This window comes from Pseudarthrobacter sp. NPDC092439 (assembly GCF_044754945.1).
Lineage (GTDB): Bacteria > Actinomycetota > Actinomycetes > Actinomycetales > Micrococcaceae > Arthrobacter.
Genome location: NZ_JBIVQB010000001.1, coordinates 229,628 through 285,139 on the forward strand (window position 1 = coordinate 229,628; position 55,512 = coordinate 285,139).

Annotated in this window: 55 protein-coding genes (2 of these 55 only partly in view); 27 read left to right on the forward strand and 28 right to left on the reverse strand. The window is 66.4% G+C overall.

Annotated features, from left to right (window positions below):
- The 3 genes in view from ACIQCM_RS01050 to tkt are tightly spaced (at most 23 nt apart) and all read right to left on the reverse strand, a layout consistent with a single transcriptional unit that may run on beyond the window.
- Positions 1-234 carry the beginning of a glucose-6-phosphate isomerase gene (locus tag ACIQCM_RS01050; RefSeq protein WP_400603901.1) on the reverse strand. The gene continues 1,398 nt to the left of window position 1, outside the view, so 234 of the gene's 1,632 nt are visible here — the first part of the coding sequence; it begins with the start codon at positions 232-234; its stop codon lies beyond the left edge, outside the window.
- A 5-nt stretch (positions 235-239) separates the two neighbouring features.
- The gene (tal, locus tag ACIQCM_RS01055; protein ID WP_400603899.1) at positions 240-1,355 is read right to left on the reverse strand and encodes a transaldolase; all 1,116 of its coding nucleotides are present in this window, start codon (positions 1,353-1,355) and stop codon (positions 240-242) included.
- Between the two features lie 23 nt (positions 1,356-1,378).
- Positions 1,379-3,496: a transketolase gene (gene tkt, locus ACIQCM_RS01060; protein WP_400604297.1), complete on the reverse strand. Its 2,118-nt coding sequence runs from the start codon at positions 3,494-3,496 to the stop codon at positions 1,379-1,381.
- A gap of 448 nt (positions 3,497-3,944) precedes the next feature.
- On the opposite strand from tkt, the gene ACIQCM_RS01065 reads away from it, so the two are divergent.
- Positions 3,945-4,904, forward strand: coding sequence for a heme o synthase (locus ACIQCM_RS01065; RefSeq protein ID WP_400603897.1), 960 nt, complete (start codon positions 3,945-3,947; stop codon positions 4,902-4,904).
- A 414-nt stretch (positions 4,905-5,318) separates the two neighbouring features.
- On the opposite strand, the gene ACIQCM_RS01070 is transcribed toward ACIQCM_RS01065, so the two are convergent.
- Genes ACIQCM_RS01070 through ACIQCM_RS01080 form a run of 3 tightly spaced genes read right to left on the reverse strand, consistent with a single transcriptional unit; the run spans position 5,319 to position 8,003 of the window.
- Positions 5,319-6,263: a heme A synthase gene (locus ACIQCM_RS01070; protein ID WP_400603895.1), complete on the reverse strand. Its 945-nt coding sequence runs from the start codon at positions 6,261-6,263 to the stop codon at positions 5,319-5,321.
- Positions 6,264-6,270: 7 nt separating this feature from the next.
- Complete coding sequence (locus ACIQCM_RS01075; protein WP_400603892.1) at positions 6,271-7,038, reverse strand: ABC transporter permease; 768 nt, start codon at positions 7,036-7,038, stop codon at positions 6,271-6,273.
- Positions 7,035-8,003, reverse strand: a complete 969-nt coding sequence (locus ACIQCM_RS01080) for an ABC transporter ATP-binding protein (RefSeq protein ID WP_400603890.1) — start codon at positions 8,001-8,003, stop codon at positions 7,035-7,037. The genes ACIQCM_RS01075 and ACIQCM_RS01080 overlap by 4 nt, the downstream gene beginning before the upstream one ends.
- A 125-nt stretch (positions 8,004-8,128) precedes the next feature.
- Between ACIQCM_RS01080 and ACIQCM_RS01085 the strand changes: the two genes are divergently transcribed.
- The 6 genes from ACIQCM_RS01085 (at position 8,129) to ACIQCM_RS01110 (ending at position 13,241) form a co-directional block, all read left to right on the forward strand.
- Positions 8,129-8,902, forward strand: coding sequence for a helix-turn-helix transcriptional regulator (locus ACIQCM_RS01085; RefSeq protein ID WP_400603888.1), 774 nt, complete (start codon positions 8,129-8,131; stop codon positions 8,900-8,902).
- Positions 8,903-8,913: 11 nt separating this feature from the next.
- Positions 8,914-10,374: a Fe-S cluster assembly protein SufB gene (gene sufB, locus ACIQCM_RS01090; RefSeq protein WP_400603886.1), complete on the forward strand. Its 1,461-nt coding sequence runs from the start codon at positions 8,914-8,916 to the stop codon at positions 10,372-10,374.
- Between the two features lie 2 nt (positions 10,375-10,376).
- On the forward strand, positions 10,377-11,663 hold the full coding sequence (gene sufD, locus ACIQCM_RS01095; protein WP_400603883.1) for a Fe-S cluster assembly protein SufD: 1,287 nt from the start codon (positions 10,377-10,379) through the stop codon (positions 11,661-11,663).
- Positions 11,664-11,674: 11 nt separating this feature from the next.
- Positions 11,675-12,028 carry a non-heme iron oxygenase ferredoxin subunit gene (locus ACIQCM_RS01100; protein WP_400603881.1) on the forward strand — a complete coding sequence of 118 codons (354 nt, stop codon included), beginning with the start codon at positions 11,675-11,677 and terminating at the stop codon, positions 12,026-12,028.
- 79 nt (positions 12,029-12,107) lie between these two features.
- Positions 12,108-12,899 carry a Fe-S cluster assembly ATPase SufC gene (gene sufC / locus ACIQCM_RS01105; RefSeq protein WP_400603879.1) on the forward strand — a complete coding sequence of 264 codons (792 nt, stop codon included), beginning with the start codon at positions 12,108-12,110 and terminating at the stop codon, positions 12,897-12,899.
- A 9-nt stretch (positions 12,900-12,908) separates the two neighbouring features.
- A complete protein-coding gene (locus ACIQCM_RS01110) occupies positions 12,909-13,241 on the forward strand; it encodes a metal-sulfur cluster assembly factor (RefSeq protein WP_377215824.1) in 333 nt (110 codons plus the stop codon).
- A 70-nt stretch (positions 13,242-13,311) separates the two neighbouring features.
- Here the strand turns inward: ACIQCM_RS01110 and ACIQCM_RS01115 are convergent, their stop codons facing one another.
- Complete coding sequence (locus ACIQCM_RS01115; protein WP_400603878.1) at positions 13,312-14,199, reverse strand: neutral zinc metallopeptidase; 888 nt, start codon at positions 14,197-14,199, stop codon at positions 13,312-13,314.
- 60 nt (positions 14,200-14,259) lie between these two features.
- On the opposite strand from ACIQCM_RS01115, the gene ACIQCM_RS01120 reads away from it, so the two are divergent.
- Both ACIQCM_RS01120 and ACIQCM_RS01125 read left to right on the forward strand, forming a co-directional pair.
- Complete coding sequence (locus ACIQCM_RS01120; protein ID WP_400603875.1) at positions 14,260-15,666, forward strand: class I adenylate-forming enzyme family protein; 1,407 nt, start codon at positions 14,260-14,262, stop codon at positions 15,664-15,666.
- Positions 15,638-16,840 carry a thiolase family protein gene (locus ACIQCM_RS01125; RefSeq protein WP_400603873.1) on the forward strand — a complete coding sequence of 401 codons (1,203 nt, stop codon included), beginning with the start codon at positions 15,638-15,640 and terminating at the stop codon, positions 16,838-16,840. The genes ACIQCM_RS01120 and ACIQCM_RS01125 overlap by 29 nt, the downstream gene beginning before the upstream one ends.
- Here ACIQCM_RS01125 and ACIQCM_RS01130 read toward each other — a convergent pair.
- From ACIQCM_RS01130 to ACIQCM_RS01140, 3 genes are read right to left on the reverse strand one after another with little or no spacing between them, the layout of a single operon-like run.
- On the reverse strand, positions 16,830-17,471 hold the full coding sequence (locus ACIQCM_RS01130) for an energy-coupling factor transporter transmembrane component T family protein (RefSeq protein WP_400603870.1): 642 nt from the start codon (positions 17,469-17,471) through the stop codon (positions 16,830-16,832). The two genes, ACIQCM_RS01125 and ACIQCM_RS01130, sit on opposite strands and share 11 nt — an antisense overlap.
- Positions 17,468-18,199, reverse strand: a complete 732-nt coding sequence (locus ACIQCM_RS01135; protein ID WP_400603868.1) for an energy-coupling factor ABC transporter ATP-binding protein — start codon at positions 18,197-18,199, stop codon at positions 17,468-17,470. Before ACIQCM_RS01135 ends, ACIQCM_RS01130 begins: the two co-directional genes overlap by 4 nt.
- Before the next feature lie 9 nt (positions 18,200-18,208).
- A complete protein-coding gene (locus ACIQCM_RS01140) occupies positions 18,209-18,850 on the reverse strand; it encodes a biotin transporter BioY (protein WP_400603866.1) in 642 nt (213 codons plus the stop codon).
- A gap of 247 nt (positions 18,851-19,097) precedes the next feature.
- Here ACIQCM_RS01140 and ACIQCM_RS01145 point away from each other — a divergent pair, with 247 nt between their 5' ends.
- From ACIQCM_RS01145 to ACIQCM_RS01155, 3 genes are all read left to right on the forward strand, one after another.
- Positions 19,098-19,382, forward strand: a complete 285-nt coding sequence (locus tag ACIQCM_RS01145; RefSeq protein WP_400603865.1) for a DUF427 domain-containing protein — start codon at positions 19,098-19,100, stop codon at positions 19,380-19,382.
- Between the two features lie 89 nt (positions 19,383-19,471).
- Complete coding sequence (locus ACIQCM_RS01150; protein ID WP_400603863.1) at positions 19,472-19,924, forward strand: hypothetical protein; 453 nt, start codon at positions 19,472-19,474, stop codon at positions 19,922-19,924.
- A gap of 125 nt (positions 19,925-20,049) precedes the next feature.
- Entirely contained in the window at positions 20,050-20,712 is a 663-nt protein-coding gene (locus ACIQCM_RS01155) for a Crp/Fnr family transcriptional regulator (RefSeq protein ID WP_400603862.1), read from the forward strand.
- Positions 20,713-20,775: 63 nt separating this feature from the next.
- Here ACIQCM_RS01155 and ACIQCM_RS01160 read toward each other — a convergent pair whose 3' ends face one another.
- Together ACIQCM_RS01160 and merA are read right to left on the reverse strand one after the other, a co-directional pair.
- Complete coding sequence (locus tag ACIQCM_RS01160) at positions 20,776-21,450, reverse strand: haloacid dehalogenase type II (RefSeq protein ID WP_400603860.1); 675 nt, start codon at positions 21,448-21,450, stop codon at positions 20,776-20,778.
- Between the two features lie 145 nt (positions 21,451-21,595).
- Positions 21,596-23,041 carry a mercury(II) reductase gene (merA, locus tag ACIQCM_RS01165; RefSeq protein ID WP_400603858.1) on the reverse strand — a complete coding sequence of 482 codons (1,446 nt, stop codon included), beginning with the start codon at positions 23,039-23,041 and terminating at the stop codon, positions 21,596-21,598.
- 607 nt (positions 23,042-23,648) lie between these two features.
- On the opposite strand from merA, the gene abc-f reads away from it, so the two are divergent.
- Positions 23,649-25,247, forward strand: a complete 1,599-nt coding sequence (gene abc-f / locus ACIQCM_RS01170) for a ribosomal protection-like ABC-F family protein (RefSeq protein WP_400603856.1) — start codon at positions 23,649-23,651, stop codon at positions 25,245-25,247.
- 48 nt (positions 25,248-25,295) lie between these two features.
- On the opposite strand, the gene ACIQCM_RS01175 is transcribed toward abc-f, so the two are convergent.
- The 4 genes from ACIQCM_RS01175 to ACIQCM_RS01190 are packed head-to-tail and all read right to left on the reverse strand — an operon-like array spanning position 25,296 to position 27,364.
- Entirely contained in the window at positions 25,296-25,772 is a 477-nt protein-coding gene (locus tag ACIQCM_RS01175) for a YbaK/EbsC family protein (RefSeq protein WP_400603854.1), read from the reverse strand.
- 3 nt (positions 25,773-25,775) lie between these two features.
- Positions 25,776-26,651, reverse strand: coding sequence for an SURF1 family protein (locus ACIQCM_RS01180; protein ID WP_400603853.1), 876 nt, complete (start codon positions 26,649-26,651; stop codon positions 25,776-25,778).
- Positions 26,652-26,915 carry a hypothetical protein gene (locus ACIQCM_RS01185; protein WP_400603851.1) on the reverse strand — a complete coding sequence of 88 codons (264 nt, stop codon included), beginning with the start codon at positions 26,913-26,915 and terminating at the stop codon, positions 26,652-26,654.
- Positions 26,912-27,364 (reverse strand): DUF3099 domain-containing protein, encoded by a 453-nt coding sequence (locus ACIQCM_RS01190; RefSeq protein WP_400603849.1) that lies wholly within the window; start codon positions 27,362-27,364, stop codon positions 26,912-26,914. The genes ACIQCM_RS01185 and ACIQCM_RS01190 overlap by 4 nt, the downstream gene beginning before the upstream one ends.
- Positions 27,365-27,518: 154 nt before the next feature.
- Here ACIQCM_RS01190 and ACIQCM_RS01195 point away from each other — a divergent pair, with 154 nt between their 5' ends.
- Both ACIQCM_RS01195 and ACIQCM_RS01200 read left to right on the forward strand, forming a co-directional pair.
- Positions 27,519-28,244 carry a beta-ketoacyl-ACP reductase gene (locus tag ACIQCM_RS01195; protein ID WP_400603846.1) on the forward strand — a complete coding sequence of 242 codons (726 nt, stop codon included), beginning with the start codon at positions 27,519-27,521 and terminating at the stop codon, positions 28,242-28,244.
- Positions 28,245-28,373: 129 nt separating this feature from the next.
- Entirely contained in the window at positions 28,374-29,126 is a 753-nt protein-coding gene (locus tag ACIQCM_RS01200; RefSeq protein ID WP_400603843.1) for an SDR family oxidoreductase, read from the forward strand.
- Between the two features lie 92 nt (positions 29,127-29,218).
- Here the strand turns inward: ACIQCM_RS01200 and serB are convergent, their stop codons facing one another.
- A complete protein-coding gene (serB, locus tag ACIQCM_RS01205) occupies positions 29,219-30,112 on the reverse strand; it encodes a phosphoserine phosphatase SerB (RefSeq protein ID WP_400603841.1) in 894 nt (297 codons plus the stop codon).
- 155 nt (positions 30,113-30,267) lie between these two features.
- On the opposite strand from serB, the gene ACIQCM_RS01210 reads away from it, so the two are divergent.
- The 4 genes from ACIQCM_RS01210 to ACIQCM_RS01225 all read left to right on the forward strand — a co-directional run bounded on the left by ACIQCM_RS01210 (position 30,268) and on the right by ACIQCM_RS01225 (position 33,063).
- Entirely contained in the window at positions 30,268-31,053 is a 786-nt protein-coding gene (locus ACIQCM_RS01210; protein ID WP_400603838.1) for an ABC transporter ATP-binding protein, read from the forward strand.
- 11 nt (positions 31,054-31,064) lie between these two features.
- Positions 31,065-31,850 (forward strand): sulfite exporter TauE/SafE family protein, encoded by a 786-nt coding sequence (locus ACIQCM_RS01215; RefSeq protein WP_400603836.1) that lies wholly within the window; start codon positions 31,065-31,067, stop codon positions 31,848-31,850.
- Positions 31,851-31,857: 7 nt separating this feature from the next.
- The gene (locus ACIQCM_RS01220) at positions 31,858-32,667 is read left to right on the forward strand and encodes a TrmH family RNA methyltransferase (RefSeq protein ID WP_400603834.1); all 810 of its coding nucleotides are present in this window, start codon (positions 31,858-31,860) and stop codon (positions 32,665-32,667) included.
- Positions 32,668-32,805: 138 nt separating this feature from the next.
- Complete coding sequence (locus tag ACIQCM_RS01225; protein ID WP_159825646.1) at positions 32,806-33,063, forward strand: type B 50S ribosomal protein L31; 258 nt, start codon at positions 32,806-32,808, stop codon at positions 33,061-33,063.
- Between the two features lie 165 nt (positions 33,064-33,228).
- Here ACIQCM_RS01225 and pepN read toward each other — a convergent pair whose 3' ends face one another.
- Complete coding sequence (pepN, locus tag ACIQCM_RS01230) at positions 33,229-35,862, reverse strand: aminopeptidase N (RefSeq protein ID WP_400603831.1); 2,634 nt, start codon at positions 35,860-35,862, stop codon at positions 33,229-33,231.
- 19 nt (positions 35,863-35,881) lie between these two features.
- Positions 35,882-36,907 (reverse strand): YeiH family protein, encoded by a 1,026-nt coding sequence (locus ACIQCM_RS01235; RefSeq protein WP_400603829.1) that lies wholly within the window; start codon positions 36,905-36,907, stop codon positions 35,882-35,884.
- A gap of 112 nt (positions 36,908-37,019) precedes the next feature.
- Here ACIQCM_RS01235 and ACIQCM_RS01240 point away from each other — a divergent pair, with 112 nt between their 5' ends.
- The 3 genes from ACIQCM_RS01240 (at position 37,020) to ACIQCM_RS01250 (ending at position 40,432) form a co-directional block, all read left to right on the forward strand.
- On the forward strand, positions 37,020-38,576 hold the full coding sequence (locus ACIQCM_RS01240; RefSeq protein ID WP_400603827.1) for a circularly permuted type 2 ATP-grasp protein: 1,557 nt from the start codon (positions 37,020-37,022) through the stop codon (positions 38,574-38,576).
- Between the two features lie 81 nt (positions 38,577-38,657).
- On the forward strand, positions 38,658-39,584 hold the full coding sequence (locus tag ACIQCM_RS01245; RefSeq protein ID WP_400603825.1) for an alpha-E domain-containing protein: 927 nt from the start codon (positions 38,658-38,660) through the stop codon (positions 39,582-39,584).
- Positions 39,581-40,432 (forward strand): transglutaminase N-terminal domain-containing protein, encoded by an 852-nt coding sequence (locus tag ACIQCM_RS01250; protein WP_400603823.1) that lies wholly within the window; start codon positions 39,581-39,583, stop codon positions 40,430-40,432. The genes ACIQCM_RS01245 and ACIQCM_RS01250 overlap by 4 nt, the downstream gene beginning before the upstream one ends.
- A gap of 6 nt (positions 40,433-40,438) precedes the next feature.
- On the opposite strand, the gene ACIQCM_RS01255 is transcribed toward ACIQCM_RS01250, so the two are convergent.
- The 3 genes from ACIQCM_RS01255 to glgC form a co-directional block, all read right to left on the reverse strand.
- Positions 40,439-40,906, reverse strand: coding sequence for a pyridoxamine 5'-phosphate oxidase family protein (locus ACIQCM_RS01255; protein ID WP_400603821.1), 468 nt, complete (start codon positions 40,904-40,906; stop codon positions 40,439-40,441).
- Positions 40,907-40,924: 18 nt separating this feature from the next.
- The gene (locus tag ACIQCM_RS01260) at positions 40,925-42,376 is read right to left on the reverse strand and encodes an SDR family NAD(P)-dependent oxidoreductase (RefSeq protein ID WP_400603819.1); all 1,452 of its coding nucleotides are present in this window, start codon (positions 42,374-42,376) and stop codon (positions 40,925-40,927) included.
- A 71-nt stretch (positions 42,377-42,447) separates the two neighbouring features.
- Positions 42,448-43,857 (reverse strand): glucose-1-phosphate adenylyltransferase, encoded by a 1,410-nt coding sequence (gene glgC, locus ACIQCM_RS01265; protein ID WP_400603817.1) that lies wholly within the window; start codon positions 43,855-43,857, stop codon positions 42,448-42,450.
- Between the two features lie 100 nt (positions 43,858-43,957).
- Here glgC and glgA point away from each other — a divergent pair, with 100 nt between their 5' ends.
- Positions 43,958-45,157: a glycogen synthase gene (gene glgA / locus ACIQCM_RS01270; RefSeq protein WP_400603814.1), complete on the forward strand. Its 1,200-nt coding sequence runs from the start codon at positions 43,958-43,960 to the stop codon at positions 45,155-45,157.
- Positions 45,158-45,245: 88 nt separating this feature from the next.
- On the opposite strand, the gene ACIQCM_RS01275 is transcribed toward glgA, so the two are convergent.
- Positions 45,246-47,366, reverse strand: coding sequence for an acyl-CoA dehydrogenase (locus ACIQCM_RS01275; RefSeq protein WP_400603812.1), 2,121 nt, complete (start codon positions 47,364-47,366; stop codon positions 45,246-45,248).
- A complete protein-coding gene (locus tag ACIQCM_RS01280) occupies positions 47,359-48,057 on the reverse strand; it encodes a TetR family transcriptional regulator (protein WP_400604295.1) in 699 nt (232 codons plus the stop codon). Before ACIQCM_RS01280 ends, ACIQCM_RS01275 begins: the two co-directional genes overlap by 8 nt.
- 102 nt (positions 48,058-48,159) lie before the next feature.
- On the opposite strand from ACIQCM_RS01280, the gene ACIQCM_RS01285 reads away from it, so the two are divergent.
- From ACIQCM_RS01285 to ACIQCM_RS01295, 3 genes are read left to right on the forward strand one after another with little or no spacing between them, the layout of a single operon-like run.
- Positions 48,160-49,518 carry an acetyl-CoA C-acetyltransferase gene (locus ACIQCM_RS01285; RefSeq protein WP_400603810.1) on the forward strand — a complete coding sequence of 453 codons (1,359 nt, stop codon included), beginning with the start codon at positions 48,160-48,162 and terminating at the stop codon, positions 49,516-49,518.
- Between the two features lie 10 nt (positions 49,519-49,528).
- Positions 49,529-50,869, forward strand: a complete 1,341-nt coding sequence (locus ACIQCM_RS01290; RefSeq protein WP_400603808.1) for a 3-oxoacyl-ACP reductase — start codon at positions 49,529-49,531, stop codon at positions 50,867-50,869.
- Positions 50,866-51,777 (forward strand): MaoC family dehydratase, encoded by a 912-nt coding sequence (locus tag ACIQCM_RS01295; protein WP_400603807.1) that lies wholly within the window; start codon positions 50,866-50,868, stop codon positions 51,775-51,777. The genes ACIQCM_RS01290 and ACIQCM_RS01295 overlap by 4 nt, the downstream gene beginning before the upstream one ends.
- Here ACIQCM_RS01295 and ACIQCM_RS01300 read toward each other — a convergent pair.
- From ACIQCM_RS01300 to ACIQCM_RS01315, 4 genes are all read right to left on the reverse strand, one after another.
- Positions 51,774-52,844, reverse strand: a complete 1,071-nt coding sequence (locus ACIQCM_RS01300; RefSeq protein ID WP_400604293.1) for an aromatic acid exporter family protein — start codon at positions 52,842-52,844, stop codon at positions 51,774-51,776. The genes ACIQCM_RS01295 and ACIQCM_RS01300 overlap by 4 nt on opposite strands.
- A 43-nt stretch (positions 52,845-52,887) precedes the next feature.
- The gene (locus ACIQCM_RS01305) at positions 52,888-53,979 is read right to left on the reverse strand and encodes a glutathione S-transferase family protein (RefSeq protein ID WP_400603805.1); all 1,092 of its coding nucleotides are present in this window, start codon (positions 53,977-53,979) and stop codon (positions 52,888-52,890) included.
- A gap of 9 nt (positions 53,980-53,988) precedes the next feature.
- Positions 53,989-54,729, reverse strand: a complete 741-nt coding sequence (locus tag ACIQCM_RS01310) for a M50 family metallopeptidase (protein ID WP_400603804.1) — start codon at positions 54,727-54,729, stop codon at positions 53,989-53,991.
- Between the two features lie 143 nt (positions 54,730-54,872).
- On the reverse strand, positions 54,873-55,175 hold the full coding sequence (locus tag ACIQCM_RS01315) for a DUF4193 domain-containing protein (RefSeq protein WP_377215857.1): 303 nt from the start codon (positions 55,173-55,175) through the stop codon (positions 54,873-54,875).
- A 208-nt stretch (positions 55,176-55,383) separates the two neighbouring features.
- On the opposite strand from ACIQCM_RS01315, the gene ACIQCM_RS01320 reads away from it, so the two are divergent.
- Positions 55,384-55,512, forward strand: partial view of a glycosyltransferase family 9 protein gene (locus ACIQCM_RS01320; RefSeq protein WP_400603803.1) — the 5' portion only. Its footprint extends 1,014 nt past the window's final position; only the first 129 of its 1,143 coding nucleotides appear in the window; the start codon lies at positions 55,384-55,386; the stop codon falls past the right edge of the window.

Sequence of the window (55,512 nt, forward strand, 5' to 3'; positions counted from 1 at the left end):
CTCCGCCCGCAGGTCGTCGCGGAGTTCCAGGATCTGCGGCACCAACGGCTGCGAGACGGTGGCCGCATCCACCCAGCCGAGCCGGATCGCGGACTCCGCTTCGGCGTCGGGCCCCCACAGGGTGTGGTCCTTGGCGAAGATCCGTGTGGCTACACGGTCCGCCACCAAGGCGGGAAGGTGCTGTTCAACGGCCCTCTGGGCGGCGCCGGTGGCGTCGTAGCTGAGAGTGCTCATAGGGGCTAGGAGGCCTTCCGTGCAGCGGCGAGGGCGCCTTCGACGTCGGCCAGGAGTTCCTTCCAGCTGGCCACGAACTTATCCAGGCCTTCGGATTCCAGGATGGCGACGACGTCGTTGTAGGAGACGCCGAGCTTCTCGAGGGCATCGAGGGTGGCGTTTGCTTCCGCGTAGGTGCCGGTGATGGTGTCGCCGGTGACGACGCCGTGGTCGAAAGTCGCGTCCAGGGTCTTCTCAGGCATGGTGTTGACCACGCCGGCGGCAACCAGGCCGGTCACGTAGAGGGTGTCGGGGTAGGCCGGGTCCTTGACGCCGGTAGAAGCCCACAGGGGCCGCTGGGGGCGTGCGCCCGCTTCGGCGAGCAGTGCCCAGCGCTCCGTGGCGAAGAGCTCCTCGTAGACCTGGTAGGCCAGGCGGGCGTTCGCGACGCCGGCCTTGCCCTTGAGTGCCTTGGCTTCCTCGGTGCCGATGGCGTCGAGGCGCTTGTCGATCTCGGTGTCCACGCGGGATACGAAGAAGGACGCCACGGAGTGGATCTTCGACAGGTCGTGGCCGTTTTCCCGGGCCTGCTCCAGGCCGGACTGGAAGGCGTTGATGACGGCGCGGTACCGCTCGAGGGAGAAGATCAGCGTCACGTTGACGCTGATGCCCTCGGCGAGGGTGGACGTGATGGCTTCCAGGCCCTCTAGGGTGGCGGGGATCTTGATCAGGACGTTGTCCTTGTTGACCTTCTTGTAGAGGTGTTTGGCCTCGGCGATGGTTCCGGCGGTGTCCCAGGCGAGGCGGGGGTCCACCTCGATGGAGACGCGGCCGTCCACGCCGTTCGTGGCTGCGGCTACCGGGGCGAACAGGTCGCAGGCATCGGCCACGTCCGTGGTGGTGATTTCGAAGATGGTCTCTTCGATGGAAGCGCCTGCTGCGGCCTGCGCCGCGATGGTGGCGTCGTAGTCCGTGCCGGCCGTGATGGCGGCGTGGAAGATGGACGGGTTGGTGGTCACGCCGACCACGTTCTTCTCCTCGATGAGCTTGCGGAGCGTGCCCGTTTCGAGGCGGCCGCGGGAGAGGTCATCGAGCCAGATGGAAACGCCGGCGTCGGACAGCTGCTGGGTGGGAGTAGTCATGTTCTTGTCTCCTGGAAATCGGGTTAGGCCTGGAGGCCTGCGAGGGAGTCCTTGGCGGCGGCGGCCACGGCCTCGGCCGTGATGCCGAACTCCTGGAAGAGCCGCTTGTAGTCGGCGGAGGCGCCGTAGTGTTCCAGGCTGATGGAGCGGCCGGCGTCGCCGACGAATTCCTTCCAGCCCAGGGCCAGACCGGCCTCGACGGACACGCGCGCCTTGACGGCGGCCGGGAGGACGGATTCGCGGTAGGCGGCGTCCTGCTTGTTGAACCACTCGACGCAGGGCATGGAGACCACGCGGGTGGCGATGCCTTCGGCCTGCAGCGTTTCGCGGGCCCGGACAGCCAGCTGCACCTCGGAACCGGTGGCGATCAGGATGGCATCGGCCGGCACGGTGGCGCCGTCCTTCGACGCCTCGGCCAGGACGTAGCCGCCCTTCGCCACACCTGCGGTGGAAGCGAAGGTGTCGCCGTCGGCGTCGCCCGTTCCGCGTTCCCAGGTGGGGATGTTCTGCCGGGTGAGCACGATGCCGGCCGGGTTGCTGTGGTTCTCCAGCATGGTCTTCCATGCGGCGGCCACCTCGTTGGCGTCGCCGGGGCGGACCACGTCCAGGCCGACGATGGCGCGCAGCGAAGCGAGCTGCTCTACGGGCTGGTGGGTGGGGCCATCTTCGCCGAGGCCGATCGAGTCGTGCGTCCAGACATACAGCGACGGGACACCCATCAGCGCACCGAGGCGGATCGCGGGGCGCTGGTAGTCGGAGAAGATCAGGAACGTGCCGGAGAACGCGCGGGTCCGGCCGTGGAGGCTGATGCCGTTCACGATCGAGGCGGCTGCGTGCTCGCGGATGCCGAAGTGCAGGACGCGGCCGTACGGGTTACCGGACCAGGCATCGGTCTGCTTGGAGGCGGGGACGAACGACGGCGAACCTTCGATCGTGGTGTTGTTGGACTCGGCGAGGTCGGCTGAGCCGCCCCACAGTTCCGGCATGACCGGGCCGAGTGCGTTCAGCACTTTGCCTGACGCGGCGCGGGTGGAGACGTCCTTGCCGGCGGGGAACACAGGCAGGGCCCCGTCGATGCCGGCGGGCAACTCCTTGGCTTCGATCCGCTGCAGGAGTTCGGCGCCTTCGGGGTTCGCCGCCTGCCATGCGTTGAAGGACTCTTCCCATTCCTTGCGGGCAGCGGCACCGCGCTCCACGACGGAGCGGGCGTGGGCCAGGACTTCCTGGTCCACCTCGAAGGATTTCGCCGGGTCGAAGCCCAGGACCTCCTTCAGCGCGGCCACTTCCTCGGCGCCAAGGGCGGAACCGTGGATCTTGCCGGTGTTCTGCTTCTTCGGCGCCGGGTAGCCGATGATGGTGCGCAGTGAAACGATGGACGGCTTGCTGGTCTCCGCCTTCGCGGCAAGGAGGGCCGAGTACAGCTCCTGGACGTCTTCGACGTACTCGCCGGTCTTGGTCCAGTCCACGCGCTGGACGTGCCAGCCGTAGGCTTCGTAGCGCTTGAGGACATCTTCGGTGAAAGCGATGTCGGTGTCGTCCTCGATGGAGATGTGGTTCTCGTCGTAAACGACAACAAGGTTGCCCAGCTCCTGGTGGCCGGCCAGCGAGGAAGCCTCAGCCGTGACGCCTTCCTGGAGGTCGCCGTCGGATGCTATGACCCAGATGGTGTGGTCGAACGGGCTGGTGCCGGGAGCGGCGTCGGCGTCGAACAGGCCGCGCTGGCGGCGCTGGGAGTACGCGAAGCCCACCGAGGAGGCCAGGCCCTGGCCCAGGGGGCCGGTGGTGATTTCCACGCCCGCCGTGTGCTTGTATTCGGGGTGGCCGGGCGTGAGCGAACCCCAGGTGCGCAGCGACTCGAGGTCCTTCAGTTCCAGTCCGTAGCCGGAAAGGAACAGCTGGATGTACAGCGTCAGCGACGTGTGGCCGGGGGAGAGGATGAACCGGTCACGGCCGATCCACTCGGGGTTCCGGGGGTCGTGGCGCATCAGCTTCTGGAAGAGCAGGTACGCGGCCGGAGCGAGGCTCATTGCCGTGCCGGGGTGGCCGTTGCCCACCTTCTCCACGGCATCGGCAGCGAGGACGCGGACGGTGTCCACGGCGCGCTGGTCCAAGGTGGTCCATGACAGTTCTTGCTCTTCCAAATGTGGCACGAAAACCGGGCCCCTCTCTGTGCTGATGGCAGGCGGCACACCGGGTCCGTGTGAAGGCACGTTGCATGGCGCCTGCTGCGGTGTGTACCAGCCGTTCACCATCGAAACGTTGATCTATCACTCAGCCACCGGCCAGCCCGGGACGCGCTTTAAAGCTGTTCCCGGCTGCGTGCTGATCTGGTGACAGCTTAGCTCTATTCCACCTTGTGGGCCGCGCAAATCTCACGTTCTGGACGCAATTTCCCCTTTTGTGAATGAGGTTTAAGTGCGGCTGAGTTAATCTGCTCGAAACGCTGCGCGCACGATCACCAGAGGCTATCGGCGGGCGGCCGGAAGGGTGCCGGCGCGGTATGATACTTGGAGGCCTCCGCCGGAACGCGCGCCTTTCTCAGGCGCCACGGCATTTCCCTATGCCGCACAGAACTGCCACACAGAACGGGTGACTGCCACCGTGAGCACAACAGATACGCCGCTAAACGCTTCCCGGGCACCACGTGCCGGGTTTGCACGTAAGGCAAAGGCGTATCTCGCCCTCACCAAGCCGCGCGTCATCGAACTCCTCTTGGTCAGCACCCTGCCCACCATGATCTACGCGGAGCGGGGCTTTCCGTCCATCGGCCTGATCCTGGCCACCCTGGTGGGCGGCGCCTTCGCCGCGGGCAGTGCCGGAGCGTTCAACTGCTATATCGACCGGGACATCGATAAACTGATGCACCGCACCGAGAACCGCCCGCTGGTGACCGGCGAGGTCACACCCCGCGAAGCGCTGGTGTTTTCCTGGCTGCTGGGAGCGGCTGCCATCATCATCCTGTGGTTCGGGGCGAACCCGCTGTCCGCATGGCTCGGCCTCGGTGCGATCTTCTTCTACGTGGTCATCTACACGATCATCCTCAAGCGCCGCACCGCACAGAACATCGTCTGGGGCGGCGCGGCCGGCTGCTTCCCGGTGCTCATCGCCTGGGCGGCCGTCACCAACTCGGTGGAATGGCCCGCCATCATCCTGTTCATGGTCATTTTCCTGTGGACCCCGCCGCACTACTGGCCCCTGTCCATGCGGTACGGCGAGGACTATCGAAACGCCAAGGTGCCCATGCTTGGCGCCATTGCCGGCGCGAAGGTGGTCTCCGTGCAGGTAGTGCTCTACGCCTGGGCCATGGTGGCGTGCTCGCTGCTCATGGTTCCCGCCGGCGGCGCCGGCTGGGTCTACACCGTCACCGCCGTGCTGGCAGGCGCCTGGTTCCTCTACGAATCCCATGCCCTGTACAACCGCGCACAGCGCGAGGACATCCCGGACAAGCGCGCAATGAAGGTCTTCCACGGCTCCATCAGCTACCTGACACTGCTGTTCCTGGCGCTGGCCGTGGATCCGTTCGTCGGCCCCGCTGTGATGGCCGGCTGACCCTCTCTCACTTAATGCAGGCCCTGCGTCGACCCTCTCTCACTTAATGCGTTACTTGGGCGGACCCTCTCTCACCTGATGCGTTACTTGGGCGGACCCTCTCTCACCTGATGCAGGCTTTCCACGGATCCTCTCTCAGTTAGCGTTTGCCGCAGCACCTTATCTGAGAGAGGGTTGCCCGGAAACCGGCAGGATCTGAGAGAGGGTTGCCGGCGGGAGGGGTGAGTCTGGTCAGCTCTCGCGCGGGCCTGGTCTTGGGGCCGGGGGTGTTGCGTTCCCGGATGTGGCACGGACACCTCCGATTTCGACGCGCATACGTGTTTTCGACCCGCCCATCCGCTGGCGCATCCCATATACGAGGCGCGAAACCGCACGGGCGCGTCGAAAACCAAGGTGCGCGTCGAAAGCGCGCGGCTACTTGGCCGGGCTCCAGCGGGCCAGGTCCCAGGTGTTGGTGGCCGCGGCCATCAACAGTGCGGCGCCAAGCATGTGGGTCCCCACGAGCAGAGCCGGGATGCCGTTGTAGTACTGCGTGAACCCGATGACGGCCTGCAGCACCGTGACGGCAAGGAGTCCCAGGACTGCGGCACGGAAGGGCCCGCGGATGCGGCGCATCATGACCACGGCCAGCGCCACGGCTGTTCCCGCGGTCACCAAATAGGCCGGTACTGCGTGGATGTGGGAGAACAGGTCCCAGTCGAGGCCATTGCGCGGCGCCTCAGCGTCACCGGCATGCGGCCCCGCGCCCGTCACGGCGACGCCCAGCACGACGGCAAGGGAAGCAAAAAGCGCGACGGCGGCAGTCACCGGCCGCATCATTCCGGGCAGAGCGGGCAGCGCCAGCGTCTGGAACCTGCCGGTCCGGCCGAAGGCGCGGTTCACCAGCAGCGTGGCGAAGACAACCAGGGCCATGGAGACCAGGAAGTGCAGTCCAACCACCCATGGGTTCAGCCCGGTAAGAACCGTGATCCCGCCGATGATGGCCTGTGCCGGGATGCTGGCCAGCAGGCCGAGGGCCAGGAGGAACAGGTCGCGGCGTTCCTTGCGGAGATTCCACAGGTAGACGAGCATCAGGGCCGCAACGGCCGCCAGGGCGAACGTCAGGAGGCGGTTGCCGAACTCGATGAAGCCGTGGATCCCCATTTCCGGTGTGTTGACCAGGGAGGTGTCGGTGCATCGGGGCCAGGTAGGGCAGCCCAGGCCGGAGGAGGTGAGCCGGACGGCGCCTCCGGTCACGACGAGTATCGTCTGGCCCACGAGGGAAGCGACGGCAAGTCCGCGGACCCGCTTGTCAACGGTGCGGGGCAGCCGCGACACGAAGCGGCCGGCGAACTGGGGGAGGCGTGAAGCCGTACTCACGGTTATCTCAATTCCACTTGAACCAACGGATGGCTGCCGCTCCGGCCAGAACCGTCCAGAGCACCAGTATGAGGGCGGCCCCGGTATTAAGGGAGCCGCTGAGGAAAGCCTCGCGCAGGGCTTCGCCCAGGGCGCCGGACGGCAGCAGCGTGACTACGCCCGCAGCCGCCCCCGGCAGGCGCTCCGCCGGCATCATGATCCCGCCCAGCGCGGCAAGGAGTATCCACAGCAGATTGGTGATGGCGAGGGTGGCTTCGGGGCGGACGGTGCCCGCCACCAGCAGGCCCAGCGCGGTGAATGCGGCGGCTCCCAGGACCAGCAGTGCCAGGCCGGGAAGCCAGCCGGCCGCGAGCGGCCGCCAGCCGAGCGCGAACGCCACGGCGGTCACCGCCGCGGTCTGCAGGACGAGCACTGCCAGTACGGAGAGCGCCTTGCCGGCCAGCAGCCCGCCGCGGCCCAGGGGAGTGGTGGACAGGAACCTCAACACGCCGTACCGCCGGTCGAATCCGGTGGCGATGCCTTGGCCGGTGAACGCCGTGGACATGGCGCAGAGGGCCAGGATTCCCGGCACGGCGACGTCGATGCGGCTCGCGCCAAAACCGTCCAGGAATGGAGTGACAGTCAGGCCTATGAGTGCCAGCAGCGGCAGGACGAGGGCCAGGATGAGCTGTTCGCCGTTGCGAAGCATGGCCAGGGCTTCGTAGCGGCCCTGCAGCAGGATCCGGCGGCCCAGCGATGCCGGCGCGGCGGGAACGGCGGCCGGGGTGGCGGTCATCGGATGTCCTTTCCGGAGATGTCAAGGAAGACGTCTTCCAGGCTGCGGGCCTGCAGGCTCATGGCGGCGGGCATGATGTCGTGGGCTTCCCACCAGGCCGCCAGGGCGGCCAGGTGGCGGGGCGCCAAGGCTCCGGTCACGCTGTAGCTGCCGGCCCGCGGCTCGGAGATTTCGACGTCGGCCGGCAGTACGCCGGCCAGGTCCAGTCCAGGGGCTGCGTCGAACACCAGCGTCCGTACATGCTCGGCGCCTTCTTCCACCTCGGGACTGCGCTGGAGCAGTTGCTGAACGGTTCCTTCGGCAACGTTCCGCCCGCCGTCGATGATGTACACGTAGTCCGCAAGGCGCTGTGCGTCATCCATCAGGTGCGTGGTGAGGACGATGCCCATGCCGCCGTCGCGCAGTTCAGCGATGAGGTCGAAGACCAGCTGGCGGGACTGCGGGTCCAGGCCGGCGCTGGGTTCGTCAAGGAACAGCACCTCCGGCCGGCCTACCAGGGCGGCCGCCAGTGCCAGGCGCTGCCGCTGCCCGCCGGACAGGCGCCGCACGGTGGTCCGGGCGAACGCCCCGATGCCCAGCCGGTCCGCGAGCTCGTCCACGGGCCATGGACTGGCGTAAAGGCCGGCAATGTGCCGGAGCAGGGGAAGGGGACGGGCCGACGGCGGGAGCCCGCCATCCTGAAGCATCACACCGACGCGGGCGCGCAGGGCCGCCCCTGCCGAGGCCGGATCCTGGCCCAGCAGCGAGATGGTGCCGCCACTGCGCCTCTGCAGGCCCTGGGCACATTCGAGGGTGGTGGTCTTGCCGGCTCCGTTAGCCCCCAGCAGGGCCGTCACCTGGCCGGGCTCGGCGTGGAGGGAGACGCCACTGACCACGCGCAGCATTTTGCCGTCCAGCGCGGCCAGCGGGCCGACGTCCTTAATCAGCCCATGGATGGACAGGACGGGGGAGATGGGGGATCGCACCCGAGTATTCTACGGGACGTAGTATTCTTCGCAGTATTGGGCGCACAGGCCGCCGGGCAGGTCAGGCCAGCCTCGCCTTACTGGAGACACGGACTAAATTACGACATGATTGTGTTGTGTATTCCATGACTACTGCTTCCGCCGTGCCCTTGGCCGGGCCGGCGGCCGACGCCGACGAGCGGACCCGGGACCGGGTCCTCTCCGCTGTCCTGGAACACGGCCCGGTCAGTGCCGCTGAGCTTGGCGAGCTTCTGGGCTTTACCCCCGCTGCCGTGCGCCGCCACTTGGACCACCTTTTCCGCGCCGGTGTCATCGAAGTCAAGCGCGTAGCCCGTGCAGGCGGCGGTGCCGGGCGCCCGGCCCGCCGGTATGTGCTCAGCTCCCAGGGCCAGTCCACCCTTGGCAATGACTACCTGGATATCGCCGCGCTGGCCCTAAAGGAACTCCAGTCGATCGGTGGGCCGGACGCGGTACGGGCATTCGCCGTCGAACGCTTCGCCGAAATGGAGGCGCGCTACGCCCCTGAGGTGGAGGCCGCAGGCCCGGAAATCGCAGACCGGGCCAAGGCGCTGGCGGCAGCCCTCAGCCGCGACAATTTCGTGGCCTCTGCTGCCTCCATCGAGGCCAAGGCGCCCCTTCCCGCAGCCCTTTCCAGCGTGCAACTGTGCCAGGGCCACTGCCCCATCCAGCAGCTCGCCGCCCGGTTTCCCGTGTTCTGCGACGTCGAGACGGAAGTTTTCTCCCGGCTGGTGGGCGTTGACGTACGCCGCCTGTCCACGCTGGCCCGCGGCGGCCATGTCTGCACCACCCACATACCTACAGGCAGGCTGCCTGTGCGGGAGCCTGCCGGCTCCTCAGCAGTCCCCGCCCGCCTGGACGACGAATCCAACCATCAGTAAGAAAGGCCGTGATGACGGACCAACTATCAGAGAAGGCAGCCGAAAACACTGTGATCTCCGAGATTCTGGAAAAGAATCCGGAGCTCCACGGCATCGGCACCTACGAGTACGGCTGGGCCGACAAGAATGATGTCGGCGCCAATGCCCGCCGTGGGCTTGACGAAGAGGTTGTCCGCGACATTTCGGCGAAGAAGAGCGAGCCGGAGTGGATGCTGGACCTGCGCCTCAAGGGCCTGAAGTACTTTGACCGCAAGCCCATGCCCACCTGGGGTGCGGACCTGTCGGGGATCGACTTCGACAACATCAAGTACTTCGTACGCTCCACGGAAAAGCAGGCAGCCACTTGGGAAGACCTGCCCGAAGACATCCGCAACACGTACGAGAAGCTGGGCATCCCGGAAGCCGAGCGCAGCCGCCTGGTCTCCGGCGTTGCCGCGCAGTACGAATCCGAGGTGGTCTACCACCAGATCCGCGAGGACCTCGAGGCCCAGGGCGTCATCTTCCTGGACACTGATACCGCGCTGAAGGAACACCCGGAGATCTTCCAGGAGTACTTCGGCACCGTCATCCCCGTGGGCGACAACAAGTTCGCTTCGCTGAACACGGCGGTGTGGTCCGGCGGATCTTTCGTCTACGTTCCCAAGGGCGTCCACGTGGACATCCCGCTGCAGGCCTACTTCCGCATCAACACCGAGAACATGGGCCAGTTCGAGCGGACCCTGATCATCGCGGACGAAGACTCCTACGTGCACTACATCGAAGGCTGCACCGCCCCGATCTACACGTCGGACTCGCTGCACTCGGCCGTGGTGGAAATCATCGTGAAGAAGGGCGCCCGCGTCCGCTACACCACGATCCAGAACTGGTCCAACAACGTGTACAACCTGGTGACCAAGCGCGCCGTCTGCGAAGAGGGCGCCACCATGGAATGGGTCGACGGCAACATCGGCTCCAAGGTCACCATGAAGTACCCGGCCGTCTACCTGGTGGGCGAGCACGCCAAGGGCGAGACCCTGTCCATCGCGTTCGCCGGCGAGGGCCAGCACCAGGACACCGGTTCCAAAATGGTGCACATCGCACCGAACACGAAGAGTTCCATCATTTCCAAGTCCGTGGCCCGCGGCGGCGGCCGTGCAGCCTACCGCGGCCTGGTCCAGGTCCGCGAAGGCGCCAAGCACTCGGCCAACACCGTGCGCTGCGATGCGCTGCTGGTGGACACCATCAGCCGCTCGGACACCTACCCGTACATCGACATCCGCGAGGATGACGTCGTGATGGGCCACGAGGCAACCGTTTCCCGGGTCAGCGAAGAGCAGCTCTTCTACCTGATGTCCCGCGGCATGCGCGAAGACGAGGCCATGGCGATGATCGTCCGCGGCTTCATCGAGCCCATCGCCCGTGAGCTCCCCATGGAGTACGCACTCGAGCTGAACCGCCTCATTGAACTGCAGATGGAAGGGTCCGTCGGATAACGATGACTGAAATCACTACTGAAAAGGCACGCATCGGCGCGCCTTCAGCCCAGCCGTTCATCAACGGCTTCACGGAGGAAGGCGAGAGCCTTTCGCCCATCAACGCCGCGGATGCCAAGGCGCCCCTGGCCGGAGCCTCTGCCAAGAGCCACTCCCACGGCGGCGGTGTGGGCATCCCTGACAGCTCCCGCGCCGGCCGCCTCACCTCCTACACGCTTGCAGACTTCAAGGCGCTGACCGGCATGGAGGAGGACTGGCGCTTCACCCCGCTCAAGCGCCTCCGTGGCCTGCACAGCGAAATCCTGTCCGGTACCGCCCCCGCCGTCACGGTCAGCGGTCCGGAGCAGGTACGTGTTGAAACCGTGGGCCGCGACGATCGCCGCATCGGCACGGCCGGGATCCCCGAGGACCGCGTGTCGGCCAACGCATGGGAGAACTTCGGCCAGGCCACCGTTGTCACCGTCCCGTCGGAATTCGAGGCGCTCACCGAGGTGAGCGTTGACATCGAAGGTTCCGCCGGCGAGGCCGCCGCACAGCACCTGGTGATCGTCGCGGAGAAATTCTCCAAGTCCGTCGTCGTCCTTAACCACCGCGGTTCCGCCGTGCTTTCGCAGAACGTGGAAATCGTTGTCGAGGACGGCGCAACCCTCACTGTCATCACGCTCCAGGAATGGAACGACGATGCGGTGCACGCTTCCTCCCAGCAGGCGAAGATCGGGCGCGACGCCAAGTTCAAGCACATCATGGTGAGCCTCGGAGGCGACCTGGTCCGTGTTACCCCGTCTGCCCGCTTCACTGCCCCCGGCGGCGAAGCCGAGATGTTCGGCCTGTACTTCGCCGACGCCGGCCAGCACCTGGAGCAGCGCCTGTTCGTTGACCACGCGGTGGCCAACTGCAAGTCCAACGTGCTCTATAAGGGGGCACTGCAGGGCCGCAACGCCCACGCTGTCTGGGTCGGCGACGTCCTGATCCGCAAGGAAGCAGAAGGCACCGACACGTACGAGGCCAACCGCAACCTGCTGCTCACCGACGGCGCCCGCGCCGACTCCGTGCCCAACCTGGAAATCGAGACCGGCCTGATCGAGGGTGCCGGCCACGCCAGCGCCACCGGCCGGATGGATGACGAGCACCTGTTCTACCTCATGGCCCGCGGCATCCCCGAGGATGTTGCCCGCCGCCTGGTGGTCCGCGGCTTCCTGAACGAGATCATCCAGCAGATCAAGGTTCCCTCCATCGAGGAGCGGCTCACCGACGCTGTGGAGCGCGAACTCGCGCTGACGGACAACTGAGGTACGGGGTCATGAGCAACCAGCCAAAGGGTGAGCTCGTCTGCAAGGCGGATGAGATCAAGCCCAAGCAGGCGCTGCGGATCCTGATCGACGACTACCCGGTCGCCGTGGTCAAGGATTCCATGGGCGAAATCCACGCGATCGGGGACACCTGCTCGCATGCTGATATTTCGCTCTCCGAAGGCGACGTTGAAGGCTGCGCCATCGAGTGCTGGGGCCACGGTTCCCAGTTCGACCTGCGCAGCGGCCAGCCGCTGCAGCTGCCTGCTTATGACCCCGTTCCGGTCTTCGCCGTTGAGATCCATGGCGACGAGGTGTACGTGGACGTCACCAACGTCCTCAATGGCGCCTCCGTCACCGGCTAGCACCCAGATTTACGAAACTACTTCCAGATAAAAGACCGCACCGCGCCGGGAGGCACGGTGCAGAGGAGAACACGGACACATGTCTACTCTTGAGATCAAGGACCTGCACGTCAGCATTGAGACGGAGCAGGGCACCAAGGAAATCCTGAAGGGCGTCAGCCTGACCATCCGCACGGGCGAAACCCACGCGATCATGGGCCCCAACGGTTCGGGCAAGTCCACCCTTGCTTCCACCATCGCCGGTCACCCCCGCTACAACGTCACCAGCGGTTCCATCACGCTCGACGGCGAAGACGTGCTGGAAATGAGCGTGGACGAGCGCGCCCGCGCCGGCGTCTTCCTCGCCATGCAGTACCCCGTTGAGGTTCCCGGCGTGAGCATGACCAACTTCCTGCGCACGGCCAAGACCGCCATCGACGGCGAAGCCCCCAAGCTGCGCACCTGGACCAAGGATGTCAAAGATGCCATGCAGAAGCTGCGCATCGACGCCGACTTCGCCCAGCGCAACGTCAACGAAGGCTTCTCCGGCGGTGAAAAGAAGCGCGTGGAAATCCTGCAGCTCGAGCTGTTCAAGCCCAAGTTCGCCGTCCTGGACGAGACCGACTCGGGCCTGGACGTTGACGCGCTGAAGGTCGTCTCCGAAGGCGTCAACCGGGCGCACGCCGAAGGCAACATGGGCACGCTGCTCATTACCCACTACACCCGCATCCTGCGCTACATCAAGCCGGACTTCGTGCACGTGTTCGTTGATGGCCAGGTTGTCGAGGAGGGCGGCCCCGAGCTGGCCGACCGCCTGGAAGAAGAAGGCTACGACCGCTACGTCAAGGGTGCCGGCGCTGCTTCCGTGACCGCTGCCGCTCCGGCCCAGTAAGGACCAGCCATGACCGAAATCACGCCGGGCCAGACGGCCCTGGAGGATGTCGAAGAGGCACTCAAGGATGTCATCGATCCCGAGCTGGGCGTGAACATCGTGGACCTTGGGTTGCTTTACGGCCTGAAGTACTCGGACGACGACGGCGCGCTGCTGATCGACATGACGCTGACCACCGCCGCGTGCCCGCTCACCGATGTGCTCGAGGAGCAGGTGGGCAAGGCACTGGACGGCGTCGTGGACGACTGGCGCCTCAACTGGGTCTGGATGCCGCCGTGGGGTCCCGAGCGGATCACCGATGACGGCAAGGACCAGATGCGGGCCCTCGGCTTCAACATCTGATCAGGCACGTACGACGGCGGCCGGTCACCTTCACTGCGAAGGTGACCGGCCGCTCCCGTTAGAAGGATATTCAGAGCGTGCGGGCCGCGAACGTGTCGCACTGCCTGATGTCGCCGGACTCATAGCCACGGCTGAACCAGCGCTGGCGCTGCTCACTGGAACCGTGCGTCCAGGCCTCGGGATTAACCTGCCCCGTGGTGGACTCCTGGATCCGGTCGTCGCCCACGGCGGAGGCGGCGGACAGGGCGTCGTTCAGATCCTGCTGCGTGAGCGGCTCAAGGAACGGCTGGCCCGTGGACGGATCCGGCACCGTGGTGGCGTGCTTGGCCCAAAGTCCCGCGTAGCAGTCCGCCTGGAGCTCAACGCGCACGGCGCCGGACTCCGGCCCCTGCGGATCCTGCTGCGCCCGGTTGATGTCGCCCAGGACGTTCTGCACGTGGTGACCGAATTCGTGCGCCACTACGTATTCCTGCGCCAGCGGTCCGCCGGATGAACCGAAGCGGTTCACGAGTTCCTGGAAGAAATCAGGGTCGAAGTAGGCCGTGGTGTCGGCCGGGCAGTAGAAGGGTCCCACTGCGCTGGTGGCGGAGCCGCAGCCGGTGTTGGTCCCGCCGGTGAAGATCACGGTCTCCGGCTGCGGGTATTTCACGTTGTATTGCGCAAGGTATTCCGGCCAGAACTCGTTCAGGCTGTTGACGGTGCCGGTGATCCGGCAATCCACCCGCTGGTCGGCGTCCGCGCCGGTGCTGCAGGCCGGCGCTGTTCCCTGCTCCTGCCCAGGGGGAGCCTGGCCGGCCCCGGCCAGCCCTTCCAAAAGCTGGGGATTGACGCCGAGGAGGGCTGCGATAAGGAGGATGAGCCCGCCGCCGATGCCGCCGCCCACCTTCACACCGCGGCCCATGCCGCGCCGGTCCTGGACCTGCGATGGATCCAGCTGCACGTTGTCATTGAAACTCATAAGGTCACAATAGCCGCTGGCCCTCCGTGGGGAAGGGGCCCGGCCGGTAAAGTTGATCCGATGCCTTTTCTCAACAAGCTCCAGCGCTGGGCCGCAGAACGGCCCCACGACACCGCCGTCGTGATCGCGGGCCGCCGCCTGGACTGGGCGCAGTTCCGTGATGAAGCGGCCTCCCTGGTCGCGGAAACCAAATCCGTGGCGGCCCTGTGCGAGCCCAACTCGATCGGCTTCGCGGTGAAATTCGCCGCCGCAGTTGCAGGCGGCCGGCAGTGCGCAGTGCTCGATCCCGCCTGGCCCGTCCTCCTGCAGGAGGAGATCGTGCACCGGGTCCACGCCGCTGCGCAGGCTGTGGCCGTCGCGACCGATGATGCGCTGGAGGACGGCCCGGGGGACTCCCCGTTCCTGATCGGCCTTACCTCCGGCACCACGGCGGTCCCGAAGGCCTTTACCCGGTCGAGACGGTCCTGGCAGGAGTCGTTTGAGGCCTCCATCGAGTTCTTTGGCCTTCGCCAGGATGACGTCACGCTGGCGCCTGGGCCGCTGGCTGCGAGCCTGAACCTGTATGCCCTGGCCGAGTGCCTCTACGCGGGATCCGAATTCCAGACCCTCGAAACTTTCGACGTCGGGAACGTGCACTCGGCCATCACCCACGACCGCGTCACCCGCCTGGTGCTGGTGCCCACGATGCTCCGCATGCTCAGCGAACGGGGGCTGACCGGTTGCGTGGATGCCTCCGGAGTGCGGACCATCATTTGCGCGGGTTCCAAGTTGGATGCGCGCACCCTGGAGGCGGCCCGCCGCTGGGCGCCGAACGCCACCATCTACGAGTACTACGGCGCCTCCGAACTCAGCTTCGTTTCCGGCGCGGGGCTCCCGGCCGGCGCGGCGCCGGCCCTGGGCGGCACCGGGATCGGGCGGCCTTTCCCGGGCGTGGCGGTGCAAATCATGGACGACGGCGGGTCCCCGCTTCCCGACGGCCAGCCCGGCAATATCTGTGTCCGGAGCGCCATGGTCAGCAACGGCTATCTGTGGGGCGACGACGGCGAGGCGCTTCGCTCATTCGACGGCTGGTTCACCGTAGGGGACCAGGGATACCTTGACGCCGGCGAATTGCACATCCTGGGCCGGCGTTCGGACATGATCCTTACTTCAGGCAAGAACGTCTACCCGCACGAGGTTGAGTTGGCACTGGGGGCCGTTCCCGGCGTGGCTGCTGCCGTGGCAGCGGGCATGCCGGACGATCTGCGCGGCCAGCGGGTAGTGGCCGGCGTAGTACCGTCCCACGGTGGCGTCACGGCCACCCAGCTTCGTGCCGGACTTGCGGACATCCTGGCAAGGGACAAGCGGCCCCTGCAGTTCTATGCCCTGGCGGAGCTGCCGGTGACGGACCGCGGCAAGGTCAGCCGCAGCCTGCTCCTCGATTGGATCGACGCGCGGGATGCGCGGGTCCGAAGCCTTGGCACCTGATCTCCTCCCGCCCGGCCGGCAGCCGGTCATCATCGCCGCCCGCCGCACTCCCGTGTGCCGCACGAACGGTGCTCTGCGTGGCCTGCGGCCCCATGCGCTGCTCGCGCCGGTCCTGCGGGAGTTGGTGACGGACGCGGGTGTCGACGCCTCCGCCGTGACGGACGTGGTGGTCGGCAACGCCGTGGGCGGCGGCGGGAACGTGGCGCGCTACGCCTTGCTGGAAGCCGGATTCCCGGTAGGCGTGCCGGGGCTCACCGTCGACCGTCAGTGCGGCTCGGGACTGGATGCCATCGTGCTGGCCGGCGGCCTGGTTGCCGCCGGCGGCAACCCCCTCTATCTTGCCGGAGGAGTGGAAAGCACCAGCACGGCGCCCCTTCGCGCCTACCAGGACGACGACGGCGTTCCTGAGTTTTTTGCGCGCGCCCGGTTTGTTCCGGCAGACTTCGGCGACCCGGATATGGGAGTCGCGGCGGAAAACGTCGCCAAGCGATTCGGCGTCGGCCGGGAGCGGCAGGACGGGTTCGCATTACGGAGCCACCAGCGGGCCCTTGCGGCGGCCGCTGCAGGCCGTTTTGCAGCCGAGACAGTGCCCCTGGCCGGTCCCGGGGGAACAGTGGCCGCCGATGACGGTCCCCGCCGCGGTCTCAGCCCGGCCGTAATGGCGAGGTTCCCCGCCGCCTTTGTGGAAGGAGGAAGCGTCACGGCCGGAAACTCGTGCTTCGACGCTGACGCCGCGTCCGCCGTCGTTATCACTTCCCTGCGGCGCGCCAGGGAACTGGGCGCTTCAGACGGCCTGCTGGTCGTGGGCACAGCGACGTCGGGCGTGGAACCGCAGCTCCTGGGCGTGGGCGCGGCCGCGGCGGCGCGCAAAGTGCTGGCAGCGGCAGAAGTAAAGCCCGGCCGGCTTGACCTGGTGGAGTTCAATGAAGCGTTTGCCGCACAGGCGCTGGCCAGCCTGGACCTGCTGGGAATCGATCCTGCAGCGGCCAACCTCGACGGCGGCGCCCTCGCCCTGGGCCACGCCTATGGGGCGTCCGGCGCCGTCCTGGTCACCCGGCTTCTTGCCCAGGCCCGGGAGGCGGACCGGCCGGGACTGCTGGCGCTGGCCATGATCAGTATTGCGGGCGGGATGGGCACGGCGGCGCTGATGCAGTACGTGAAGCTCAGGGACTGACTTCGGCCCCCTCGTCGGGCTCGCCCAGGCCGCGGGCGGCCAGTGCTTCGCCGGTCTGGCGGGCAAACGCCACCGAGGTGATGAAAACGGGCAGGACCAGTGCCCGCGGATTCCGTTCCAGGCCCCTGGCCCGGGCCGAATCGCGGACGTCCGCGAAGGTTCCGGCGATGTAGGGGATGCTGCGCAGCATGACGCCAATGGTGAGGGCAAAGCGTTCGGGATCGGCGCCAAACCGCTTGAACGGTCCGGCTGCCTTTACTACCGCGTCAAGGATCTGCTGGACAGGCGTGGTGGCGGACAACAGCGATGCGGCCACCACGCAGATCAGGATGTTCAGCACAATGCGTGCGGACGCCGGGCCGCCCAGCTGCCACCACTGGAAAGCGCCGATGACCAGCAGCACGGGCACCAGCGGACCCACCGCCGCCCAGAGCCGCTTGGGACCGGCTCCCGTGCTGAGGAACAGAACACACAGGGCAGCCAGGCCGGCACCGGAAACCCTCCAGTCCACCACGATGAACGATGCCAGCCCCGTGGTGAACACGAGCACGAATTTCAGTCCGGCCGGCGCCCGGTGGAGCACTGAGCTGCCCGGAACGTAGTTGGCCAGAAGGAAGCCGTGGCCCCTCATCGGGTACCTGTTCCGGGGCCGGCAGTGGTGTGGAGGCACAATTCCCTGTAGGCCGCAACGGCAGCGGCCGGCGGGCCGTCAAAGTGAACGCGGCCCGCTTCGATCACCAGGACCCTGTCCATCTCGAGTGCGAGGTCAAGGTCGTGGGTGGACATGATGATTTGCTGGTCCAGGCCTGCCAGGGTGAGGCGCAGCAGTTCCCGGTTGCGCAGGTCCAACAGGGTGGACGGTTCATCGAGGACGAGGACACCGGGATCGACGGCGAGGACGGCGGCGAGCGCCATCAGCTGGCGTTCGCCGCCGGAGAGCTCGTAAATGCTCTGGTCCGCGAGGTGAAGCAGGCCCAGCCGGTCCATTGCGGCCTCTGCCTGCCTGCGCCGCTCTGCACCGTTCCGGACCGAGCGGCGCAGGGACAGTTCCACGTCCTCCCGGCCTGTGGGCATCACCAGCTGGGACAACGGATCCGTGAAGACGAACCCAACCGTGCGCCGGACGGCGCGGACGGCGCCAACGGTGTCCGCGCCGTCCACCGTTACGCTGCCGGACGTGGGCTGGACCAGGCCGTTCACCAGGCGCAGCAGGGTGGACTTGCCGGAACCGTTGGCGCCTATGACTCCGATCCGTTGGTCGGTGAGCCGCAGGGTGATGTCGTCCAGCAGCACCTTCGGGACGGGGGAGTGCTCCACCGGGACGGACACCGTCACCTCGTCGAAGCTCACTGCGGGCATGGTGGAAACCTAGTCCCGGATCTGCATGGGAGCCGTACGGAGGGTGCGCCGCACCAGGATGTCCGGGAAGGCGCGGTGCAGGGCAACGGCGATGAGTCCTGCGAGGACATTCTTGACCAGGTCTCCGGGGTAGAAGATGAGGTCGCTGAGGAATGCCTGGCCGATGGTTGCCTTCGTGTTCATTGCGATGCCGAGAATGCCCAGTGAGTGGACTACCACCACGCTGGTGACAGTGGCGGCGAGGAAGAACCCGAGGGCACGGACCTTGGCGGTGCGGCGGATGACGACGGTGGCCAGCCATCCCACCACGCCTGCGGCAATGGGGAATGCGATGATGTAGCCCACCGAAGGGCCGGCCAGGATGCCCAGGCCGCTGCGGCCCTGGCTGAAGATCGGGAGCCCTGCCAGGCCGAGCAGGACGTAAAGGCCGACGGCGGCGAAGCCGCGGCCCGGGCCGAGCACCAGGCCTGTCAGCATGACGGCGAGGGTTTGGAAGGTGATGGGGACGCCGAACCCGTTGACGGCGAGCCCCGGAACGAGCGCGGAGCCGGCCACGAGCGCCGCGAATACGGCGATCAGGCCGAGATCAGTGGCGTTCCAGGTGCGGCGCAGCGCTGGCTTGGGTTCTGCGGAGGTGCGTGTGTTGCCCATGGTGGTCCTGTCGCTGGTGTACAAGGAAAATGTGATGTGCTCCCGACGTTACCGGGGCATTGGCAGTGCAGTTTTGTGGGGGACCTACTAACTGGATGGCATGCTGCTGAGCGCTGTTCACAAATCGATGGCTTTGGCCACTCATCGTCCGGCCGACTGTGTGCTGTGCTACAGAACCCGAGGAGTCGGGCGCCTTAGGGTGGACACCTGCCCTAACCCTCGGGCCAATTGCGAAAGGAACACGATCATGGTCAAGGCCATCTGGAACGGCGCGGTTATCGCCGAATCCGACGACACAGTGGTTGTGGAAGGAAACCACTACTTTCCCCGGAAGGACGTCAATCCGAGCTACCTCCAGGACAGCGACATGTATTCCTTCTGCCCCTGGAAGGGACAGGCCAGCTATCACACGCTGGAAGTCAACGGTCAGCGGAATGTGGACGCAGCATGGTACTACGCCCACCCAAAATCCCGCGCCCAGCCCATCAAGGACCGCGTCGCGTTTTGGCGCGGTGTGACCATCGAGGATTAGCCGGCTGCTGTGTAGCCCAGTTCACTGAACCGCTCCAGGGGACAGGCAAGGCTGAACTGGTAAGCACAACTTCGAGGAAAGGAATCATCATGGCTTCCGCTTCAGCACTTCCACACCACCCCACGGCTACCCAGCTCGGCCGGAGGATCGTAGCCGGTGCGGCCGGCGGCCTCGCAGGCGGGCTGGTGTTCGGCATGCTTATGTCCCTCATGGGCATGCTCCCGATGGTCGCATCCATGGTCGGCTCCGACTCTGCTGCAGTGGGTTTTGGCGTGCACATGGTGATTTCCGTGCTCATCGGCTGGGGCCTCGTCATACCCTTGGGGGGCATGCTCTCCGCCTCGTATGCCAAGGGCGCAGTAATCGGCCTCGCCTATGGTGCGATGTGGTGGGTTCTGGGCCCCTTGGCCATCATGCCGGCCATGCTCGGAATGCCTCTCTTCGCCATTGACGCGATGGCCATGTTCAGCCTCATGGGTCATCTGGTATACGGCGTTATTCTGGGACTGGTGGCGGTCCGGATCCTCAAAGGCCAGGTATGACCGATATTTGCCGTGCGGACGTGGCAGCTGCCGTATCAGGAGACCTGCGACCATGGTCCCCCCGACAACGAGAGGCCAATCCCCTGACAGCAGGACCAGCCGACGCATTTGCTTGCCTGACCGAGGTGGATCTCTTCGCCGACCTCACGCCAGAGGAGATGGGGGCCATGGAGCTCATGGCCCCCGCACGCAGATTCCGCCGGGGAGAGCTGCTGTATAGCCAGAGTCAGCCACTAACAGCGTTGTTTATCCTCAAGAGCGGACGGGTCCGGGTATTCCGCGTGACCGAGGACGGCAAGGCACTGACCATGGCCATCCTTGAACCAGGAGCCGTTTTTGGCGAGATGGTGCTGATCGGCCAGCGTATGTATGACAATTACGCCGAGGCCATTGAGGACTCGGCTGTTTGCCAGCTCAGCGTTGAAGAAGTGGAACGCTACCTGCTCGCCGACCCGAGGATCGCGGTGCGTATCTCCCGACTGCTCGGTGAGCAGGTTGCCCGGCTGGAGGAGCGGCTCACGGACCTTGCGCTTCGGCCGCTGGCAGCACAGGTTGCCTCCACCCTGCTGAAATTGGGTGATACCGCCTCCCCAGGACGGTTCGGACAGGGACCGACCATCCACCTGACGCACGAACAGCTCGCCGGGCTGCTCGGTGCTTCACGGGAAGCGACAAGCAAAATCATGAGCGACCTTGCGGCTCGACGGGCCATCCGGCAGGGGCGCGGCCGGATTATCATCCACGACCGCGCCCTGTTGAACAGAATCGCCCGTAGCTCCGCCGGGTAGGCCCACAAAGCCATCTTCACCACGTAATGACCACGCTGAACCGCAGGCGCCATCAACCGTTGTTCATGTGGCTGTCGCCAGCGAGGATGCCAGCTCAGGGAGCGTGGCCGCGGTGTAGTCGGGCGCCCGGAAGTAGTCGGGGTATGGGCCGCCGGACCGGTTAAGCCAGGCCGTGGCGAGTCCTGCGCGGGCAGCGCCGTGGATGTCCCAAGGGTGCACGGCCACGAGCAACATCTGGTCAGGGGTGGCCCCGCAGACCGATGCAGCGTATTCGTAGGAGGCGGGGTTCGGTTTCCAGGCCGGAGCGTCCTCGACGGAGAGCAGCCGTTCGAACCTGTCCCGGATCCCGGCATCGGCAAAGAGCTTCTCGGCCACTTGCGTTGACCCGTTGGTGAGCGTGACGAGCCGGTAACCTGCTGCGCCGAGGGCTGTCACGCCGTCTGGGACGTCCGTGTGCACTCGAAGGCCGGAGAAGCCTGCCATGACGTGCTTCACGGCCAAGTCCGCATCCTGGTTCAATTCGGTGCCCGCAAACAGGCCGTGCAGTGCTTCGGCGCCGATGGCGGCGAAGCTTCTGTTGTCACCGGAGGCCGTCAGGGCAAAACCGTCCCGCAGCAGCGTGGCAAACCACAATTTTGCCAGCTGTGCGGGTGCACCGACCTCGACGAACCGCTGGCCCATGGGGGACATGTCGGACAGTGTCTCGTTGACGTCAAAAACGATGACCGAAGGTTTCAACCGTGGATCTCCTTTTTGTTCGCATGTGATTCGCTGCCGGGACCAGTTTTCCTTGCGGTACTTGAATTTGTCGAGGAAGGCGTGATGGAGCCATTCCCCGGCGAAGCAGGGGCAAGTCCGCCGCGGTGATGCGTCTGGAGCAGGCTCATGTTGCGCAGCAGGAAAGCCGGGAGATGTCCGTGGTGTAGGACTGCGCGGCGATCTTGATCCCTTCGGCCATTGTCAGGTAAGGACTCCACAGGTTCGCCACCTGGTCGACAGTCATTCCGGCCGCCAGGATATACACGCCTGCTGCCGCAATGTCTCCAGCCTCCTTGCCGACCGCGGTGAGCCCGAGAATCCGGCCGGTCCCGGTCTCGGCCACGAGCTTGATGAAGCCGCGCGTATCCCGGTTTACCAGTGCCCTGGGTACGTATTCCAGCGGGAGGACGCGGCATTCACAACTGATGCCGCTACTTCGGGCTTCCCTGTCGGTCATACCAACGGCTGCCATTGCGGGGCTGGTGAACGCCACACGTGGCAGGTGCCGGTAGTCCACTTTGCGCCCGGCGCCAGTGAAGGCGTTTTCAGCAACAAGTGCACCGTGCGCGGATGCCACATAAACAAAGTTCGTGTGACCGGTGACGTCACCGGCGGCCCAGATGCGCGGATTGGTGCTGGCCATCGTGGCCTTAACGACTATTTCACCGGTGTCTCCGGTTTGCACTCCCACGCCGTGCAGGTTCAGCCCGTGGGTGGCAGGACGCCGTCCGGTGGCCATAAGCAGGCGGCTGGCGCTGAATTCTTCCTTCGCTCCGGCGACATCCGCAATTGCCCGGATTCCTCCCGTTGCCGCGTCCGGGCCTACTGACTTTATGGTGGCACGGCGGACTACACGGATCCCCTCGTCACTGAAGACGCTCATCAGGGCCCGCGCGGCCTCCGGTTCCTCGGCCGAGGCCAGACGGGAGCGGACCAGCATGGTCACTTTGGTTCCCAGCCGCGAGAACAGCTGGGCCTGCTCGATCGCCACGTACCCCCCGCCGACCACCAGCATGGACTCGGGAACCTCTTCCAATTCCATGGCCGTGGTGGAGGTCAGGTACTGCGTCTCCCGGAGTCCGGGAACTTCCGGGACCCATGGCGCTGATCCGGTGGCCACCAGGTAGTGGGCCGCGGCTACTGATACCTTTTCGCCGTCCGTGGCGGTGATCTCCAGGGCGGGGTCCTCCGGCGTACCGGTGAATGAGGCGTCTCCGTTTCTGAAGTCCCAGCCGTAGTCAGTGATCAGGTCAACATACTTCCCGGTCCGCATTTCCGCTATCAGGGAACGCTTTCCGACAATCAGGCCGTGCATGTCCACCGGGCCTGCGGAGGCGTCTATGCCGCGGAATCTCGAACCGGCGTCCAGCGCCACGTGACGCGCTTCAGCAGCTGCAAGCAATGCCTTAGATGGGACACAACCCGTGTTCACGCACGTCCCACCCGTGGTTGATCGGTCCACCATTAATACCGACTTGCCAAATTTTGTTGCCCGAATGGCGGCTGCGAAGGCTCCGCCGCCGGAGCCGATAATCGCAAGGTCTACATCAATGTCTGGTTTGGCGCTCATGGCGCTCCCTTCGGGAGTGGTCTCGGCCACCCTACTCTTCACCCGTCCCGATAGGGGAAGGTCCAGGCATGCTTGAAGGAGGATCATTCACGGGCCTGCGACAGCCCGAAGGAGTGCACTACCCGGCAAGGAGAGGTGTCAGATGTTGATTGGCCAGGCCGCCGCGACGGTGGGCATGACCACCAGGGCGGTCCGCTTCGACGGGGGTGAAATGCATGCCCGCTGCCGGTCGTCATGGCCCTGGTGAAGCAACTGCACGAAGGACGGATACATCAACGTCGGCGGCAGCCGGGACAGTACAGGGCGGGGTAGTTCCAAGGCTGCTGTCCAGGACAACAGATAATCCGCTTGGGCGGCCAGGCTGATATCCGAATTCCTACCCTCCACGATGCTATGCCCCTAACCCCGCATCTCCCGGCACAGCGCCCGGCCCCGCAGGAGCGGAGTCACATGACGCCAGAGCCGGGGCGAGGTGGGTATTCGCGGTTCCTGCCACCAAACGCACCCGGTAGACTTGAAAAGGCCGTTCTCCGGCCATTCTCCCCAGCTGTCCTGCAATATCTGTGCGTGGCTGCGGCGTTCCCTGTTGTGAAAGGCCTTACCTGCTGTGATTACCGTCCAGGATCTTGAACTGCGCGCTGGCGCCCGGCTCCTCATGGACCAGGTGAGCTTCCGCATTGACAGGGGAGACAAGATCGGGCTGGTGGGCCGAAACGGTGCAGGCAAGACCACCCTCACCCGCGTCCTCGCCGGCGAAGGCCTTCCGGCTGCCGGCAAAGTGACCCGCAGCGGCGAGATCGGGTACCTGCCGCAGGACCCCCGCACCCCGGACATGGAGCAGCTGGCCCGGGACCGGATCCTCTCGGCCCGGGGCCTGGACATCGTGGTGGGTAAGCTGCGGAAGGCCCAGGAGGAGATGGCCAGCGACGACGCTCAGGTCCAGCGCAAGGCCATGAACCGGTATGACCGGCTTGAGGCGGAGTTTCTTTCTGCCGGCGGGTACGCCGCAGAGGCGGAAGCGGCCTCGATCTGCTCAAACCTGGCACTGCCGGACCGTCTGCTGAACCAGCCGCTCAAGACACTTTCCGGCGGCCAGCGGCGCCGCGTCGAGCTGGCCCGCATCCTCTATTCAGATGCGGAGACCATGCTCCTGGACGAACCCACCAACCACCTCGATGCCGACTCCATCGCGTGGCTGCGGGACTTCCTCAAGAACCACCAGGGCGGCTTGATCGTGATCAGCCACGACACCGAACTGCTCGAAGCCACAGTCAACAAGGTGTTCCTGCTGGACGCGAACCGTGCGCAGATCGACTTCTACAACATGGACTGGAAGCGGTACCTGCAGCAGCGCGAAACGGACGAGCGCGCCCGCAAGCGGGAACGCGCCAACGCCGAAAAGAAGGCCCAGGTCCTCATGGACCAGGCAAACAAGATGCGCGCCAAGGCCACCAAGGCTGTAGCCGCCCAGAACATGGCCAAGCGCGCCGAGCGGCTGCTCAGCGGCCTGGAAGCCGTCCGCGAGCAGGACCGGGTGGCAGCGCTGCGCTTCCCGGACCCCGCGCCTTGCGGAAAAACGCCGCTCACCGCCGATGGGCTGAGCAAGTCCTATGGTTCGCTGGAAATCTTCACCGATGTCGACCTGGCCATCGACCGCGGTTCCAAGGTGGTCATCCTTGGCCTGAACGGTGCGGGCAAGACCACCCTTCTGCGGATGCTCGCGGGGGTGGACCAGCCGGACACCGGCGAGGTCATCCCGGGCCACGGTGTCAAGGTTGGCTACTACGCCCAGGAACACGAAACCCTGGACGTCAACAGGACAGTCCTCGAGAACATGCGCTCCGCCGCCCCGGACATGAAGGACGCGGAAGTCCGCGGCATCCTGGGCTCATTCCTGTTCTCCGGCGACGATGTGGATAAGCCCGCCGGCGTGCTCTCCGGCGGGGAAAAGACGCGTCTGGCCCTTGCCACGATCGTTGCCTCCAGCGCCAACGTCCTGCTCCTCGACGAACCCACCAACAACCTCGACCCGGCCAGCCGCGCCGAAATCCTTGGCGCACTGCGGAACTACTCCGGCGCCGTCGTCCTTGTCAGCCACGATGAAGGTGCCGTCGAAGCCCTCAACCCCGAGCGCGTCGTTCTGCTGCCGGACGGCGTGGAAGACCACTGGAACGAAGACTACCTGGACCTGATCACGCTCGCGTAGCGTTCTCCGGGGCGCCGTGACAGGTTTTGCTGCGCGGCGCAGGCCGCTTCAGCGCACCGGCAACTCCAGCGCTCCGGTGATTCTCCGCAACTCCTTGTAGGTGATGCTGAACATCGTGGTGTGGTCTCCTGCTCCTGCCCAGAGGAGGTCCTTGGTTTTCAGGGAGTCGTCCAGGAGGGTTCGGATTCTTTTGGGGTGGCCTACAGGGGCTACTCCGCCTACCTCCTGGCCGGTATGTTCCAACACGAAGTGGGGTGAGGCGCGGCGGATCTTTTCCGATCCCAGCTGGCGGGCCACCAATGCCGTGTCTACCCGTGCGGCGCCGCTGGCGAGGATCAGCAGGGGCTCGCCTGCCAGGTCGAACACCAGGCTGTTGGTAATCGCCGAGATGTCGCACCCCAGCGCCTCGGCCGCGGCGGCGGCGGTGGGGACACCTGCAGGGAAGTGCCGGACCGTGTCGCCGACGCCGGCGGCGACCAGCGCGGAGCGCACCCGGGCAACGGGACCGCCGTCGTTCTTCACCATCGGTCAGTACCCTTGCGCGTCCAGGAGTGCGTCTTCCTCTTCTTCGGCCGTTGGCCGCTTCCGTCTCCGGGGCGGGGCCGGACGACGGCGCGCGGGGACGGCAGAGTGCACGGTTCCGGACGCGTCCGGCTCGCCGTCGTCCTCCGCGTCAATCGCCGCGTTGCGCGCCTGCTGCCGCGCCGCGTAGCCGAAGCCCACAAACATGAGCACGCCAAATGCGAACCACTGTAGCGAGTAGGACAGGTGGGTGCCCTCCTCGACGGACGGCTTGGGGAACGGATAGGGCATCCCCGCCGCCGGCGGGGTTTCCGAGGCCAGCTGGCCGTACGCGCCGGTGAGCACCGGATAGGGCAGTTGGGCGGCGTAGGCGTTCAGGTCGATGGAGGCCAGCTGGCCTTCCGGGGCGCCCCGCTGCAGTTCCGGCTCGGGGTGCTTCAAACGGACGACGGCGGTGACCTCGCCGGCCGGGGGAGCGGGCACCGAATCAGGGCTGCCCGGGTTCTTATTGCCGATGGGCAGCCAGCCGCGGTCGATGATGACGGTCTCGCCCGAGTCCAGGCGGAAGGGGACCAGCACCTCGTAGCCGGGCTGGCCGTTGAGCGGGCGGTTGCGGACAATGCGCTGCCCGCTGGGGTCATAGGAGCCCTTCAGCTCAACCTGCGCCCATTCTCTCTCAGGGTCCAGCACCCGGAACTGGTCCCGGGCCTGCGCAAACGGCACCGGGGCAGCCGAATAGTTGCTGACCACACGGTTGATCTCAGCAAGCGTTTCGGCCCGGCGGTCCATCTGCCAGCGGCCCAGGAAAACGCAGGCGGAGGCGAAGATCACGGCCAGCAGAAGATAGCCCAGCCATTTGCTGGAAAAGAGGAACCGGTACATTCAGCTGTCCTGCTCCCGGGCGCCGTCCGGGGCGTCCAGGGGAAGGGTCTCCTTCCACAGGCCACGGGTCTGCAGGTAGTCCTCGAGCCACTCCCGGTGTTCCCCGCAGGCAAGCCAGGTCTTGCGGCGTTCAGGCGTATGGATCTTGGGGTTGTTCCAGAGCAACTGCCAGGAGGCTCCGGCACGGCAGGCCTTGCGCGAGCAGACTGCTGCATCCTCCGGGAACGCGGGATCAGAACCCGCGGCGAAATCGAAAATACTCATGATGCCCGCCGCTCCTCCCCGGCGTTGGGGTTGTCTGTTCGGCCGCCCGGGTCCGTGTCATCGACCAGTTCACCCTGGAGCAGCGCACTGCCCGGCTCATCACCGCTGCCCGGGAGCGCGGGCGCCTCAAGTTCGGCAAGCGGCGCGGAGTCCAGCAACAGGTCGCTGTGGCCTTCGGCGAGGTCGCTTCCGTTTGCGATGATAACTGCGATCCAGGGCAGGAACACCGCCCCGGCCACGGGAATCAGCTTGAACCAGCCGTCAACCACGAAGATCAGGATCAGGCACACCATGCGGATGCCCATGGCCAGGGCGTACTTGACCATGCGCTTATGCATGTCCACCGAGTGGGCTGCGGCGGCATCCGTAATGCTGTGGACTTCTGCGTCACCCGAGAACCGGCCGGGTTCTCCGGGCGCGGACTGTCCTGCATGGTTTTCAAGGGTCACGGTGGTTGATCACGCTCCAAAGGCTTGGGTTAATTCTCTCACCATCGGCAGTGGCACCCAAACCCGGCCCGGGCCGTTCGCTAAGATCGGAGGCAGTCCCAAACACCACCTTGCTACCGCGGCGCCGCATGCCGCAGAGAACCGGAGTCCGTCAATGACTGAAGCAGTTTCCGCCCCCCGCAGCGTCCTGATCACCGGCGGCAACCGCGGCATCGGCCTGGCCATCGCGGAAGCCTTCCTGGCCAACGGCGACAAGGTGGCCGTCACCTACCGCAGCGAAACCCGGCTGCCCGAGGGCATCCTGGGCGTCAAGGCGGACGTGACCGATGAGGCGTCAGTGGATGCCGCCTTCAAGGAGGTCGAAGCCGCGCACGGTCCCGTGGAGGTCCTGGTTGCCAACGCCGGCATCACCAAGGACACGCTGCTGCTGCGCATGAGCGAGGACGACTTCACGTCGGTCATCGACACCAACCTCACCGGTGCTTTCCGCGTGATCAAGCGCGCCTCCAAGGGCATGATCCGGCTCCGCAAGGGCCGTGTTGTCCTCATCTCGTCCGTCTCCGGCCTCTACGGCGCCCCCGGCCAGATCAACTACTCCGCCTCCAAGGCAGGCCTGGTGGGCATCGCCCGCTCCCTGACCCGCGAGCTGGGGTCCCGCGGCATCACCGCCAACGTGGTGGCCCCCGGCTTCATCAACACCGACATGACCGCCGAGCTCCCCGAAGCCACCCAGAAGGACTACCTGGCCAGCATCCCAGCCGGCCGTTTCGCTGAAGCCTCCGAGGTGGCAAACGTGGTCCGCTGGATCTCCAGCGACGAGGCCGCCTACATCTCCGGCGCGGTCATCCCGGTGGACGGCGGCCTGGGCATGGGTCACTAGGAGGCCCTTGCGGGAACTAGTGCGGCCGGGCTTCTTTGTTGGACCCGGACAAGGGAATCGCCGCTGTGCGCTGGCATGATGGTCTGCAGACCAACAGCGAATTAGACGTTTCGAACAAAGGAAGTACGTATGGGACTGCTGGATAACAAGACCGCCATCGTCACCGGATCCTCACGCGGGATAGGCGCCGAGGTGGCTAAAATCCTCGCAGGCGAGGGCGCGTCCGTCGTCGTCAACTACCGCCAGAAGGCGCCCCGCGCCAACAAGGTGGTCCAGGGCATCGAGGCCGACGGCGGCCGTGCCGTGGCGGTCGGCGCGGACCTGACCACCCAGGAAGGCGTCCAGGCGCTGGCCAGCGCAGCAATGGAGAACTTCGGTTCCCTGGACATCCTGGTCCTCAACGCCTCCGGCGGCATGGAGACCGGCATGGGCGAGGACTACGCGCTCAAGCTCAACCGCGACGCCCAGGTGAACATGCTCAACGCCGCCGTGCCGCTGATGAAGGAAGGCTCGCGGGTCGTCTTCGTGACCAGCCACCAGGCCCACTTCATCAACACCGTGCCCACCATGGACGCCTATGAACCGGTGGCCCGCAGCAAGCGCGCCGGCGAGGACGCGCTGCGTGAGCTTATCCCCAACCTGGCGGAAAAGGGCATCTCGCTGGTGGTAGTGTCCGGCGACATGATCGAAGGCACGGTCACCGCCACCCTGCTGGACCGTTCAGCCCCGGGTGCCATCGAGGCGCGCCGCGCCGAAGCCGGCAAGCTCTACTCCGTGGAGGAGTTCGCCCAGGTGGTGGCCGGCATGGTTACCGCAGACGTTGAGTCCGGCCACACGGAATACGCCGGCGGCGCAGACTACTTCGGCAAGGGCGCGCAGTAGGTCTCAGCTTCCACCCCAACCGCGAGATGACACTTCGCGGCAATGTTCCTCCCGGACACTGCCGCGAAGTGTCATCTCGCGGTTAAGGGTGTTCAGACTCCGGCGATGTGCCGGACGGCGTCCAGGTACGGCATGTTCAGGGCGGCGTCGGCCACAGCCCGCACGGCCGGCTTGGCGTTGAAGGCCACGCCGATGCCGGCGGCGCCCAGCATGTCCAGGTCGTTGGCGCCGTCGCCCACCGCGATGGTGTGCTCCAACGGTATGCCCTCGGCGGCGGCCCACTCGCGCAGGTACTTCTCCTTGGCGGCGCGGTCCACCACGGCACCCAGCACCTTGCCGGTCAGCACGCCGTCAACGATTTCCAGCTCGTTCGCCTGCCAATAGTCCAGGCCCAGTTCCTCGGCGACCGGCCGCAGGATCTGGTTGAAGCCGCCCGACACCACGGCCACCACATGGCCGGCAGCCTTGAACGCGGCCACAAGGTCGGCGGCCCCTTCGCTGAGCTGCACTTCTTCACGGACGGAATGGACGACGCCGGCGGGCAGCCCCGCGAGTACGGCCACCCGGGCGTGCAGGCTCTGGGTGAAATCCAGTTCGCCGCGCATGGCTGCTTCGGTGACGGCGGCCACTTCTTCGAATTTGCCCGCATAGGCGGCAAGGAGTTCGATGACCTCCTGCTGGATCAGGGTGGAATCCACATCCGTGATCAGGAGCTTGCGGGGGGCGGACCGCAGGCCGTCAGGAACAAGGGCGGTGTCCTGTCCGTCGATGCCGGCTTCGGCTACGGCCCGCCGGAGGGCGGCGAGGCCGGCGGCGGTGGCATCCGGAAGGGCGAGTTCCGCCACCTGAACGCGGTAGCGTTCGTCACCCAGGGAATCTTCCCGCAGCACCTCGGCGCCGGCGGCGGCCAGGACGGAACGCAGCTGCTCCAGCCCGTATGGAGTCATATTTTGGCCGTAGCTGACCGCAGTCACGTTCGAAGTCATGCCTGCAATCTTAGCCAGCGGGGCAGCTGTGCCCTGAATTCATTGCGCCGGAAGCAGGCGCCCGGACCCTGGCCGTGACGGCCGGCACGCGCCCACGCCGGAGCGTCCCTCACCGGTTATCAGTCGTCCTCTTTTTTGTCCTAGTGTCTACTCCTATGAGTGATGTTCTGGAATTGGCCTCCGTCAGTGTTGTCCGAGGCAAAAAAACGCTGCTGGACAAGGTGGACTGGCAGGTTAACGAGGGCGAACGCTGGGTCATCCTGGGTCCGAACGGCGCCGGCAAGACCACCCTCCTCCAGATCGCTGCGGCACGGCTGCACCCGAGCAGTGGAACCGCGGGAATCCTCGACGAGACGCTCGGCCGGGTGGACGTCTTCGAACTCCGGCCGCGCATCGGGCTCTCCTCGGCCGCACTGGCTACCCAAATCCCCGAACACGAGACGGTCCTGAACGTGGTGGTTACTGCCGCCTACGGCGTCACCGGCCGCTGGCGTGAGGGATACGAGCGCGACGACGAACGCCGAGCCTTCCGCCTGCTGAACGATTGGGGCATGGGGCCACTGCTGAACCGCTCGTTCGCCTCGCTCTCCGAAGGGGAACGCAAGCGGGTGCAGATCGCCCGCGCCCTCATGACGGACCCTGAACTGCTGCTGCTGGATGAGCCGGGTGCCGGCCTTGACCTGGCCGGCCGCGAGGACCTGGTCAGCCGCCTGAGCGAACTGGCCATGGATGAAGCTGCGCCGGCCATGGTCCTTGTCACCCATCACCTCGAAGAAGTGCCGCCGGGCTTCACGCACGCCATGCTGCTCCGCGACGCAGGCGTGGTGGCCACCGGGCCCATCGCCGAGGTGCTGACCGCGGAGAACCTGGGCCGGACTTTCGGCCTTGAGCTGGACGTGACGGTCAACGGAGGCCGCTACACGGCTGTCGCACGCCGCTAGCAGTAGCCACGGTGGATCTGTTCAGCGGCACCCTGGTGTCCATCGCCGGCCTGTGGGCCGGCACCATCAACGCCGTGGTGGGCTCCGGTACGCTGGTCACCTTTCCCGTGCTGATCGCCCTCGGCATCACCCCCGTGGTCGCTTCCATGAGCAATGCCATGGGCCTGGTGGCCGGCGGCGTTTCGGGAGCGGTGGGCTACCGGCGCGAGCTCAAGGGGCGCGGCCGGCAGTTGCTGCGGCTCCTGCCGGCATCCCTTTTGGGCGGCATTTCGGGTGCCTGGCTGCTGCTGCACCTGCCGGAAGCGGTGTTCCACTACGTGGCACCGTTCCTGATCGTCCTGGCGCTGCTCATGGTGGTTTTCCAGCCGCGGCTGCAGGCCTGGGTCCGGAACCGGGAGGAGAACCCCGAACACGCCGTCCGCGACAAGCGCCACGGCGTGCTGCTGGTGGTTTTGGTGTACCTGGCAGGTGTCTATGGCGGCTACTTCGTGGCGGCCCAGGGGATTCTGCTGGTGGGCATCCTGGGTGTCTTCCTGACCGGCACCATGCAGAACGCCAACGCCATGAAGAATATCCTGGTGCTTGGCGTGAACGTGGTGGCCGCGGTGTCATACCTCCTGTTTGCCTTCGACCGGATCAACTGGACGGTGGTGCTGCTCATTGCCTTCAGTTCGGCCGTTGGCGGCGTTCTGGGCTCGAAAATCGGCCGCCGGCTCTCGCCGACCGTGCTGCGTGCCGTGATCTTCGTCCTGGGGCTGGTGGCCCTGGGCGTCATGACCGCCAATCTGCTGCAATAATCACCCGGTGACAATCCACTATCTTGAGTCCGCGGACGATCCGCGCGTGGCGGACTATACCCGCCTCACCGACGTCCACCTCCGCAAGCTCCGCGAGCCGGCGGAGGGCATGTACATCGCCGAATCCTCCCGGGTGCTCCGCCGCGCCCTCGCCGCGGGTCATCGGCCGCGCTCATTCTTCCTCGCCGAAAAGTGGCTGGCGGACCTGCAGGACGTCTTCGCCGCACACCCGGATGTGCCGGTGTTCGTCGGCAGTGCCGGCCTGCTCGAGGAGATCACCGGTTTCCACCTGCACCGCGGCGCGATGGCGGCCATGGAGCGGCCGTCCCCGGTCCCGCTGCCGGAGCTCCTCGAAGGTGCCCGGCGCGTCGCCGTGCTGGAGGACATCGTGGACCACACCAACGTCGGCGCCATCTTCCGTTCGGCGGCGGCCCTGGATATCGACGCCGTTCTGGTCTCGCCGCGCTGCGGGGATCCGCTGTACCGCAGGAGCGTCCGGGTCAGCATGGGGACGGTTTTCCAGGTCCCCTGGGCCCGCCTGGAAAACTGGCCGGAGGACCTCCAGGTGCTCAAGGACCACGGGTTCACAGTCGCCGCGCTCGAACTGACCGAGGATGCCCAGGACGTGGACGCCGTTGCGGCAGAAGACCCGGACAGGCTGGCGTTGGTGCTCGGCACCGAAGGCGCCGGAATGAGCGCAGGCACCCTTGCCGCCGTCGACCTCGCCGTGAAGATCCCCATGCGCAACGGCGTGGATTCGCTCAATGTCGCTGCGGCTTCCGCTGTGGCGTTTTGGGAGTTGCGGTCCCGGCGCTGATTGTTCGCGCCCGCCGCGTGCATCCGCTATGATGGATAGCTGGTTGTCCTGCCGCCGAAGCCCGGCTGACGCGGGGACAGCTATCCCATTCATACCTGGCAGCTGGCAAAATCCAGTTGTGCGAACAAAGGTCCCATTATGAAGTCTGAGATCCACCCGAAGTACGAAGCTGTTGTTTTCAACGACCTGGCTTCCGGCGTCAAGTTCCTGACCAAGTCCACCGTGTCTTCCTCGAAGACCATCGAGTGGGAAGACGGCAACACCTACCCGGTCATCGACGTCGAAATCTCCTCCGAGTCCCACCCGTTCTACACGGGCAAGCAGCGCATCATGGACTCGGCAGGCCGCGTCGAGCGCTTCAACGCTCGCTTCAAGGGCTTCGGCGGCAAGAAGTAATCCACTTCCACCGAGCTTCCTGAAGGCCCGCACCGGCAACGGTGCGGGCCTTTCGCGTTTCCAGGGGCCAAGTGCGCCTTGACGCCGGACCACGGTGCGCAGGGACTGTCCCTGTGCACCGGGCCCTCATCACTGCGCAGGACGGGTACGGAGCAGCCGCGGCGGCTACCGGGCAGTTGCTTGCACGACGGCGGCCTGCGCCGTGAGCGCGCGCAACAGGTGGCTGCGCTGCTCCAGGATGATGCGGCGCAGCGCGCGGGGGGCGTCGGCGTGTGCGGCCAGCCAGTCATCGGTCCTGCGGAGTACAGGGTGGTCCGCAGGTGCCATGCCTTCCGCGAGGTCCTGGTCCAGGGGGAACAGCCCGCGGACAATCCTGCTGGCGATTTCGATGCTCCGCCCGTCCCACACGTCCCGCAGGCACTCAAAGTAGGGTTCCACGTACGGATCCAGGAGGCCGGCCGGGGCAGTGGTGAAGCCGCTGATGGTGGCGCTGAGCTGCTGGTTGGAGAGTGTGGTGCCGTGGACGGCTTCCTGCCACGCGGCGGCCTTGACGGCGGGGTCCGGCCGCGCCGCAACGGCTGTGGCGTGGCCGGCGCGCCCGGATGCGGTGGTGTCGCGCGCCAGTTCGGCATCGAGTTCGGCAAGGGTGGCCTGGCCGTTTGCCGCGAGTGCGTGCCAGAGATGCCAGCGGAGTTCGGCGTCCACCGCCAGGCCCCCGACGGGTGCCGAACCGTCCAGCAGTCCGCGCAGGCGGGGGATCAGGGCGGCGTCGTGCCTGCTGAGCGTGCCCACCGTCCTGGCCCACGCCAACTGGTGGTCGGACCCGGGGACGGCACGGTCCAGCTCGGCAGCGACGGCCGCCAGGAACGGGGACCGCACACCGTCGCGTCCGGCCGGGGGAGTGTAGCGTTCGACGGCGGTGCAGGCGTTCTCGAGGATGTTCAGCAGGACCCCGATCCCGGTTTCCGCCGGACCGAACGCTGCCACCGCATCCAAGTAGCGTGCCGCCGGGCTTTCCCCGTCCCGGGCCGAGTTCCACAGCGCCGTCCAGCACAGGGCCCGCGCCATGGGGTCGGTGATCCTGTCCAGTGACTCCAGGACAGTGTCCAGGGAGACCGGATCAAGCCGGACCTTGGCGTAGGTCAGGTCGTCGTCGTTGAGGAGCAGCAGCGCTGGCCGCGGCTTGCCCGCCAGGTCCGGAACGGGCGTGGAGGAGCCGTCCGCGTCCGTTTCCACGCTTCCGGTGCGGACCAGGGCGCCGGAGGCGTCGAAATCGTACAGCCCCACCCGGAGCCGGTGCGGCCGGGGCTCGTCCCTTCCCGTGACGGGGTCCGTCGCCTGCTGGACGATGGCCGCACCGCCGATGGCGGCGTCGTCCGTTGCGTCCGGCGTGATCTCCAGGGCGAGGGTGGAGATGCCCGCGGTTTGAAGCCACTGCCGCGCCCAGCCGGACAGGTCCCGGCCGGAGGCGGCACTGAGTGCCTCCAGGAGGTCAGCCAGGGTGCTGTTGGAGTAGGCGTGCTTGCGGAAGTACTCCCGCGAGCCTGCGATGAAAGCGTCAAAGCCCACGTACGCCACCAGTTGCTTGAGGACCGAGGCGCCCTTGGCGTAGGTGATGCCGTCGAAGTTCTGCTTCGCGGCCTCGAGGTCCGGAATGTCCGCCACGATGGGATGCGTGGTGGGCAGTTGGTCCTGCACGTAGGCCCACGCCTTGCGTTTGTTGGCGAAGTTCACCCAGGCAGTGGCCCAGTCTGTGGCCCGGTCCACGCCCAGGGTGCCCATGTAATCCGCAAAGGATTCCTTGAGCCACAGGTCGTCCCACCACTGCATGGTCACGAGGTCGCCAAACCACATATGCGCCATCTCGTGCAGAAGGGTGTTCGCGCGGCCCTGGTACTGGGCGTCGGTGGCGCGGGAGGTGAAGACGTAGCTTTCGGTGAAGGTGACGAGGCCGGGGTTTTCCATGGCGCCCAGGTTGTACTCGGGCACGAATGCCTGGTCGTATTTTCCCCAGGGGTACGGGAAGTCGAAGAGCCGGTTGAAGAACTCCAGGCCGTTCTTCGTGAGCCGGAACAGCTCATCCGTGTCGAAAGACGCGGCCATGGACGCCCGGCAATAGAGGGCCAGCGGCACATCCATCGCCGTGCCGTCGTCCGGCGTGGCCAGCCACCGGTCCTGGGCCTTGAAGTAGGGTCCGGCAAGCACGGTGGTGATGTACGTGGACATGGGAAGCGTGGGCGCGAAGTCCCACCGGGCGGCGGCGGGGTCGTCGGACAGGGCTGTCCTGGCGGTCTGTTCACCGTTGGACGCCACTTCCCAGCCGGCCGGCGCCGTGACATGGAACGTGAAGGACGCCTTGAGGTCCGGCTGCTCAAAGTTGGCGAAGACGCGCCGGGCGTCTGCAGGTTCATATTGGGTGTAGAGGTAGCACTGTCCGTCCGCGGGATCGACGAAACGGTGCATGCCTTCACCGGAGCGGCTGTACAGGGCGATGCCGGTCACTGTCACCTCGTTGTTCCGCTGCAGGTTTTCCAGCCGGATCCGGGGCCCGTCCACCACGTCGTCGACCCGGAGGGACTCGCCGTTCAGGATGACGCTGTGCACGCCCCCGTGGATGAAGTCCAGGAACGTGGTGGTGCCCGGCTGGGCGGCACTGAAGACGATGGTGCTGCGGCTCGGGTAGCCGGTGGAGCCCGGGTCGGCGGCTTGCCGCACGTCGAGCCATACGTCGTAGCTGGCGGTGGTGATCAGGGCTGAACGTTCCGCCGCTTCATTGCGGCCCAGATTCTCAAGAGACACTCCGCCATCCAATCACAGGTCAGGCGGTGATCAGCAGCGCGGCCGCCAGCCCAAGGGCGGCGATCAGCAGCCATGACGCCAGGGCTGCCAGCAGGGCCCGTCCTCCCGTCAGCAGGAGCGTACGGATGCGCACGGCGGAGCCCAGCCCAAAGAGTGCCGCAGCCAGGAGCAAGTCCTGCGCCAGGGCACCGCCGGCCAGCCAGTTTTCCGGCAGCCAGCCGGTGGAGCGCAGGGCCACCATGGCCACGAACCCAACCACGAACAGTGGCAGCACGGGCGGCAGCCGGGTCCCCGCGGCCGCGGCCCCGGGTGCTGTGTTAAACCGGTGGTGCGCCCCGGCTATCGCGGCCACGGGGGCCAGGAGCAGCACCCGCGTGAGCTTGACGACGACGGCGATCCCCAGCGCCGCCGTTCCGGCCGTTTGCGCAGTGGCCACCACCTGCCCTACGTCGTGGACGGATGCTCCGGCCCAGGCACCGAACACCGTGGCGCTGAGCCCCAGGGGGTGCACCAGCAGCGGCAGGACGCCGATGGCCAGCGTGCCGCACAGCGTCACGAGCGCCACCGGCAGCACCGTGTCCGTATGCCGGATCCGCCGCACTGCAGCCACGGCCCCGATGGCCGACGCCCCGCAAATGGAGAAACCGGCGGCCACCAGGAGGGACGTCTCCGGTGGAAGCCGGAACAGCCGTGAGATGAAGTACGTTCCGCCGAACCCGGCAGCCACCACGGCCGCGATCAGGACCAGCGCCAGCCAGCCCAGCCCCAGGACGTCCATGACGCTGACCTTCAGGCCGAGCAGTACGATGCCGGCCCGCATGAGGTGCTTACCCGCGAAATCCAGGCCGCGGCGCGCCCTTCCCGCCATCCACGCGGCGGAGCCGGGAAGGTTCGCCGCGAGTAGGCCAAGGACCACCGCTGCGGTCATTGCAGGAAGCGCAGGCAGCAGGCCATGGACCAGGAAGGCCGCGGCTACGGCGGCAGCGGCGAAGCCAAGGCCGGGAAGCACCGGCCCGGCTGCCGGTGAGCGTCTGCTGAGTGGCACCTGACTACTGTGCCGGATAAGGTCCCTAAAGCACGAACCGCTGCCCGGCCGCCAACACGCCATTGTGGAGGGCAGTATGAAATCGAACCCAAAAGATGGTTGGCTATTGCGCATGTCAGACCTATTCCAGGATTACTCCGAGGCCGCCGGCAGGACCGGCGCCTACGACGAGATGTTTGCGCCCGGGCAGCAACCGCGGGACTCCTACGGGCAGGTTGCGGACGCCCTAAGCAAACTCTCACTGGCGGACGTCACCGCCCGGGCCGATTCGATGGCGCGCACCTTCCTGGACCGCGGAGTGACGTTCGATTTCGCAGGGGAGGAGCGGCCCTTCCCCCTGGACATCGTGCCGCGTGTGATCCCGGCGTCGGAATGGGAGGTCCTGGAGCGGGGCGTTGCGCAGCGCGTGCGTGCCCTGGAAGCCTTCCTCAACGACGTTTACGACAAGATGACGGTAGTGGCCGACGGCGTGATCCCCCGCCAGCTGGTGACCACCAGTGCCCACTTCCACCGCCAGGTCCACGGATTCGAGCCGGCCGGCGGGGTGCGCGTGCACATTTCCGGGATCGACGTGGTCCGGGACGCCGCCGGGACTTTCCGCGTCCTTGAGGACAACGTCCGGGTCCCGTCCGGCGTCAGCTACGTGCTGGAAAACCGCCGCGCCATGGCCAAGGGCCTGCCCGAAGCGTTCGGCCAGCAGCTCATCCGGCCCGTGGAGGAATACCCGCGCCGCCTGCTCTCCGCCCTGCGCAAGACGGCACCGGCAGGCGTGGACGATCCCACGGTGGTGGTCCTGACCCCGGGCGTCTTCAACAGCGCCTATTTCGAGCACACGCTGCTCGCAGGCCTGATGGGCGTGGAACTGGTGGAAGGCCGTGACCTGATCTGCCGTGGAAACCGCGTCTACATGCGCACCACGGCCGGCGAACAGCGCGTGGACGTCATCTACAAGCGCATCGATGACGACTTCCTTGATCCGCTCCAGTTCCGCTCCGACTCCATGCTGGGGTGCCCCGGCCTGGTCAACGCGGCCCGCGCAGGCGGAGTCACGATCGCCAACGCGGTGGGCAACGGCGTCGCGGACGACAAACTGGTCTACAGTTACGTTCCTGACCTGATCCGCTACTACCTCAACGAGGAGCCCGTGATCGCGAATGTGGACACGTACCGCCTCGAAGAGAAGGAAGCCCGCGAGTACACCCTGGACAACCTTTCGGAGCTTGTGGTGAAGCCCGTGGACGGTTCCGGGGGCAAGGGCCTGGTGATTGGCCCCGACGCTTCGCCGGAGGAGCTGGAGGCCCTGCGGGGGCGGATCATCGCCGACCCCCGGGGCTGGATCGCCCAGCCGGTGCTGCAGCTTTCCACGGTCCCCACCCTCAGCGGCGACAAGTTCGGACCCCGGCACGTCGATCTTCGCCCCTTCGCGGTGAACGACGGCGACAACGTCTGGGTGCTCCCGGGCGGCCTGACGCGTGTGGCTCTCAAGGAGGGCTCGCTGATCGTCAACTCGAGCCAGGGCGGTGGCTCCAAGGACACCTGGGTGCTGGCCGACTCGCCGCAGATGCCGGTGGAGACGGTTCCGCGCCCCTCCATCACCGTCCGCGAGCGGGTCTCTGTGTGGCCGGTGGAAAGCAACTGGCGCGACCGCCAGCCGGAGCAGCAGCAGTGAGCCGCGCCGCCGTCGTGCCCTTGTGCCTTGCCGTGGGCTTGCCCTTTCCCGTTCCGTCCCGCGTGCAGGAGGTAGCCGCACATGCTTAGCCGCATCGCCGAATCCCTATTCTGGATTGGCCGCTATGTGGAGCGTGCCGACGGCACGGCCCGCATCCTTGACGTTCACCTGGAACGGCTGAACCACCTGCCGATGGAAGAACGCAGGAGCGTGGCCCAGGAACTGCTGGCGGTCATGGGCGCCCGGCCGCAGAGCGAGGACTTCGGGCTGCCCGAACTGCTGCATGCACTGGCCTACGACAAGACCAGCGCCACGTCCATCGCCGGCTCCCTCGGCGCCGCCCGCGAGAACGCCCGGCGGGCGCGGGAGACCGTGTCCTCCGGACTGTGGGAAAGCCTGAACACCACCTACTACGGGCTCAGCCAGCACCGAAAGGATGTGGTGGGCACCTACCGGTTCTGCAACTGGACGCTTGAGCGCACCGCCATGGTCAGCGGCCTCGCGGACACTACGGTCAGCCATGATGAAAGCTGGCTCTTCCTCGTCCTGGGCCGCTCCCTCGAACGGGCCGACATGACCGCCCGCATGCTGTCCACCCGGGACGTCCTGTCCGCGGGCATGTCCTGGGTCAACATGCTTCGCTGCGCGGGTGCTTACGAGTCGTTCCTCCGGACCCGCCGCGCTGCGTTCGGGGACCAGCACGCCGCTGAGTTCCTGCTGCTGGACCGGCTGTTTCCGCGCTCCATCGTCTACGCCCTCCGCGATGCAGACGAGTGCCTGGCCAAGCTGGACCCCTCCGCGCAGCGCGTGGGCTTCATCAATGACGCCCGGCGCATCGTGGGCCAGGCCCGCACCTTCCTGGAGTTCCACCGGACAGACGACCTCATGTCGGAACTGCCCGAGCACATGGAGCGCGTGCAGAAAGCCGTTGCCCAGGCATCCGACGCCATTTCCCGTAAGTACTTCAATCAGGCGGACGAACTGGCCTGGGTGGGAGAAGTTTCATGACCCGGCTGAGCATCAACCACCGCACGGCGTACAAGTACAACAAGCGCGTCACCCTGTCCTACAACGAGGCCCGGATGACGCCGCTGACCGACTCCCAGCAGGTGGTCCTCGAGTCCGTGGTCAAGGTGTCCCCGTCCCAGGCGGCGGTCAGCACTTACCGCGACTACTGGGGCACAAGGGTGACAGCCTTTGACATGCAGATGCCGCATGACCACCTCGAAGTGCTCTCCACCATCCTGGTGGAGGTGCATCGCACGGAAAAGATCCCCTCCGGGGCGGACATCGTCGGCTGGGACATCCTTGCCGCTCCGGAGACACTGAGCGCGTTCAGCGACTGGCTGCCCCAGTCGAGGCTGAGCGGCCCCGGGGACGAGGTCCTGGGCATCATTCCGGGGGTGGTGGCGGGCAAGAATCCGCACGAGGCGGCCATGGCCATCTTCGAGTGGATGCGTGGGGAAATGACGTACATGTCCGGCTCCACCGCCGTTACTACCAACGCGGAGGAGGCATGGGGGCAGCGCCAGGGCGTGTGCCAGGACCTGGCCCACCTCGCCATCGGTGCGCTGCGCAGCTGCGGGATCCCGGCCCGCTACGTCTCCGGATACCTGCATCCGCGTTCCAGCGCCGGCATCGGGGAAACGGTAGCCGGGCAGTCGCACGCCTGGCTGGAATGGTGGGACGGAGACTGGCGCAGCTGGGATCCCACCAACCACAAGCCCGCCGGAGACTTCCACGTCACCGTGGCCCGCGGACGGGACTACCGTGACGTGCCGCCGCTGAAGGGCATCCTCTCCGGCGGGGGAGGGTCGGCCCTTAGCGTCAGCGTGGAAATCACGCAGCTCGCCTGAGCGGCTTTACTCCTGGGGACTCTTGACGGCGCCGCTCAGCTGGGTCCACCAGGTCAGCGGTGCTGTTACCTTGAACCGGCGCCCTGTCAGCGTGCTGGGTGTGATCCTGATGAATGTGTCCTTGTGGCCGGCCTGCCATGGGAAAAGGTACAGCGCGGCGGTGTCCAGGACATGCTCGGTGCCCGTCACTACCTCCGCGGTGCCCTTGGCCACCACGCTCCAGGCCAGGCCGGTCTGTGCATCCACGCCGTCGGCTTCGACGGCTACCTGCGCGCCGCCTGAGGCGGCTGCGAGCTTGGTGCCTTCGCCGGTACGGAACACCAGGGTCCCGCTGTCCACGGTGTAGTTGATCGGGAAGATATCCGGGTGGCCATCCGCCAGGACAGCCAGCCGGCCCACGGAGACCGTCCGCAGCAGTGCCCAGCAGTCGTGGTGTTCGAGGTTTTCAACGTCGGGGGCTGACTCTTTGCTCATGCCGTGAGCATACGCCCATCACCAGGGGCTGGGCTTGTAGTCCTTCAGGAAAACACCGTACTGGTCCTCGCCCGCCTCGCCCATGACGATCGGATCGTAAACCCGGGCTGCGCCGTCCACCAGGTCCAGGGGAGCGTGGAAGCCTTCCTCCATGAGGCGGACCTTCGTGTAGTGCGGGCGCTCATCCGTGATCCAGCCGGTGTCCACGGCCGTCATCAGGATGCCGTCCGTCTCCAGCATTTCCTGTGCACTGGTCCGCGTCATCATGTTCAGCGCTGCCTTGGCCATGTTGGTATGCGGGTGGCCCGGGCCTTTGTAGGCACGGGAGAACTGGCCCTCCATGGCGGAGACGTTGACGATGTACTTTCGGCGGGCGGTCGAGCGTTTCATGGCCTCCCGCAGCCGGCTGACCAGCAGGAACGGAGCCGTGACGTTGCAGAGCTGCACTTCGAGCATCTCCAGCGGATCCACCTCGTCCACCACCTGCGTCCAGCTGTTGATTGTGGCGAGGTCCGGCACCAGCCCGCCGGCGTCAATCGCCGTTCCGGACGCGATGCGTTCCAATGACGCCGAGCCGGTGGAGAGTGCCAGCGATGTGATGGCGTCACCGGCCAGCACCGGATGTTCCGTGACGCTGCCTGCCAGGGCAAGGGGGTGCTTGTCGTGCGCGTGGCCGAAGGTCAGCAGCTCCGGACCGCCGTTGGCCCGCTCCAGCGCCGCGGGCAGGGGCTCGTCCTCGGCATCGACCAGCGGCTTGTAGGCGTTGCCGGAGCGGCGGACGGTCTGCGCCGCGTTGTTGATGATGATGTCCAGGGGCCCGGCCTCGTTGAGGGAGTCGGTGAGGGCCATGACCTGCGCGGGGTCGCGGAGGTCGATACCCACAATGCGGAGCCGGTGCAGCCACTCTGCGCTGTCCTCCATGGCCGCGAACCGGCGTGCGGCGTCCTTGGGAAACCGGGTGGTGATGGTGGTGTGGGCGCCGTCCCGCAGCAGTCGCAGCGCGATGTACATGCCGATCTTGGCGCGGCCGCCGGTCAGTAGTGCACGCCTGCCGGTCAGGTCGGTGCGGGCGTCGCGCTTGCTGTGGCTGAATGCAGCGCAGTCGGGACACAGCTGGTGGTAGAACGCGTCCACCTGGGTGTAGTGCTGCTTGCAGATGTAGCACGGCCGGGACCGGATCAGGTGTCCGGCCACCTTGCCGGTGGCCGAGGGAGCCAGCTTGTTGCCCCGGGTTTCGTCATCGATCCGGTCCGGCGCGGCGGTGGCCGTCTGCGCGATGACCGCCCGGTCCGCTTCGGAGATGAGGTCCCGCTTGGTGACCCTGCGGTGGCGCTTGACGGCCTTGAACATCTTCCCCGTGGCACGGCGCACCGAAATGTAGTCGGGGTGCTCCTCGTCGTACGCGTGGATGGTGTTCAGGACCTTGAGGCAGGCCTGGATTTCCTCAGGGGTCAGGTCGGGGGAGCTCATTGGACTGATTTTACAGCCTTCCGCCGCCTGGCCCCGGCCGGGACCGGTCCCTTGATACTGCCGGACAGCCGCTAGGACCTATGCACGCCGGGCACGGCTTCGGCCGCCGCCGATGCATGGGCCCCCGCTGCCCGTTCCACCGATTCACGCACGTCCGGGTAGTCAGCAGTTGCCGCTTTTACCGCGTTGGGAACCAGATGCAGGTTGTTGGCCGCAAGCTGCCGTTCCTGTTCGCTGGGTTCGGGAACCTGCTGCCCCTTCGCCAGGACGGTGATGCCGGACTCGGTGACCTTGAAGCCGCGGGCACGGTCCAGTTCCGGATCCATTCCGATGGCGGCCCCTGCGGGAACCCTGACGTTCTTGTCCAGGATGGCGCGGTTGATGACAGCCCCTTCGCCCACGTACACCTTGTCCATCAGGACCGAATCGATGACGCGGCTGCTGGTCCCGACGAAGACGTCATTGGACAGCACCGAGCCTTCCACGACACCGCCGGAAATGACCACTCCGCTGGACACGATGGAATCCAGCGCGGTTCCGACGGTGTTCTTCTGGCCCCGGACGAATTTGGCCGGCGGTGAGATGCTCTGCCGGGTGTAGATGGGCCACTCGGAGTTGTACAGGTTGAAGACCGGCAGCGGCGAGATGAGGTCCATGTGGGCGTCGTAGAACGAGTCGATGGTGCCCACGTCGCGCCAGTAGGTCCGGTCGCGCTCGGTGGATCCGGGAATGTCATTGAGGGTGAAGTCGTAGACGCCGGCCTCGCCCTGGTTCACGAAGTAGGGAATGATGTCCCCGCCCATGTCGTGCTTGGTGTCCAGCCGCTCGGCGTCAACGTGCAGGGCCGCCACCAAGGCGTCGGCGTCGAACACGTAGTTGCCCATGGAGGCCAGGAACTGGGAGGGATCCGCTGCCAGGCCCGGCGTGCTGGCCGGCTTTTCCACGAAGGCCGCGATCTTCTGGGGGTCGCTCCGGTCCACTTCGATGACGCCGAACTGGTTGGCCATGTGCAGCGGCTGGCGGACAGCAGCCACGGTGGCCTTCGCTCCGCTGCTGACGTGCTGGGCCACCATCTGCGCGAAGTCCATTCGGTACACGTGGTCCGCGCCCACCACCACCACGATGTCCGGACTGGCGTCCTGGATCAGGTTCAGGGACTGGTAGATGGCGTTGGCGCTGCCCAGAAACCAGCTCTTGCCCACCCGCTGCTGGGCCGGCACGGAGGCGATGTAGTTGCCCAGCTGGGTGGACATCCGCCACGTTTCCGAAATGTGCCGGTCAAGGCTGTGCGACTTGTACTGCGTGAGCACCACGATCTGCAGGTAGCGGGAGTTCACCAGGTTGGACAGCGCAAAGTCGATCAGGCGGTAGCTGCCGGCGAAAGGCACGGCTGGCTTGGCCCGGTCTGCCGTCAGCGGCATCAGCCTGTTTCCCTCGCCGCCTGCGAGGACAATGGCCAGGACTTTCTTGTTCAACGGCATAGTGGTCGCTCCTGTACGCCTTCGTAACTCCCCAACAGTCCGGTCTGCCCGGACTTCTTCACAGTAGAACAGTTCAGCGTGAAGGACTACCTTGGGTCTTGTGCGAATAGACATTGTGACTAAAGAATTCCCGCCGGAGATCTACGGGGGAGCCGGGGTGCACGTCGCCGAATTGAGCAGGGTGCTTAGTAAGCATGTTGACCTGCAGGTTCGGGCCTTTGGTGCGCCACGGGACGCCGATTACCACGGTGCGGCGGTGACGTCCTATTCCGTCCCGGAAGACCTTGGTGCGGCCAATGCGGCCGTGCAGACGCTTGGCGTGGACCTGCGCATCGTTCCGGACGTCGCAGGCGCCGACCTGGTCCACTCGCACACCTGGTACGCGAACATGGCCGGACACCTGGCCTCCCTCCTGCACGGCATCCCGCACGTGCTCAGCGCCCACAGCCTGGAGCCGCTTCGGCCCTGGAAGGCCGAGCAGCTGGGCGGCGGCTACGCCTTGTCCTCATGGGTAGAGAAGACGGCCTACGAAGCGGCCGCCGCGATCATCGCCGTTTCGGAGGGCATGCGCCAGGACATTCTGCGGAGCTACCCGGCCGTTGATCCGCAGAAAGTCCGGGTTGTCCACAACGGCATCGACGTGGAGTTGTGGAAGCGGGATGAGAATGACGACGCCGTCCGCGCCCTCGGCATCGACCCCGCCAGGCCCAGCGTTGTCTTTGTGGGCAGGAACACGCGGCAAAAGGGAGTCCCCTACCTGCTCCGCGCGGCAGCAAAGCTGCCGGCCGACGTCCAGCTCGTCCTCTGCCTGGGCGCCGCTGACACCCCCGAGCTCGCGGCCGAAACAGCCCGCCTCATCGAAGACCTGCAGCGTGAACGCACCGGCGTGGTGCTGATCGAGCGGATGCTGCCGCGGCAGGAATTGATCCGGGTGCTCAGCCATGCCACGGCGTTCGCGTGCCCTTCTATCTATGAACCGCTCGGCATCGTCAACCTCGAGGCCATGGCCTGCGGTGCGGCGGTGGTGGCAAGCGCCACCGGTGGTATTCCGGAAGTGGTGGAACACGGCCGCACAGGCCTGCTCGTGGACCTGGAGCAGGTCACGGACGGCACCGGCACCCCGCTGGACCCGGAGAAGTTTGTTTCCGAGTTCGCGGCAGCGCTGACGGAAGTCGTCTCGGATCCGGAACGCGCACGCGCCATGGGCGAGGCCGGCCGCCGCCGCGCCGAAGAGCATTTCTCCTGGGAGTCCATCACGCAGACCACCCTTGAGGTATACCGGTCGGTGCTCCCCGGCTGACCATCAGCCCCGCCACGGCGGCCACGCACGACGGCGCCGCTCCCCACGTGCTGGAGCGGCGCCGTCGTGCTGTATTGCGGATGGCGCCCTAACCGCGCCGGGCCCGGTCCGCGGCGGGCTGCAGGAACTTCTCCTCCACCGGTGACGTGCCGCTGGCCCGGCGGGCCCGGAAATAGGCGCGGGCTTCGTCCTGCCGCTGCTTCTCCGCTCCCGTGGCGACGGCGGACCGCACGTGCTCGTCCTCGTAACCGAAAGCGTCCACCAGGTCCAGGGCATGCGGCCGGATCCGGGCCAGGAGCCGGTTGATGTAGCCGCCCACCGTCCGGGCGCGCTGCATGGAGAGCCTGCCGTTCATGAGGTACCAGGCCAGGTTCTTTTCGATGAGTGAGAGGCCGAACAGGTCCCGCAGCCAGGTCAGGACAACTTTTGTGCCGGCGTCGTCCATCTCGCGAAGCGCTTCCGTGAAGGCTTCCCACTGCAGCAGTTCCGCATGCGCCTGGGCCGCTTCGATGAGCTCGTTCTGGTGCCGGTTGAACACTGCGGCGCCTTCCGGCTGGGAAAGCCGGGCTGCACCCTTCAGCTCCGAGGCAACCTCTGCCACCATGGTCTGGACGCGGTCCGTCAGGAGTGCGCGCTGGCCTTCCTCGTCCCGCAGCGCGATCGCTGCCCTCTGCACCGATCCGGTGTCGGCCATGAACTGTGCCACCTGGCGCAGGCCCGTGCGGTGCAGTGCCGCACCTGTGGCCTGTCCCACCACGTAGCGGGCCAGCACTCCGAAGTCCACATTGCGGAACTCCTTGGCGTAATCCGCCAGCAACCGCTTGGCCACCAGCTGGAGCAGGATGGTGTTGTCGCCCTCAAAGGTGGCATAGATGTCCAGGTCGGCACGCAGGGAGGCGAAGCGGTTCTCGATCAGGAAGCCGGCCCCGCCGCAGGTCTCGCGGCATTCCTGCAGCGTGTCCAGGGCATGCCAGGTGCTTAGTGGCTTGAGGGCAGCGGCCAGGGTCTCCAGGTCCTGGCGGTCCTCGTCAGTGTCGTGGGCTCCGGAAAAGACGTCGTCGAACTTTGCCAGGAGCTGTTCGTGTGCGAACCCGGCCGCATAGGTGGTGGCGAGGCGGGTCAGCAGGCGCCGCTGGTGCCGCTGGTAGTCCAGCAGGACTTCCTCGTCCGTGGCGGACGAAGCGTTGAACTGGCGACGCTCGCTGCCATACTGGATGGCCGCCTTAAGCGCCACTTTGGAGGCGGCCACTGCGGCGCCGTCCAGTGAGACCCGTCCCTGGACCAGTGTTCCCAGCATGGTGAAGAACCTGCGTCCGGGACTGGCAATCGGCGAGCTGTACGTGCCGTCCGGGGCGACGTCCCCGTACCGGTTGAGCAGGTTGGTCCGCGGGATACGGACACGGGTGAAGTGCAGCCGGCCGTTGTCGATGCCGTTGAGTCCACCCTTGATGCCGTCGTCCTCGCCGCCAATGCCCGGCAGGAAGGCCCGGGTCTGCGGATCCCGGAGGTCCACGTAGAAGGCATGCACACCGTGGTTCACTCCCTTGGTCACCAGCTGGGCAAAAACCACGGCGGCCAGGCCGTCCACGGCTGCGTTGCCGATATAGTCTTTCCACGCCGCGCGGAACGGGGTATGGATTTCGAACTCTTTGGTGTCCTGGTCATATGTAGCGGTGGTGGCAATGCTGGCCACGTCGGAACCATGCCCGGTCTCGGTCATGGCAAAGCACCCGGGGATCTCCATGGCCATGATGCCCGGCAGCCACTTGGCGTGGTGTTCAGCCGTTCCCAGATGCAGGACTGCCGACCCGAACAGGCCCCACTGCACACCCGCTTTGATCTGCAGGGACGGGTCCGCCACCACCAGCTCCTCGAAGCCGGCAACGTTGCCGCCGTGGTCATCGGTGCCGCCGAACTCCGCCGGGAAGGCGCGGTGGACGGCGTTGTTGTCCACCAGGTACATCAGCTGCCCGGTCACGCGTTTCCGGTGATCCGTGTGTGTCAGGCCCTCGATTTTCCGCAGTTCCGGGCGTGCGGCCAGGCTGCGGGCCTGCAGGCGGACGTCCGCCCAACGGCCCAGAAGCTGCCTGCCCAGGGCTTCCACGTTGACGGCGGCCTGTTCGCCGCGTCCTCCTGCGGCTGGCCCGGGCAGCGTCGCCTGGTCACGGCGCTGGTTCCCGCGCGCGGCGCGGTCCGCGAGTTCAGTCATGTCCATGTCCTTCGTTGGTGCTGACAGATTGTTTGGTGCTGGAAAGTTGCCTTGTGCCGGACTGGCTGAGTTCAGGAGCGATCCCTACGCACAGCCACGCCGTAATATGCCGCGCCATGACTTCCTGGCCCGGCTTGGCGGGCGAGTCCGGTGTGTTCAGCCATTGTTCGCCGGCGTTGCGGACCAGCCCGATCGCTGCCTTGGGCCAGTAACCGATGACAGTTTCGTTGCCGCCTCCCAGGTGCGAGCGCATCGGGGTGGCGATCATTTCCGCCACGGCCTCGAAGAAGTGCCCCAAGGCGCCGGAGTCCGTTGCGGAGGCGGAGGACCCGTCCGCTTCGGGGGTCCCCTGGCGGGTGACGAACGTATAGACGCTGGGACTGGTGGCGGCCATCTGGAGGTAGGCGCCCACCATGGCCAGCAGGCCTTCACGCGGTGTCTGTGCGGTCTGCGCTGCCTCCCGGATCCGGCGTTGCATCTGGTCCAGGACAACCTCGCCCACCGCCTGCTGGAGTCCGGCCTTATCGCCGAAATACCGGTAAAACACGGACTTTGACGTTCCCGCCGCGCCCGCGATTTCCTCCATGGATGCGTCGCTGCCCAAAGCATGGACGGCCCGGCGTGCGGACTTGATCAGCTCGCGCCGCCGCTCCTCACGGTGCGTCTGCCAGCGGGAGGACCGCCCGTCCATGGCCGCGCCGGAGGAGCGGGAAATTGCTGGATCCTGGATGTTCACGATACCCAGCGTATCAGGTACGCTGGGTATCGGTAATCGTTGATCAGAGGAGATCCAATGCCCGTTGAAGGACAGCCCACCGCCGAAGCCGCTGCGCCGGACGCCCGGCCCGTTGCCCCTTCCGCCCGGAAAGCGGTGGTCATCGGAGCCAACCGCGTCCCGTTCGCGCGGTCCGGCGGCGCATACGCCAAATCATCCAACCTGGACATGCTCACCGCGGCGCTGGACGGTCTCATTGCCCGGTTTGGCCTGCAGGACGAGCGGATCGGGGAGGTTGCCGCCGGCGCCGTGCTCAAGCACTCCAGGGACTTCAACCTCACCCGCGAGGCAGTCCTGGCTTCGGCACTGTCTCCCGAAACCCCCGCCTACGACCTCCAGCAGGCGTGCGCCACCGGACTGGAAACAGTGGTAGGCCTCTCCAACAAGATCAAGCTGGGCCAGATCGATTCGGCCATTGCCGGCGGCGTGGACTCAGCCTCCGACGCCCCCATCGTGGTGAGCGAGGGACTCCGGGAGGTAGTCCTGGACCTGAGCCGTGCCAAGACGCTTGGCCAGCGATTGCAGGCCATTAGCCGGCTGCGTCCCAGGGACCTTGCTCCGCTGGCCCCCGGCACGGCAGAGCCCCGTACCGGCCTCTCCATGGGCGAGCACCAGGCCCTGACCACGGCGCAGTGGAAGATCACGCGGGAGGCCCAGGACGAACTGGCCTACAACAGCCACCGCAACCTGGCCGCGGCCTATGAATCGGGTTTCTTTGACGACCTCATCACGCCGTATCGCGGCCTGGCCAGGGACGGCAACCTGCGCGCAGACACGTCCCTGGAGAAACTGGCCACCCTCAAACCCGTCTTCGGCCGGAACCTCGGCATGGATGCCACCATGACGGCAGGAAATTCAACTCCGCTGACAGACGGTGCGTCCGCTGTCCTGCTGGGCTCCGAAGAATGGGCCGACTCCCACGACCTGCCCAAGCTCGCGGCGGTTGTGGACGCGGAAGCCGCAGCAGTGGACTTCGTGCATGGCAAGGACGGCCTCCTCATGGCGCCCGTCTTCGCCGTACCCCGTCTTCTGGCCCGCCACGGGCTCACGCTGGACGACATCGACTACTTCGAAATCCACGAGGCCTTCGCCGCCACTGTACTCAGCACCCTGGCAGCCTGGGAGGACGATGAGTTCTGCCGCACCCGCCTGGGACTGGAGGGCGCCCTCGGCAGCATCGACAGGAGCCGCCTGAACGTGAACGGCTCCTCCCTGGCCGCCGGCCACCCCTTCGCAGCCACCGGCGGAAGGATCGTCGGATCTCTGGCCAAGACGCTGCACGCCAAAGCGTCCGACGGCGGCCGTCCCGTCCGCGGCCTGGTGTCAGTTTGCGCCGCGGGCGGCCAGGGCGTGGCCGCTATCCTCGAATCACTCTAGGGAGGCAGCCATGACGGACACCTACGCACAACTGGTCAGCAAGGGCCCGGCGAAAAAGATCGCCCGGAAGCTGGGCCTTCCGCAGCCGGCCGCCCTTCGCCGCTACGAGCCCGGGCAGCCGCTGCTCACCGGCCCCGTGCTGGTGCAGGGCAGCTCATCCGGTGCCGACGAACTTGCCGCGGCCCTGCTCGGCTGGGACCTGGACGTCCGGCGCCACGCGGTGCCGCGGGAGAAGCTCGCCGCAATCGTCCTGGTCCTGGATACCATTTCCAGCCCGGAGGATCTTGAAGCGCCGGTTCTGGCGGCAGCGGCTTCATTGCGGGACCTCGCGCCCGGCGGCCGCGTCATCACAGTCTCCCGGCCGGCGTCGGACGGTGTATCGCCGGCCGCCGCTGCCGCGCGCCAGGGCCTGGAGGGACTGCTCCGGTCCCTGGCCAAAGAACTCCGGGCAGGTGCCACCGGCAACGGAGTCCTCCTGGCGGGAGACGTTGCTCCAGCCAGTCCAGGTGCACTGGCTGCCCTGCGGTTCTTTCTTTCCGGCAGATCTGCCTTTGTCGACGGCCAGCTCCTGACCGTCAGCACCGGCGACGGCGCGGTCCCTGGAAATTTCGACAAACCGCTCGCCGGAAAGACCGCCGTGGTCACCGGAGCCGCGCGGGGCATCGGCGCTGCAATTGCCCGGACGCTGCACCGGGACGGCGCGAACCTGGTCCTGGTGGACGTCCCCGCCGCCGGCGACCATCTCGCCGCTGTGGCCAACGAGGTCCGTGGAACCGCGCTGCAGCTGGACATCAGCATTGAGGACGCCGGGCAACGGATCATCAGCCACGCCCTGCAGCGCCACGGAAGCCTGGACATCATGGTGCATAACGCCGGCATCACCCGGGACAAGCTCCTGGCCAACATGGACCACGCCCGCTGGAGCTCCGTGATCAACATCAACATTGCGTCCCAGCTGCGCATCAACGATGCCATTCTCGCCGATGACCGGCTCGGTAAGGCGCCCCGGATCGTCTCTGTGGCGTCCACCAGCGGCATCGCCGGAAACCGCGGACAAACGAACTATGCGGCGTCCAAGGCAGGCGTCGTGGGGATGGTGAGGGCCACCGCGCCGCTGGCGGCAGCGGCAGGGGGCGGGGTGAACGCCGTGGCCCCGGGCTTCATCGAAACCGACATGACGGCCCGGATTCCCTTCGCCGTCCGGGAAGTAGCCCGGCGCCTGAACTCGCTGCAGCAGGGTGGCCTGCCGGTGGACGTGGCAGAAGCAATCGCATTCCTGTCCAGCGACGCGGCCAGCGGCATCAACGGCCAGGTACTGCGGGTGTGCGGACAGAATCTGGTGGGCGCATGACCGCGCCGCAGCCGGTGATTTTGGGCGAGATGCCCTCGCTGTCCAAACTTTATGTCAATGCTGCAGCCCAGGCCGCGCGCCGGCGCCTGCTGGGGACCCACGATTCCGCCGACCTTCCCGGCGCCGGCCACGAGGTGCGGGACGTCACGGTGGATGTTGCCACCCTCACCGCCTACCAGCACCTGGTGGGCGAGACGGCGAGCGACGTCCTTCCCGCCGGCTTCATCCACGCCCTGGCGTTCCCGGTGGCCATGAGCGTGATGAACCGCGATGACTTCCCGCTGCCGCTTCTGGGCATGATTCACCTGCGCAATACGGTCGAGCAGCGCTCTTCGGTGCTGTTCACCGACGTCCTGGATATTGCGGCGTCGGTGTCCCACCTTCGGGGCCACCGGGCCGGAACCCAAGTGGATGTCGTCACCGAGGTGAGGCTGGCCGGAACAGCCGAGCCCTGCTGGCGGGGCGTCTCCACCTACCTTGCCAAAGGGGTGTTCCTGCCGGGCATCGACAAACCAACGGTTCATGTACCACGGCAGGACTTTTCGGCGCCGGACCCTACGGCAGTGTGGCAGCTCGGGGTGGACACCGGCCGCGCCTACGCCGCGGTGTCCGGGGATTTCAATCCCATCCACCTCAGTTCCCTTTCAGCGAAGGCGCTGGGCATGCGGCGTTCCATTGCCCACGGCATGTACCTTGCCTCCAGGGCGCTGGCAGATGTCGGCCCGGCGCGCGGCGAATCTTTCGTGTGGGACGTCACATTTGACGCCCCCGTCTTCCTGCCGGGCCGGGTGGCGCTGGAAATCAACACCGCACAAGGCAGTACCGGGAGCTGGGAGCGGTCGGACTTCGTGGCCTGGAACCCGCGGTCCGGCCGAAGGCACTTTAGCGGATCCGTGGCAGCGCTCTAAGCGGCAGACTGGGCCTCATCCGGGGCCTGCAGCGCGCGCAGGATGCGGTGCAGGCTCAGGATGATCGATTCGGAGGCCGGTACCCCACGTTCATCCGGCGCGCGCTCGGCGGTGGCAGCCACGCAGGCTTCCACCGCCGCCAATGCGGTCTTGTAGGACTCGCGGTGCATCTGCCCGTCCGGTTCGTTGTAGGCCTTAAGCAGTCCGCCGGTCGCGGACATGGCGTGGGCCAGGGGATCAGTGTCCTGCTGCGGCAGGACGTATGGAACATCACTTTCCCAAATCACGTCCGAGAGGACGTCAGTGATGTCCTGGATGTGGAAGGTGACCCGCTCCAGCTCGCGAAGGTTGCGGTAGTCACGGTCGATGTCGCGCGGGTGCAGCTTTCGGCGCGGATTGGCCCTGCGGCTGGCGTCCGCCTCTTTGACCAGGTGCCGCACGGACCTTGCGGCGGCGGAAAGATCGTCCGAGCGGCGGGACCAGTCCTCATGTTCCGGCGGCCATTTTTCCTTGACGGCCTCCGCCATATCCGTCAGCTGGGTCCCAAGGGCAACGCGCAGCTCTTCGATGCTCGCGGCGGCAGCCTCGAGGTGGAGCGGGGGGAAGATCAGGAAGTTGACGGCGATTCCCACCACCACCCCTACGCCCATCTGCACGAGGTAGCCGAACGAGTAGTCGTCGGCATTGTTGCCGCCGACCAGCAAAACCAGAAGCGCCGCCGTCGGAATCCAGTCGCTGCCGGAGCCGATCTTCGGCAGGCCTCCAAGGAGTACCCCGACGCCCATGAAAACCGCCACGGTTAACGGAGACGGATCGGTAATGTTCACCAGCAGGAAGGCAAGGCCAATGCCCATGGACAGGCCCACCAGAGTTTGTACGCCCTGCCGGACCGAGCCCGCGACGTTGTGGTACATCGCCACAAGGGCGCCCAGGGGGGCGTAGTACGGGTATTCGGCAGCCGAGCCCGGCATGAACGGCGCTACGGCAAACGCGATGCCCGCCGCTATGGCAGCCTTGGCAGCAAGCTGAAGGCGCTGGGCGGCAAAAGCCGCCGAAAGCCCGGCCAGCGACTTTTTCAGGAGCCAGGCAGTCCGGGCCTCCCGGTGCGCATCAGGCTGCGGCACCGTGGCCTGCTGCCACTTCTTCGCCCGGCCCGACCGGTCCCGGCGGAGTTCCGTTGCCGAAAGGACGCCCGCCCAGCGACTCGCGTCCGTGGTCCTCGAGCCAGCCCGACAGGTCAGGCCCCGCGGGCACGATCCCGGTGGGGTTGATGTCCTCGTGGACGATGTAATAGTGCTGCTTGATCTGCACAAAATCGATGGTGTCCCCAAAGCCCGGGGTCTGGAACAGGTCGCGGGCGTAGGCCCAAAGAGCAGGCATCTCGGCAATCTTCTGCCGGTTGCACTTGAAATGGCCGTGGTAGACGGCGTCGAACCTGGCCAGCGTGGTGAACAGCCGAACGTCCGCTTCCGTGATGGTGTCGCCTACAAGGTACCGCTGCCGGGACAGGCGGTCCTCGAGCCAGTCAAGCGCGGTCCAGAGACGGGCGTAGGCGGCGTCGTAAGCCTCCTGCGAGCCGGCGAATCCGCAACGGTACACGCCGTTGTTGACCTCCGTGAAAACCCGCCGGTTGACCTGGTCGATCTCCTCCCTGAGGTGTGCCGGGTAGAGGTCCGGGGCGCCCGGCCGGTGGAACTCCGTCCACTCCGTAGCGAAATCCAGGGTGATCCGGGGGAAGTTGTTGGTGACCACGGCTCCGCTGGGGACATCCACGATGGCGGGAACGGTGATACCCCGCGGATAGCCCGGGAAACGCCGGAAGTATGCGTCCTGAAGGCGTTCGATGCGCAGGACCGGATCCACTCCGCCGGGGTCAAGGTCGAAAGTCCAGGACCGGGCATCGTGGGTGGGCCCGGGCTGGCCCAGCGAGATGGCGTTTTCGAGTCCCAACAGGCGGCGGACAATGACGGCGCGGTTGGCCCAGGGGCAAGCCCGCGCAGCCACCAGCCGGTAACGGCCTGCTTCCACCGGCCAGCCGGGTTCGCCGTTATCGCCGGGCCTGCCGTCACGGGTGATCCGGTCCTCTATGTAATTGGTGTCCCGGGTGAACTCTGCACCGCCGGTGACATAGGCTCCACGCGTGCTGTATTCCCCTGGTGATGCTGCGGTTTCCTGCCGGGTAATTTCGCTCTGCTGGTTCATGCCCCCAGCCTATGTGCCGCCCGGCACGATCAGCGATACCTGCTGCCAGACTGTCAGCCAGGCAGCGGCCACCACGCCGCTGAACAGGAGAATCCAGATAAAGGACGGGATGGCCGTGGCGCGAAAGAGCAGGTAGGCGTCCGAAGTCGCCAGCCTGTCCCGCCGGCGGAGGTGTACGTGCACTAGCTTGGCGAGGTCCCTGACGGCTGCAACCAGCAGCGCCAGGCCAAGGACAACCACTATGTGGCCCTGAAACGGTGCCGGCACCAGCGTGACCAGCCCCGCGCAGGTGGCAATGGCGCCAGCGGTGATGAGGAACCCGGCCAGGTTGCGCAGGAAAACGAGAGAGGCCGCCAGCAGCAGCGCCGAAACGGCGACCGCAGCGGGAGCCCATCCATTCAGTCCCGCCCAGACCAGGGCCGCGCCCGCGACGGCCGGCACCGGGTAGCCCCAGAAACACGACCATGTGGCCGCAATCCTGCTGCGGCTGTAGGTGGTCGTGGTCCCGGAGTGGTCCAGGCGCAAACGTATGCCGGACAGCCGCTGGCCCGAGGTAAGCGCCGCAAACGCATGTCCCAGCTCATGCGTAACCGTGGCGAGGAGGCCGAAATAGCGCCACGAACGCCGGGGGACCGCCAGGCCGGCCGCCGCGGCCACAACCATCAGCAGCTGGATCAGGCTGACAGCTGGAGGTTCGGTCCGGGACAGCAGGTCCGCCCCCTGAGCTAAAAGATTGCCGTAATCGTTCACTGGAGCCTTTCGCCAGGACCGGAGTAACTCACGGGCATGGTCCAAACGTGACGGTTAAAGCCGAAAGGCACGCCGCAAGGCGGGCGTGCCTTTACCCGAAACGGGCGGCAAGCGGCGGGCAAATGCCCGCCAGGTTCAGAACGTCAGCCTTCGCACTCGGTGCAGTAGCTGTGGCCGTTCTTCTGCTTGGCGATCTGGGAGCGGTGGCGTACCAGGAAGCAGGAGTAGCAGGTGAACTCGTCCTCGGCCTGCGGGATGACCTGTACTACAAGCTCTTCGGCAACGAATTCGCCGCCGGGAACGCCGGCACCGTCCAGTCCGTCCGCCTCATCGAGTTCCAGGACAACGCTGCGGGCATCCGGAGCGTTGGCAGACTGGAGCTGCTCGAGGGAGTTGTCCTGCGATTCCTTGACGTCGGAACGCAGCTCATCATAATCGGTTGCCACTTTGGGTGCTTCTCTTTTCTTTGGTTCGTCTGTCGCGTATGAAACGTACAGCATCAAGCTGGTATTCCCCAAGAGGCGCAGCATATTCGTCCCCGGTATGGGTAGGGAGGCAAGAGAAGCACGACGGCGGCGGAGCGTCCGAGCGCCGTCCATCGTAAGTGGAGACCGGGGCACCGCCCGGGCCTCCCATGCACCTGGGGGGAGCCTCTTGAACCAGCTCACGGCGGAATTTGGCGGCGCGCGCCGCGTAGGCACGGGCGTTGGGCCGGTTTTGGAGAAGTTCAGCGGCGTTCGGAGGATTGCAGTCCTGCGGGGCGGGGGACTGGGCGACCTGATG

What these genes read in the sequence shown, in the direction of transcription:
- ACIQCM_RS01290 (WP_400603808.1), top strand. Translation starts at nt 49,529, where the DNA reads ATGACGGACACCTACGCACAACTGGTCAGCAAGGGCCCGGCGAAAAAG.
- ACIQCM_RS01195 (WP_400603846.1), top strand. Translation starts at nt 27,519, where the DNA reads ATGACTGAAGCAGTTTCCGCCCCCCGCAGCGTCCTGATCACCGGCGGC.
- ACIQCM_RS01180 (WP_400603853.1), bottom strand. Translation starts at nt 26,651, where the DNA reads ATGTACCGGTTCCTCTTTTCCAGCAAATGGCTGGGCTATCTTCTGCTG.
- ACIQCM_RS01285 (WP_400603810.1), top strand. Translation starts at nt 48,160, where the DNA reads ATGCCCGTTGAAGGACAGCCCACCGCCGAAGCCGCTGCGCCGGACGCC.
- ACIQCM_RS01130 (WP_400603870.1), bottom strand. Translation starts at nt 17,471, where the DNA reads ATGAGGGGCCACGGCTTCCTTCTGGCCAACTACGTTCCGGGCAGCTCA.
- ACIQCM_RS01305 (WP_400603805.1), bottom strand. Translation starts at nt 53,979, where the DNA reads ATGAACCAGCAGAGCGAAATTACCCGGCAGGAAACCGCAGCATCACCA.
- ACIQCM_RS01120 (WP_400603875.1), top strand. Translation starts at nt 14,260, where the DNA reads ATGCCTTTTCTCAACAAGCTCCAGCGCTGGGCCGCAGAACGGCCCCAC.
- ACIQCM_RS01075 (WP_400603892.1), bottom strand. Translation starts at nt 7,038, where the DNA reads ATGACCGCCACCCCGGCCGCCGTTCCCGCCGCGCCGGCATCGCTGGGC.
- sufC (WP_400603879.1), top strand. Translation starts at nt 12,108, where the DNA reads ATGTCTACTCTTGAGATCAAGGACCTGCACGTCAGCATTGAGACGGAG.
- sufB (WP_400603886.1), top strand. Translation starts at nt 8,914, where the DNA reads ATGACGGACCAACTATCAGAGAAGGCAGCCGAAAACACTGTGATCTCC.
- serB (WP_400603841.1), bottom strand. Translation starts at nt 30,112, where the DNA reads ATGACTTCGAACGTGACTGCGGTCAGCTACGGCCAAAATATGACTCCA.
- ACIQCM_RS01210 (WP_400603838.1), top strand. Translation starts at nt 30,268, where the DNA reads ATGAGTGATGTTCTGGAATTGGCCTCCGTCAGTGTTGTCCGAGGCAAA.
- ACIQCM_RS01200 (WP_400603843.1), top strand. Translation starts at nt 28,374, where the DNA reads ATGGGACTGCTGGATAACAAGACCGCCATCGTCACCGGATCCTCACGC.
- ACIQCM_RS01250 (WP_400603823.1), top strand. Translation starts at nt 39,581, where the DNA reads ATGACCCGGCTGAGCATCAACCACCGCACGGCGTACAAGTACAACAAG.
- ACIQCM_RS01240 (WP_400603827.1), top strand. Translation starts at nt 37,020, where the DNA reads ATGTCAGACCTATTCCAGGATTACTCCGAGGCCGCCGGCAGGACCGGC.
- ACIQCM_RS01275 (WP_400603812.1), bottom strand. Translation starts at nt 47,366, where the DNA reads ATGACTGAACTCGCGGACCGCGCCGCGCGCGGGAACCAGCGCCGTGAC.
- merA (WP_400603858.1), bottom strand. Translation starts at nt 23,041, where the DNA reads ATGAGCGCCAAACCAGACATTGATGTAGACCTTGCGATTATCGGCTCC.
- ACIQCM_RS01110 (WP_377215824.1), top strand. Translation starts at nt 12,909, where the DNA reads ATGACCGAAATCACGCCGGGCCAGACGGCCCTGGAGGATGTCGAAGAG.
- ACIQCM_RS01295 (WP_400603807.1), top strand. Translation starts at nt 50,866, where the DNA reads ATGACCGCGCCGCAGCCGGTGATTTTGGGCGAGATGCCCTCGCTGTCC.
- ACIQCM_RS01100 (WP_400603881.1), top strand. Translation starts at nt 11,675, where the DNA reads ATGAGCAACCAGCCAAAGGGTGAGCTCGTCTGCAAGGCGGATGAGATC.
- ACIQCM_RS01245 (WP_400603825.1), top strand. Translation starts at nt 38,658, where the DNA reads ATGCTTAGCCGCATCGCCGAATCCCTATTCTGGATTGGCCGCTATGTG.
- ACIQCM_RS01140 (WP_400603866.1), bottom strand. Translation starts at nt 18,850, where the DNA reads ATGGGCAACACACGCACCTCCGCAGAACCCAAGCCAGCGCTGCGCCGC.
- ACIQCM_RS01175 (WP_400603854.1), bottom strand. Translation starts at nt 25,772, where the DNA reads ATGGTGAAGAACGACGGCGGTCCCGTTGCCCGGGTGCGCTCCGCGCTG.
- ACIQCM_RS01085 (WP_400603888.1), top strand. Translation starts at nt 8,129, where the DNA reads ATGACTACTGCTTCCGCCGTGCCCTTGGCCGGGCCGGCGGCCGACGCC.
- ACIQCM_RS01115 (WP_400603878.1), bottom strand. Translation starts at nt 14,199, where the DNA reads ATGAGTTTCAATGACAACGTGCAGCTGGATCCATCGCAGGTCCAGGAC.
- ACIQCM_RS01150 (WP_400603863.1), top strand. Translation starts at nt 19,472, where the DNA reads ATGGCTTCCGCTTCAGCACTTCCACACCACCCCACGGCTACCCAGCTC.
- glgC (WP_400603817.1), bottom strand. Translation starts at nt 43,857, where the DNA reads ATGCCGTTGAACAAGAAAGTCCTGGCCATTGTCCTCGCAGGCGGCGAG.
- ACIQCM_RS01280 (WP_400604295.1), bottom strand. Translation starts at nt 48,057, where the DNA reads ATGGACGGGCGGTCCTCCCGCTGGCAGACGCACCGTGAGGAGCGGCGG.
- ACIQCM_RS01125 (WP_400603873.1), top strand. Translation starts at nt 15,638, where the DNA reads ATGCGCGGGTCCGAAGCCTTGGCACCTGATCTCCTCCCGCCCGGCCGG.
- ACIQCM_RS01185 (WP_400603851.1), bottom strand. Translation starts at nt 26,915, where the DNA reads ATGAGTATTTTCGATTTCGCCGCGGGTTCTGATCCCGCGTTCCCGGAG.
- sufD (WP_400603883.1), top strand. Translation starts at nt 10,377, where the DNA reads ATGACTGAAATCACTACTGAAAAGGCACGCATCGGCGCGCCTTCAGCC.
- ACIQCM_RS01255 (WP_400603821.1), bottom strand. Translation starts at nt 40,906, where the DNA reads ATGAGCAAAGAGTCAGCCCCCGACGTTGAAAACCTCGAACACCACGAC.
- ACIQCM_RS01145 (WP_400603865.1), top strand. Translation starts at nt 19,098, where the DNA reads ATGGTCAAGGCCATCTGGAACGGCGCGGTTATCGCCGAATCCGACGAC.
- ACIQCM_RS01260 (WP_400603819.1), bottom strand. Translation starts at nt 42,376, where the DNA reads ATGAGCTCCCCCGACCTGACCCCTGAGGAAATCCAGGCCTGCCTCAAG.
- ACIQCM_RS01135 (WP_400603868.1), bottom strand. Translation starts at nt 18,199, where the DNA reads ATGCCCGCAGTGAGCTTCGACGAGGTGACGGTGTCCGTCCCGGTGGAG.
- ACIQCM_RS01225 (WP_159825646.1), top strand. Translation starts at nt 32,806, where the DNA reads ATGAAGTCTGAGATCCACCCGAAGTACGAAGCTGTTGTTTTCAACGAC.
- tal (WP_400603899.1), bottom strand. Translation starts at nt 1,355, where the DNA reads ATGACTACTCCCACCCAGCAGCTGTCCGACGCCGGCGTTTCCATCTGG.